The sequence below is a fragment of the Bacillus sp. AC266 genome (genome assembly GCF_979253805.1).
The window spans coordinates 1-55,468 of the sequence record NZ_CEEDEC010000011.1 but is presented as its reverse complement, the minus strand read 5'-3'; the positions used below and the strand labels follow the sequence as shown (position 1 = coordinate 55,468).

Below are 55,468 nucleotides of genomic sequence, written 5' to 3'. Positions count from 1 at the left end.
GTATAGGATATACATTCAAGGTTAACATAACGTCTCATTATCAGTAGCAAGAAAAAGGCGAATTCCTTGTAAGAGTAGGGGTCCGCCTATTTCTTTTTCTATGGATCTATGCATTTTTTTATACATTCCTATCCTGGCGCCGTTTTCGGATTCTTGTTTATTATTAGACTAGCCAAAAAAACTGTATAAAATCTTGCATACTCTTAGCCTGGTTTTTTTTCCGAAATGTTGGCGGTACCCCATTTAGAAGACTAGTATGTGTTGCTAGTCTTTTTTTTATTAATTTACAAAATGAAATAATAAAAAAGACACCCAAAGGTGCCTTCTTGCGATTTGAACCAACGTAATATGGTATCGGATGCCAATCCAATTATTATTTTACCACGTTAAATAATTTCAGTTATTGAGAAATAATAAAAGCCCTCTTTTGAGTGCCTGTTTCTAATTAATTACATCCTTAATTGATTGTAAATTGATTTGAATACGTGAATTCACCACGATATTTAATTGCAGCTACATAAGTACCACTTGTATAGTTATCTGTGATAGGGGTTTGCCAAATTTCTGTTCCAGGAAGAAATTCTGGTTCTATTGTTTGGAATCGTTCTAGGGTACCATCTGTGTGGACTTTAAAAATTTTCATTTTCGCGCCAAAATGTTCTCTACCAAAGTGCTGTGTTAAGTAAAATGTATCACCAGTTATTAAATTCCCAATCTTCCAATCAGGTTGATATGTACTTTCCACGGAACTTTCCAGATCCACAATGGTTTTAAATCCCCAATCATCATTAAATGGATCTGAGTAAGCTGCAGCGACTTGTGAGGTAGGATTACTCATTTCTATTGCAGTAAACCCGCTAAATGTTAACGCCCCAATTAATGCTAATTTTCCTAATTTCATTATTGTTTCCCCCTATTAATTTTCGGAATTATTCAAAATTAGAAGTCATACACACATAATAATATAATTGATTGTATTATATTTCAAATATTTTCTAAAAAAATCCATAAAGACAAAAAAGACACCCAAAGGTGCCTTCCTCCAACTTGAACCACTTTAATTTTAATAATATGTATTGGACGCCAATCCATATATTATTTTACCACGTTAATTAATATTGGTCATTGAGAAAAAATAAAAGCACTCTTTCGAGTGCCTTCAACTATTCTACTTTTAATTTAATTTCTTTACCTGTCATACCGCCACTAGCTTTTAAGAAAAGTCCTTCAGCATCTTTTGGTATATCAAATACAATTTTACCTGTCTGTGTTAGACCAGGATTTAATTGTTTTAAGAAGAAGTCAGTTTTTCCACCGTTAGCTAAGTCAAAAGATGTTTGACCCTGTACTGAAGATGTGAATTCACGACCTTTGTTATCTACCAATTTAAAGCTGTTAGTATCAACAGTGATAGCGTCTTTTTGATTATTAGTAAGTGTAACTTCTAAAATCTTAAAGACACCTTGTGCTTGTTCTTTTGAGTATTCATTACCCACAGAATCTACTGTTTCCATAGATCCTACAGCGATTTTTACATCAGAAGATACACCTTCTTTTGATACCGCTTTAGTGTCTGTTGAAGTTTTTTCAGTTGAATCTCCGCCACCAGCAACCATAGCAATTATTCCGATTACAAATAAAGCTATAATGCCTAGGCATCCAAACTTAAATATTTTTCCCACGTTTGTTCCTCCAATTATGTAAAATGTAAGATTGCCACGTTAATAATAACAAATTAAATATCTTTATATTGTCATATTATGTCGAAAGGAAATAAAAAGATAGTTTAGAAGTTTCAGACTGTATTTCTTTCCTATGACTTATTTTTCCCACGTATCTCTTATTCATAAAAAAAGACACCTTAAGGTGCCTTACTCCAACTTGAACCATCTTAATTTTATTGTGTTGTTATCATATAGGAAAAGAAGACATCGATTAAGATGTCTTCTTTTGCTTGTACAATTGGTGTTAAGAAGGTATTGTATTGCTTAAAAAACATAAAAAAATATAACAATCATCGAGTAAGATTATTATAGCATCAATAAATAGGGTTCTCCATATGTAATATTGCATATATATAGATTTATTTATGTTTTATCTATATAGTTTAATTGTCTGTTATTTTTTTTAATTCATTTACTTATATTATTTTTTGAGCGCTCCAGCAATGGAGCCTTTTTTTATGCAATAAAACATTTTCTTTACATTATTTAGTCGATCTATATTAGCTTTTCCTTCTTAAAAGATACCTGTATTTTACCAAATTATTGTATAGACAACCAGTCTTTTTATGAGAATTTAGTGAGTTAATAGTATTAAATTTGAAAATAGTTTTTATATCGAAAGTAGTGGATGGGTTATTCTGTATGTCAATCGATATGTTAAATTGCATATCGAAAAAAGTAGAATTTGTTAACGTTTTCAAAATAAGGAATATTCTTATAAATTTCTGCTAATATCAAATTTGTACTTATTATAAAACAAGGGGATGTTTATATGTTTAAAAAAGTTACATTAGGGATATCATCATTAGCGGTGGCAGCGGTAGTTGGGTTAGGAATGGCATCGGAGGCATCAGCAGGACCAGCAGCACCTCTAACTTCTTTAAGTGTAGTAAAAGTGGAATCACAATTGGGTGGAGTTGAATACATTACTCCTAATAGTTTTAGTACAACTAAAGATCATGGGGGAAGTTACTTATATGTTTACACAAAAGAAATAGGATATGGCCAGTTTCCTTTTGCCAAAATGAATGGATTTGATGTGAAAAGTATTGGTTCACAAATAATTGGTGGTAATCCTATTGTAGGTTGGGAATATAAATGGGATGCATCAAATCATCAAGAAGGGACTTTTGAATATCAAAAGACTTCAATAAATTATCCAAGAGATACGTGGCGCACTTCGTTATATATTAAATAATCAGTTTTATATATTCGTAGCATGAGAATCCCTGTACCTTGTGTAGGGATTTTTTCATGAAAAAAAGACACCCTAAGGTGCCTTCCTCCGACTTGAACCACTTTAATTTTAATAATATGTATTGGACATTAAGTAAACACGTCCTATAAAACAGAATCATTTATTTTTACCAGATTGTTAGTGTACAAATACAAGAGAATCGAGATCGTTTGTTTGGCTAGATTAAAGCAACGCCACATCTATATGGTTGAGATGTGTTACGCCTTCTAATCGGAAAATCTGCTTTATAGAACGTGTCCACAAGTTATATTTTACTACATGTAATATTTATTTGGTGTAATTTTATCGAATATGAATAATTGCATTAAGTTTACGAGAAAAAGAGAGTATACTTTGGTATTGTGTAATAAAGATAAAGCCCACCTACGGAAATAGGTGGGCTTTTTTTGGGGCAATACTATCTCAGTGCACAAAAGGGAATTTGTATTAAAATAATAGCATATTCTTAGAATTATTAAATTGAGAAATAAAGAAAAGACACCCTAAGGTGCCTTCCTCCGACTTGAACTATCCTATCGTAATGTTGTATCGATTAATAAAGTAATTTATACAAATAACTTGTTATATTTTTATGTCTCTTAGCTGATATAATATTTAAGGTAATTATTGTTTAATTAAAGGTACATATATTAGGAGGTACATAAGCCATGATAGAGTTAATTACGGCATTTTTCTTACTAATTCTCCATTCCATTGTTTATCTCTTTTCAAGTGGAGAAACTAAGCAAATAGCAAAAAAACATATAAAAGAAATTCTTAATAGTCCGGATGGAGTAATAATATTAATCGTTGCTGCGGCACTTTTAATCGGGGGGATATATTTATTATCAGTATGATTTCAGATATCTTAGCTTAAAACATATAAGGAAATTAATGGTTCACATATATTAGGGAGGTACATAAGTCATGATAGAGGTAATCGCGTCACTATTTTTAGTAGTCGTATATTTTATGAGTTCTCTCTTTTCAACAGGAGAAGACAAGAAAAAAGCAAAAGCAGAATTAAAAGAAATTGTTAATGGTACTCATGGAAAAATATTGGTAGGATTTTTTGGAGGTGCGGCAGTTACAGGAATATTTGTAGTCATTTGGATTTTATCAGAGTAAACCTTTCAGTTATTTTTGCCTATATAACGTATAAGGAAATTAATAGTACACATATAGTGGGGGGACATAGGTAATGATATTTATAATTGTGCTATTTTTCATATTTATTATATCTATTATTTTTTCATTATTCTCAAAAGGTGAAACTCAGCAAGAAGCAAAAGAAGTTGTAAACGACATTGTTACTGGTCCTAATGGGAAAATACTCTTAATTGCTGCTGTGGTATTTGTAATCGGAGGGGTATTTATTGTTGGTAATATTGTAAATTATGACTATGAACCGCCTAAAAATCCAAGTATGCGAGATGACGGCGATCCTTTAGGATGTGCTCATTATGGTGGCGAATGGGATACTGGTGGTCTTTTTGGAGAAGCCAAATGTGTCTATAATAAAACTGATGAATCGGATAATAAGTAGTATATATAAAGGCCTCGCCATTTCCATAGGATGGTGAGATTTTTTTGTACAAAAGAAAAGACACCCTAAGGTGCCTTCCTCCGACTTGAACCACTTTAATTTTAATAATATGTATTGGACTCCCATCCGAATAATATTTTACCACGTTAAGTAATTTCGATTATTGAGAAATAAAAAAAGCACTCTTTCGAGTGCCTATTTTACGCGGATACAGCAGCTTTATCTTTACGGAAGATGCCCATTAATCCACCGATTAATAATAATACTCCTGGTAATAAGTAAACGATAGAGATACAGATGAACCCGCCAATAGCAGCAACTGTCATCATGATACCGCCAACTTTAGCATTCTTTTTAACTACTACGCAGCCAACGATTCCTAAGATTGATAGAGCAACTGCTCCCCATCCTAAACCAATGATGCTGTCAGCGCCTTCTGCTTCAAACGCAGCTCCCATACCGCCGATCATTAAAGCGATAAAAGCACTAATAATACCAAAAATACCACCAATAAGTCCTAATACAAATTCAGTTGTTCTTTTCATTCTAATTTCTCCTTTAAAATTTATTCTACTTTTAATTTAATTTCTTTCCCCGTCATACCGCCGCGAGCTTTTAAAACTAAGCCTTGTGCGTCAGCAGGAACATCAAAGATGACTTTGCCTGTTTGAGATAAACCAGGATTAAGTTGTTTTAAGAAGAAATCAGAGCTGCTACCGTTACCTACATCGAAAGCAGTTTGAGCTTGTATAGAGTACGTAAACTCGCGATCTTTATTATCAACTAATTTGAAGCTGTTAGCATCAACAGTGATAGCATCTTTTTGATTGTTTGTAATAGTAATTTCAACTATTTTAAACACGCCTTGTGCTTTTTCTTTTAAATATTCGCCACCAACAGAATCTACTGATTCAACAGATCCTACAGCGATTTTAACTTTAGAAGACTCACCTTCTTTAGAAAGTTCCTTTTTAGGCTCTTCTTTTTTAGGCTCATCTTTCTTCGTTTCTTGTTTAGCCTCTTGTTTTGGTTCAGTAGAAGTTGTTTTAGCTTCTTCTTTACCTTTATCACTATTACCCGCAGCCCCAATTACTACGATAACAACGATAAGCCAGAACCACCATTTTTTGTAGAAAGGTTTCTTCACTTTTGTTCCCTCCATCTGTCTGATATGTAAGATTTCCGAAACTATCATAACAGAAACGGTTACAACTATTTTGTCGTATTTTGTCGAATGAAAATAAAAAAAGAGAGCCGAAGCCCTCACTTTCAATTAATAGCAACTAAGGATGCTTCAATGATGTATCGTTCCGGTGCATCCCCAATATAGTTAAATGGATAACATGTAGTTAATGTTAATGTTGGTTTATCTTTTGCGACAATTACAGTACGATCATTTGCATCTGTAATCCAGTGTTTTTGAATTTGATAAAAGTATACTCTTTTATCATACTCAACTAAAATATAATCATTTTCTTGTAAATCTCCCAATTTAGTAAATACCGTATCACGATGTCCGCTTAAAACAGTATGTCCATTTCCAGAAGGAGTGGTTGTAATATCACTAATAAACATTCCTACCCCTTTTTTTAAAGTTTTGGAATCAGCACCCCAGTAAACTTGATATTTCTGTTTAATTTTCGGTATAACCATATAGGCGATTTGTTCTCCCGTTTGATGCTGAACTTGAGAAGCAGGAATCTGTTTTTGCGATTCTGGTAATGGTTCACTAGTGTTTGTAAGATTAGGTTCTTGATTTGATAGAATGTGTTGGGATTGTTCTTTGTTTGATTCATCGTTGACATCTTTTTTATCATTAGTGGCAGAGTTTATATTTTTATATTGTTGAATTTCAGTACTTGTCAAAGCTTCAACAGTTTTTCTTGCGTCATACCAATCTATAAAGTAATAAACAAAAGCAAAAGAGCCTATAGTAATTAATAAAACTCCCAACCAATCAAGTTTTTTCAAACTTATCACTCCACATTAAAAACGACAGGAATATTCCTGCCGTTTTTAGGTATTAGTTTAGGCATTCGTTTTTTTACGACGGAATACAAGAATTGAACCTGCTAATACTAAAGCAGCACTTGCAAGCATCATTGTAATCCCGTTTGATGCTGTATTAGGTAATTTTTCACCTTGTTTTTTTGTTTCAGTCTTTACAGCTGTTTGTTTAGTTTGCTCTTGTTTATTGTTTGTTGATTGGTTGTTTTGTTGTGTATTTTCTTGTTTTACAGGCTCTTGCTTCGTATTTTCCTGCTTAGTTTGTTCTTGAGGCTTAATAGACTCTTTATTGTCTGTTGTAGTATTTGTGCTCGTTGGATACTTATAATCTTCACATGGAATACCATCTTTATCATTGTCTAAACGATGTGGATCATTTCCAACACCATATCCATTTTGAGCCCAGAATGCTTGAGCCTCTTGTTGATTTTTAAAATGTCCACAGTTTTTTGTGTCATTAGGACTTTTGGCTGCAAAGGCAGCAGAACTGTATCCTACTGTTAATAGTGTGACCGCTGTTGCTGAGACTAATAGTTTTTTCATAAATTTCTCCATCCCCTTAATGGTATGTATTTACATTGAAATATTTTACATTTAAAAAATTTAAAATACAATAATAATTTGTAGATAAATGTAAGATTTCTAGATAATAATAGCAAACTGTTAATTCGTATATTGTCATATTATGTCGAGGGTAAATAAAAAAGACACCCAAAGGTGCCTTCCTCCGACTTGAACCACTTTAAATTTAATAATATGTATTGGATTCTGACCCAAATATTATTGTGCCATGTTAAGTTATTGTATTTTATTTTTGCACCAGAACTTTTTTCTTTTCATAGGGTAATCTGTCCAATTAAAAACTACTTCCACTAAAAAAATCAACTCTATTAAAGAATTGATCTTTTTTTACTTTTGAATATTTAAATTTTTAATAACAATACAATCCTATATTATGTTAACATATAAGTATATCCCAAAATTACCAATAATTATTAAATTTTCCGCAGTAATATTTGTTACTAGAAACGTCCATTTCACTGATTTTTTCGCTGTTGATCTCTCATAAAATAATAATAAAACCTCTTAACTTATTTGAAAGGCGTTATTATTTCAACTAACATTTAAATTTTAAAACACCCCTTTTTGATTCCGCAAAAATAATAAAGATGAATATATGAAAAATGAATTAAAAACAATTATTATAAACTGAAAATTTACTTTTTATTTACAAAAAAATAAGGATATGCTAAATTAATATTGTAAGATTTTCCTTTAATGTAAAATCTTAACAAAATATAAATTGATAGAAATGGGGAATTAGTATGAAAAAAGCTATTATCGGTGCAATTGCTGCAGGTGTTTTAGTAGTTCCAGCTTCAATGAATGTATTTGCCGCAGAAAAAACAGTTGGAAAGTCCGAAATTGTGACAGCGGATAGTAAAATAACTGAAGGATTTATAGCAGATGAAAACAATTCTGGCAATAAACCTCAGTTATACGCAGGTGTAACGTCTGGTAAAGCAGACGGTGGGTATTGGATTAGAGGAAAAAGAGATGGAAACGTGGTTTCCGAATATAAACATTATACAAAACAAGGTAGAGCAACAGTTACAAATGGAAAAGGCGTCTACAATGATGGCAAATGGCAGAAGAAAGATGTATTTAGCAAAGCAAAAGCTACATGGACATCTAGTGGTACAAATAAAGCGAATTACGATAATAAATAATATTCAAAAACAAGAGAAGTTTAAAAACTTCTCTTGTTTTTAAATATAGATAATTAGTGATATTAGATTTTTCTAAGAGGTGTTTGCATGAAAAAAATCATTTTTATTTTAATGGCAGCAACGCTGGCATTAACTGCATTTTTATCTTTAAATATTTTTAAAGAATATAAAACACAACAGTTATTCTATAAAAATACAACTAGTATTACTTTAAATTTTGAAGAAGAGAAAAGTTACACTAAGAATTACATTGAATTTTTACAAAGTTTATCAAAGAAATATAATGTGAATATTTCAAAATACATATACCCGGGAGAAAATGATTTACATATTTTTACAATCGATACTAGTTTAAATAACCATATCAAGTTAAAATCAGGGAGGTTTCCAGAAGTAAATTCAAACAAATTTATAAGTACTTCTGAAATTGAGAGCACAGATCAAATTGGTATTATAAAAAGAATAGATTCGAAAACTAAAATAACTATCCAACCTTTAAGTGCAGATGAAAATTTTGATGGAAGTGGTATGTACTATATCTCGACTCAAGATAAAGAAAAAATAAATGCCATGTTAAAAGAACTAAATGAAAATGTAGCTAAAACAGAAATTTTCGGCGAAAATAAAGCTGACTTTATAGATTTACTTGAGAGCAATGTGTTTCAGATGTTTTGTATATTTTTGATTGTATTATGCATCTTTGTTGCGATTATCCACTATATCATTCGTAGATTGAAAGATATAGCTATCATGCAAACATTGGGCTATACAAGAAAAAAAATAGTTAGCTTTTTTATCTTTAATTTAGGGAAAATCATGATGCTATCAAGTCTTATGATTTATGTATTATTTATTATGTATTGTATATTTACAGATAGTACGGATTTTTATTTTGAATTATCATGTATTTTTTGGATTATAGCAATTACATTGAGTTTTATTTTAATTATACCTATCACAATAATTACGATAGTAGCCTTTACTAAAAATATAAATGTTTCAAAAATAAAAGGTAACAAGCCATATATATTAGTTAGCACATTAAATTTCACTTTGAAATTTCTATTTATAGTCGTAATGTTATTGTCCACGTATCATTGGAACATCCTATCGAATGAACTCAATCAAAAGGTAGATAATTTATCTAATTGGTCAAAAACTAAACATATTTATAAAACTCAAGTTACTTTCGCTAAGGGCGACGATTTAGGCGCGGAAGAAAAAATTAGCAAAAAAATGAAAGACCTTTACTTGGATATGGAAAAACAACATGGTGGCTTTCTAATTAGCACGTCAAATTATGACAAAATAGATGGAAAGTATATCTATGATTTAAATAATGAAAATGGGGATCCGAAGTTAGAACCTTCCGGAAATAGTGTTACTATAAATTCAAACTATTTATCTTATAATCCTATTAAATCAGTTGAAAAAACAATCAAAGAGCAAATTGTTCATGATTCGAATACTATGAATATATTAGTACCTGAAAAATTAAAGGAATATGAGGAGGAAATATATAAGAATTATAGAAAACATTTTTATTTCCAAAAAGTTGAAGTTGATAACATTTATAATGAGGAACTAGGAAGAGAGAAAAATAATACTAAAGAACAAGAGTTAAATATAAATATTATATATGTAAAAAATAATCAAGATTATTTTACTTATGATTCAACTATAAAAGCGGAAGATAGAAATCTCATTAGAGATCCTATTGCAATTATTGATACAGGTATCTTCAATCAATCCTTTTATTTGTCATATGTTGCATCTGAATTTTATTTTAAAACTGATAGTGAGCAACCATACGATAGTATAAGGGCTACTATTACTAAAAATGAGGCTCAATCAACTATCAAAAATATCACCTCAGTATATGATCGTTTAGCGTTTGAAATTCAAAACCTAAAAACAGAAAAAGAAAAGTTATTGATCGCAATGATTATATTAATCGTCTCGAATTTTCTAATAACTTATAACACTATTTCTAGTTACTATGAAAAAAATAAGTTCAATTTGTATATTAAACAGTTATTTGGATTTAGCGCTATAAAGCGCAATAAAATTATGATTACTTTATTGTTATTAGTAAATATTATACCTATTATATCTGTATCTATATATGTTATTGATACTTATGTGATTTCTATAGGTATTTTGATTCTAATCTTAGAAATTTTAATAAGCTATTTCTTTGATAAGAAATTAAGCAATCAAACATTCAATGCTATCATAAAAGGAGAACATTAGTAATGATTGAATTAGTGAATATAAATAAGAAATTTGGTAATAAAGTTGTATTAAAAGACTTCTCATTGAAGATTGAAGATACAGATTTCATCGCAATCGTTGGGGAAAGTGGAAAAGGAAAAACGACGTTATTAAATATTATTGGCTTATTAGAACAAAGCGACTCTGGAGATATAATTATAGAAGAACAAGTGAATCCAAACAAAAAGCAAACCTTACTATTGCAACGTGAAAAATTAGCGTATCTATTTCAAAATTACGCTTTAATGGAAAACGAAACGGTAGAGAAAAATTTATTAATAGCCCTAGAATATCAAAAAAATATTGATAAAAGAAAAATAATAAAAGAAGCTTTACAAAAAGTGAATTTGCTTAATTATGAGAAGAAAAAAATTTTTGAGCTTAGTGGTGGAGAACAACAAAGAATCGCTTTAGCAAGAATACTCATTAAAAAATGTGATTACATTTTAGCTGATGAGCCAACTGGTAATTTAGATAACAATAATCGAGATTTAGTGTTTAATATATTAAAAGAACTTAATGAAGATGGAAAAACGATAATATTTGTTACACATGATATGGAATTGGCCTCTAGAGCAAAAAAAATTATAACAATTTAGCGCAGGTTAAAAAGAAACTATTTTTACCCATACTATTAAAATAGTATGAGACTGATATTAATGCATCATTTCCAAAACGAAAGGACGATTCTTATGTATTTATAGAATCGTCTCTTCGTTACTATACGTATCCTTATTAAAGGCATTAAAATGGGTCCTGGTGCAAAAAATCGAGAAGCTGATATTGTGTATGAAATATTGTATAAAAGAAGCTTATAACGATTTAATAGTGATGAATTATTAAATCAGTTGGAATCTGTTCGTAAAAAAGTAAGGTATTTAGAAAACAGCGCTAGTAATTGGTCTATAATTAATCCCACTCTGTTCTTAATTTAAGGAATTCCAAAACGTTCTAACTTTAGTTGGTAAGATCTCAGGTATATAAATACTTGGTTTTTTTATAATAAAAAAAGACACCCTAAGGTGCCTTCCTCCGACTTGAACCACTTTAATTTTAATAATATAAGTACATTATGCAGATACAGCAGCTTTACCCTTACGGAAGATGCCCATTAATCCGCCGATTAATAACAATACTCCTGGTAATAAGTAAATAATAGAGATACAGATGAATCCGCCAATAGAAGCAACTGTCATCATGATACCGCCAACTTTAGCATTCTTTTTAACTACTACGCAACCGACAATTCCTAAGATAGATAGAGCAACAGCTCCCCATCCTAAACCAATGATGCTATCCGCACCTTCAGCTTCAAACGCAGCTCCCATACCGCCGATCATTAAAGCGATAAAAGCGCTAATAATACCAAAAATACCACCAATAAGTCCTAATACAAATTCAGTTGTTCTTTTCATTCTAATTTCTCCTTTAAAATTTATTCTACTTTTAATTTAATTTCTTTACCCGTCATACCGCCACGAGCTTTTAATACTAAACCTTGTGCGTCAGCAGGAACGTCAAATATGATTTTACCTGTTTGAGATAAACCAGGGTTAAGTTGTTTTAAGAAGAAATCAGATTTACCACCATTTCCAATATCATAAGCTGTCTGAGCTTGTGTAGAATATGTAAATTCGCGGTCTTGGTTGTCCATTAATTTGAAACTATTCGCATCAACAGTAATAGCATCCTTTTGATTGTTTGTAATAGAAATTTCAACTACCTTAAACACACCTTGAGCTTTTTCTTTTAAATATTCGCCACCAACAGAATCTATTGATTCAACAGAACCTACAGCGATTTTAACTTTAGAAGACTCCCCTTCTTTAGAAAGTTCCTTTTTAGGTTCCTCTTTCGTAGGTTCTTCTTTCTTTTTAGGCTGTTCTTTTTTCACTTCTTCTTTTTTAGGCTCTTCTTTCGCCTCTGTAGAAGCTTGTTGAGTTGTTTCTTTAGCCTTAGGTTTTTCTTCTTTATCTTCTGATGGTATTAAGATCATTGCTAACACAAGGCATACAATAGAACTAATAATTAGCTTGGCCTTAGGTTTTTTTTTGAAAATAGCAATAATAAATAATACAAACAGAACAATTGAAGCTAGAAAAATCAGTACTGCTAGTGTTTCCATATTCGATCCGCCTTTTTTTATAGTTTTTGGTCAATATGTAAGATTTCCGAAATTATCATAACAGAAACAGTTACAACTAGTTTGTCGCATTTTGTCGAATATACAAATAAAAAGATATTTTAATGAGTTGTTTTTTAAAATTCTTCAATAACTACCTTTTCCTTGCCTCTTTTGATCTCTCCAACTAATTTGTTATTTTCAACAAAAATACGATCAAAAACAGGGATTTTAGTCATTTGAATTGCATTTGCAGTATTGTTTTGTTTTATTTTCATATATTCATTTAAATTGATATTTATGATGTCATTCCTTTTTGAGAATATACGTTCGATTTAAGGGTAAAAAAATTTGGTTATAGAAACCTTTCCATTTCATAAGGTAGTCCGTAATACTGTAATAGCTCGTATTTCGTTTGAATATATTCATCGTGACTACCATCTATAGCTAGTTTAGTAGCAAAGTAATTCGCTTCTGCTTCTATAGTTACCTCGGAGCAAAGCGTTTCCAGTGATAGTTTTGGGGTATTTTCATTTTTATGAAAGATAGCATGGCCTAATTCGTGACCGCAAGTGAATAATTGTTCTGAATAAGACAAGTTACAGTTAATATGAATGAAGGGGATTCGGCATACTTTGTTGTAATAACCGAATATATTCCCCAACTCTTCTTGAATAATAACAATACCTTTTTCTTTTGCTATCAGAAATGGATCTCTTGTTGCATGATGTTTTATTAGTTCGCCTATTGTTTTGTTTATTTGCTTTTTTCTAATCAAGTAGACCCACTCCGATCATTCTTCTTCGTTACGATATCTTTTAGGTGTGAATTTCTTTTTCGCCATTTCCTTTCCTAGTCTAAGTGAATTTTCCAAAGATAATATAAGGAGTTGTCTTGTTTCTTCGGACATTGGTTCAGAACCTTTAGAGAATGAAAGTGCATCAGCTTTACTCATGTCCTCTATTATTTCTTCTAATTTCTTTTGTATATCTTTTTCATCTTTTTCGTTAAGTTCCCAGTATTTCTTTTCAGATCTTCCTAACAGAGAATCTATAGAAACGTTGAAATAGTCAGCTACTTTTTGGATTTTATCCACTCCTGGTGTTTGATTATCCCATTTTCTAATCTGACCATTAGATAGTTGAATTCTTCTTTCTAATTCAGCGATAGTTATTTTGTGTTCGTTACATAACTTTTTTATTCTATCAACAATAGTCATATCAACCATCCTTACGCAAATGAACAGGAATTAAATATCATATTGGATATTTTAGGTCAACGGAAAGCTTAATAATTAGCTAATTTTCTAAAGTGAGGTGGAAATAATGGCAAATGAATTTGGTATGAAAGTGCGAGCAAAGCTATTTGCTAACAACATGCAGCAAAAAGAATTAGCTAATTTACTTGGAATATCAGGACCGTATTTATCGGATATTCTCCGAGATAAACGGAACGGAAAGAAGATTAGGGAAAATATCATAAAAATCTTAGATATGAAGGAGGTTTCTTAAAATGAATCAATTACAAGTTTTTAATAGCGAAGAGTTCGGACAGGTTCGAACGGTAGTAAAAGGTAAAGATGTTTGGTTTGTAGCGAAGGATGTATGCGACGTATTAGAAATAGTGAATGCAACTAGATCACTAAGTCGATTGGATGAAGATGAACTTCACAGTATGAAGGTCGCCGATTCATTAGGAAGACTACAAGAAACAAACATCATAAACGAAAGTGGCCTTTACTCAATAATCATGACTAGCCGCAAACCACAAGCAAAAGCATTTAAAAAGTGGGTAACAAGTGAAGTACTTCCTTCTATTAGAAAACACGGAGCATACATGACAGATCAAGTCCTGGAACAAGCAGTAACTAATCCAGACTTTGCAATTGGTCTTCTCACTAAATTAAAAGAAGAGAAAGAAAAGCTTGCAGCAGCACAACAACAAATTGTACAGCAACAACCACTTGTAACATTCGCTGAAGCGTGTATGCAGTCAGATCAAACATTAAAAGTTAGTGAAGTTGCTAAATTAGCAGCAAAACACAATATAAAAATTGGGCAACGCCAGTTATTCGCAAAGCTTAGAGAGTGGAACTTAATGTTCAAACGCTCTACTGAACCAACTCAGCCAGCAGTTGAAAAAGGATTATTCGAAATCACACAAGGTGTTAAACAGAAGCCAAGTGGAGAGCCATTCACATGGACAACAACATACGTAACACCAAAAGGACAAGCATACATCATAGACCGACTGAAGAAAGAAAACGAACAGGAGGCGATGTAAACGATGGAAGAAAGCACATTCTCACTATGTATGGTGTTGGTGGCAGTCATAGTATTCAAAGGGTTCATTTATCTGATGGAACGCATAGACAAACGGATTATGAAGGATGAACAGTGATGGATAGAGAGCAGCGTGATGAATACGAACGAAAAAAAATCTCGTGGATCATAAAGGATTTAAGAGCTAGAAGGGTACATAACAGCGCAGATAAGGTTGAGGAAATATACAAGTATATCACTCTAGCTAAATAAGAAAAAACCCTACAGGGGATGCAGGGTAATAACTAAGGGTATTGAGTTGTCGACTCCATAAGGACTTCTTGGAATGTACAAAGTGTAACACATAATTTATAAGAACTTTATATATAGATGTTAAGAAATTGTGAACATAGACAAGCTTTTGCTTGTCGGAATGTTCAGGAATCTAATGGTATCCCCCACCTTGCAAATGGGTTCCTGGATATTCCGATGCGTGAAAGCATCATAAAAAGCCCGTACAGAAGTACAGGCCGGTTGTTACACATATCGGTAATTAAATATTAACAGAATTATTCATTAATTTCTATTGAGAAAATAAAAAAACCGCCCTACGCCTAGGACGGTTTGGAGAAAAGAAATGTAAATCGTTCTACTTACATTATACCAAATCTTTTCTCCTCAAAACAAGGAGGAAAAATAATGAAAATCAACTTTAAAGAATTACGTATTACTAATTTTAAGAATCATGACAGCCTTAATGTGGCATTTGGTGAAATAACAACGATTAGTGGCCCGAATGGCGCAGGTAAATCATCAATAGGTGAAGCAATTACATGGGTTTTATACGGTATTGATCCATACGGAACTAAAAACGAACCGAAACCTATTAATAATGAAGATGCAGAAACAAAAGTAGAGCTTCTTATCCAGGTAGACGACAAGGATATTTTAATTGGTAAAGCTCAAAAGAAAGCAGCGAAATACTTCATTAATGAGGTTCCAAAGAAAGCTAAGGAATTCGAATCATTTGTAGATGAATTATTTGATAAACAAGCATTTCTATCACTATTCAATCCTGGTTACTTCAGCTCACAACACTGGCAAACGCAACGTGAGCAACTACTTACATATGTGAGTGAGCCATTAAAGAAAGAAGTATTCGTTGAGTTACCAAAAATACAGGTTGAGTTATTAGAAGAAAACTTAAAGAAACTTTCAATAGAAGACTTAAATAAAGTTCATATAGAGCGTAAGAAAACGCATGAGAAATCATATGAACGTGCAAGCGAACGAGTTATTACATTAAAAGAACAACTCGAAAAACAAAAGACTGAAAGCACAGATGTTAATAAAGAAGAAATTGAATCGCAATTATCCGAATTACAAGCGAAACGTTCAGAAATCGATAAAACAATTAAGGACTCACAGAAAAAACAACAGCAATACAACCAAGCACAGTATCAAATTGAAGGTATGAAGCAACAAGTTTTAAAACAAAAAGAAGTCGTTCTTGGTATACGTGACGAGGAATTACAAGACGCTTGCCATACATGTGGACAAGCCTTGCAAAATGAAGCCGTTAAACAGGTTAAACAAAACAAAATTAATCGTTTTGAAGAAGCAAAACAAATTGGTTCAAACATGGTTAAAGAGCTAAAAGAACTAGAAGCTTCTATAAAAGAAATGTCTCTTGAAGAAGTGGATCTTAATCAGACAAGAGAAATCGATGAAAAGATTTACGAGTTAAACGGATTACTTAGACAGTCACAACAGCTAGAGCTACTACAGAAAGAAATTGATGAAGCAGCAGAAACGCAAGCGAAGATTCGCAAAGAGAAGAATGAATCAATTGCAATCATTGATGCCATTAAAGACTTCCGTACGAAGCGTTCTCAATTGATGGTAAGCAAGATTCAAAGTTTATTTACAAACATTGATGTACAGCTCTATGAAACTCTTAAAAACGGCGAAGAGAGAGCTACATTTGAAATTCTAATGGATGGTAAGCCTTACAGCAGACTTTCTACAGCAGAAAAGATTAAAGCGGGATTAGAACTTGTAGAAGTGTTAAGCAGGCAATCTCAATTAGTAGTGCCTACATTCGTAGATAATGCCGAAAGTATCCTACATTTCACGAAGCCAGCAGGACAATTAATCATTGCGAAGGTTGAAGATACAGAGTTCGCGATAAAAGCAGAAGGAATCCAAAAGGAGGAAGTAATCAATGGCTAATCAAGTAACAGCAGCACCTAATACAGAAAAGGTAATCGGTAACTTTATGAAAATGGAGCTAGACACAATCAAAAGCACTATCGCAACTGGTACAAGCAATGAGCAATTCGCTTTATTCGTACAAACTTGCGTTAACTCGGAACTTAATCCTTTCCTAAATCACATTTATTGCATCGTGTACGGCGGTAAGATGAGCATTCAAGTATCAGTGGAAGGTGTGCTGCACTTAGCGAGACAAAAGAACGGATATAAAGGTATTGATGTTCAAACAGTTCATGAAAATGATGAATTCGAAGCTGATCGTTCTCAAGAAGGTGAATGGATTATTAGAAAGCACCAGGTTAAATTCCCTCGCGGAAAAGTAATTGGTTGCTATGCAGTGGCCCAACGTGATGGCTTTAAAGATGTTGTAGTCATGATGGAAACAGATGAAGTAATTCATATGAAGAACGGCACGAACAAGCACATGTGGAACAACTGGTTCAACGATATGTTCAAGAAGCATGCAATGAAACGTGCAGCTAAATTACAGTACGGCATTGAAATTAACGAAGATGAAGCAGTTTCATCAAGTCCAGTAGATAGTGTTCCATCTTATGAACCTGAAAAACGTGTAGATATCACGCCAAATAAACCAAATCAGATTCAAGTTGAAGAAGGCGAAACAGTTGATCAAGAGGCTGAGTTAAAGAAAAAGCAAAGCGAAGTAATGGAAAAACTGAGCGAGTACAACATGACAAATGATGATTTACAAGAAATCGCACTTAAACATTTCAAAGTACCAGCAGCAGAGTTAAACCTTCAACAGCTTACAGGCCTTGTTAAATTCTTAGGTTTAGAACATAAGAAACGTGTGAAAGAGCAAGAACAACCAGAACAAGAAGAAATTGACTTCGAAAACATGGAAATGGAAAGCGCATGATCAACACACAAAGTAAGGTACTCCTTCCAGCTTGGTGCTGGAAGGATGCCAAATCAACAGACGAAGTAAAACGAAATGTACTGAAATATATAAATCCGAAACGCTACCCAGGTTATAGGGTCCTGAAAGTATCGAAAGGATTTGCTATATGCGAGAGGGAGATGTAGATGATTCCGATTCGAGTAAAACGAGGCTCAATGAAAGAGATATTAAAAGCCGTACGTGAGTTAGAAAGACGAGGTTTTGATTATGTTACTCAAATTAAACCGGTTTATAAGACAACAAAAGATTTTGTGTATAACGAAAACAAAAACATCAAAGGTGGCTATAAGTTCTACGGAATGGAAGAATACGTCTCTTATGAATGTTGGATGAAGAAGGTGAACTAAGTGAGTAATTACAACACGATACGTACTATTATTTCTCAAATAAGTGGGCAAGAAAACATAGTTGTTGTACCAAAACTGTTCGTTAAATTGACGGGTGATCTCACAACGGCAATCCTTTTAAATCAAATTGTATTTTACAGTGATAAATCAAAAAGAACTGATGGTTACTTCTATAAGTCTCATAAAGAGTGGGAAGAGGAAATTTGTTTAACGAAACGGCAGGTTAGCTACTCTACAGCGAAATTAAAAGAAATGGGCCTTGTAGAAACTAAGCTTATGAAAGCAAACGGAGCACCTACTCTTCACTATAAATTGGATTATGACAAATTGGTGCAATGGATAGTAACAAATTGTAACAATGGAAAGTCACAAAATGTAACTATTGATTCTAACAATATGTCACTTTCTTTAACAGAGAGTACTACAGAGACTACAACAAAGATTACTAAACTAAAAGATAATATGCCTTCTGACCAAAAAGAGCGGTCAAAAGACTGCATCCCTTATGAGGATATCGTTTCTTATCTGAATGAAAAAATAGGTAAATCCTTTAAACATAAAACAGCCAAAACAAGAACCTTAATCAACGCTAGGTTTAAGGACGGCTTTACAATAGAAGACTTTAAACAGGTGATTGATATTAAAACAGCACAATGGCTAACTGATTCGAATATGAACCAGTACTTACGACCAGAAACATTGTTTGGAACTAAATTTGAAGGTTACTTAAATGAAAAAGGAGCGAATAAAAATGTCGGTAACAGCAATGCAAAGGGTAGCCAAATCCCTGGATTTAAAGGTGAACTTCCATTCTGATAAATGCATGAACCATTCTTACGAAAAAGGTGGCCAAAAATTCATTAAACCTGTTCAGATGATCGAATTCAAGGGACAAGTTGTCTGCCCACGATGTGTTGTTGAGGAAAACGACAGAGTGTTAAAAGAACAGGCGGACAATCATTATAAGAAAATCGATAGAGCTAAGAAGTTCAACATGCTTACAAAGCACAGCATCATTAGTAACGAGGAAACACTCGAAGCTACGCTATCGAATTATAGAACGGAATGTAAAGAGACCAGAACAAACAAAAAGCTTGTAGAGAGCATTGTAGAGAGCCTAAAAGCAGGAACGATTAAAAATGTATTTATTGTAGGGGTGCAAGGTGCAGGTAAAAGTCATTTAGCTTATTCGATTCTAAGGGAGCTAAGAGATCATTTCTACGAGTTATCAGATGGAGAAAAGCACGGTGACCTATTACTCTACAAAAATATGAAAAGCAGCTTATTCGTAGAGATTGAACAATTAATGCGACTTATCAAAGATTCCTTTAACAACAAAGATTCTAAGTATACGGAAGAGTATTGTGTGGAGCTTCTAACAAGTGTGGACTTCCTTGTACTGGATGATTTAGGAGCAGAAAGCGGATCTATGAACAGAACGGACGAAGCGAGTAATTTCATTCAACGTGTACTGTATGCAGTGACAAATGGAAGGCAAGGGAAAGTGACTATCACAACAACTAATTTATCGAGTGGGGACATATTCAAGAAATACGACAAGAAGCTAGGAAGCCGAATTTTAAATAAAGCAGAAGCGGTTGTATTTAAGGAAACATCAGATAAACGTATTGAACATTTAGGATTCTAAGGGGGAAATAAGATGTGTGCATGTAACGGAACGGGAGTAATTAGAAACGATATGGGAACGGGTATGTATCAATTCGCACCATGTATTTGCGCGGCAGGGAATCAAACACCTGAAGAAGTGGATAGAAAGCGTCATGCCGTTATAGCGAGGTTAATGGAAATTCATCGTATGCAGCAGGAAGAGAAACAAGGCGTTGTGGCATGAGAAGCGGTCAACTCTCTTTTGAGGATGTTATAGGAAGCTTTGACTATACAGCAACCAGTACTTCCGAACAATTTCTGCGTAGTAATAGTCATAACGCTATAACGCCTACATTTGAAGTTCACTTCTTTGACCAAGATGAAAAGCAAAAAATAGATTGGTTTGAAGCGGAAAATGAAGGAGCTGCAAAGAGCGATTCAATAGCAAAGCATGGAAGAATCCAAATTATAAAAACGGTGATAAGTACAAGGACGTTAGCGGAGATCATGGATTTGGATTAGGAGGCATAGCGTTATGACGCGTAACACAAGGTTAAGGATCGTTCTTGGAACTGTGGAAAGAGCACACAGTAAATGTGTACTCATACCAATCTAAATTATTTTAAGGACCATGATATATCATCAAGAGCTTTATAAATATAACTATACATGCGGTAAAAGAGATACTTTGGATTGTATTTTTGTTTCCATTTCATAAAAATCACCTCTCATACAAATAGTTTAATTATATTATACAGTTATTAATTTGAATGTTAAGAAAACTAGATGCGAATTAAGGTAAATTTAAACAAAATATCTATAAAAAAAAGACCTCTTACGGAAAGATAAGGGGTCATCAAAAAATGTTGTATTTGAAACTGTTCATGAAAAAAGAGCATTATCGAAAGTGCCCTTAGAAAATACATTTTATATTCTGTTTTGAGCTACTATTTTAATATTCTCTGGTGGAATGATATCTTGAATTTTTTCTTTTAAATCTACTTGGACCATTTCTTCAAGATGTTCAAGTGAAACTTCAAAGTTTATGCATTCCGCAGTTGCGATGTTTAATAAAGAATAATTTTCATTCTTTTTAACAACAAGATATTGTGATTGATCTGTTATTACTATACATCCTTGTTGAATTCCTAATTTACGATTATCTTCAAAAGTCATAAATAAATCTCCTAACATTTTTCTGATAGGAATTGTACTACATAAAAATGTTAGTGTCTAGTCGGTCTTATGTAAGAACTAAAGTCAAACAAAATCGTTATTTTAAAAACAAGAAGCCCTAGGGTTAGGGCTCTAGGGCTTCCTGTTTTGGTATATCTCACACGGTTTTATAAAAAGAAAAGAACGTACTGAAGATAACATATGAATGTTTCATAAATGTATCGAAAAAGTGAACAAAATTGCTATTGCAGAAGAAGCAGAAATGAAGTTTCTAATACGTAAGTGCGTAAAAGGTATTATTTCCAGTGAATAAAAGGCGCGTGGGGCACCTAATCATTATTTTATGGGAAGAAAAGAATGTGTTATGAACTTGGTTGAATGAAAAAATGAAAATTTTACTTTTAGAGTGAAACTGAACAAAATTCTTATTTCATAACAAGCGAAAAAGAGCACACATATAAGTATGCTCTTTGACAAGAAAGGTAGATTTCTATGATCGGAGAGTCTCCATACGATAACATATGCTTGTCCAGTTAAAAGGTGAAAAATTTTTAACAAAATCGTTATTTTGCTGAATAAAAAATAGAATCTCTCAAAGAGAGATTCCTGGGAATATTTATATTTTTAACTACTCTAAAAATCTTTTTTTGATATCCGGAGTAGGGATAAGACATTGTTTTTGTTTGCCAAACCAGTTGTATCTATTTTCTGCAATTTTTTTGTAATAAAGGTTCCGAATAGGTTTTGGGATTATTAAAAGGATGAAAAATAATTTGCAACTTCCTTTTAAGTGCCTACAAATATTCAGTATGGCATCTGATTCTGTATAAGCCTTATTATTATCAATTAATACCACGCTATCTATTGTTTCGCTAATGTTGTATTGATTTAATAACTGAATACCTATGTTACTTTGGCGTGATGCAAATTTAAAATATCCTTTAGGATCTCTTTTAATAATAAATTGAACACTTTGGTTACATAAGTTGCAGTCTCCATCAAAAAGTATAATTCGTGTCATTTATATTCCTTTCTCAAACGTTTATTTGAATGCTTTTTATTTTAACTGAAAAGAGAATATAAATACACTCATTGTGAATTATTGAATTATTGAATTACGAAGAGTTTTTAATAAAAACGCTATTTTAGATGAGGGAGGAATTACACACTAAAAAATAAATATGCCCTAGTACGTAAGGCTAGGGCAAAAAAGTTAGTCGGTAAATATCTTCATAATAATATTATCACATTTAATGTTTTACATGTTTGGAATTATAGATATTTAGATGGCTTTTTAAAAACTTTATAAAAATTTCATTTTGTAGTAATTTGAAACACCCAAAAGAGCACTAAATAAAGTGCTCTTTAAGGGAAAAGTGAGATATTGAAAAGTAAATTAGGGTTTTTGCCTCGAGATAATATATGAACATTTCATCATAATGTGACGATGAATCACAAAAGAGCAGCTAGCAAAAGCTAACTGCTCATGTAAGGAAAACGGAGAAAGATAACCATGTGTCTACAGTATTTACGGAATATTGAGTTTTATTCAAGAGAGGAAGAGAAAATGGGAGGAAAAATAGAGCCGAAAATGGTTCCGATGGCATCTTATGGGTGGAACAGAGAAAAACAATGTGTAGAGTTCCAACTGTTAATAAACGAAGAGATATATGTAATGCCAATTTATGAGAAGGACGTAAAAGGCATGGAGACTTGGTTTCGGTTGAAGAAACACAACTTAATAAAATAATCCTTTGAATAGAAAGTGAGGTTGGGAGAATGAAAGGTAATGTAAAGCTATTAGGTGCAGATGGAATGTGCGGAATGGAGTTTACAGGGAATAAGGTCAATGTTTATAACGATGGAGGATACGTAATGGAGAGTATGACGACAAGGGAGCATGTTCAGGAAGTTATTGGTTTTCTTGAAGAGTGCAAGAAAGAAATGGAGGAATAAAAATGGGACAAGGTAACCGTGGTATGGCTTTTGAGAAGCTTATTAATCTATCGAATGAAATGTATCAAAGAGAGGGAGTGGCGCTTATAAATAAGCGCCCGACTCCTGTGAAGGTATTAAAAATGGTTTATGGTCGTGTGAAAGATGGATATTACGAATCTAAAAGTACAGTAGACTATGACGGTGTGTATAAAGGACGAGCTATAGCGTTTGAAGCAAAGTCTACAAATGAGATAAATCGATTCGATCTAAAGAACATCGCGCAGCATCAATTGGATTATCTAGAGACAGCGGAGAAGATGGGAGCGATTTGTTTCTTCCTTGTTGGGTTTAGTAAAGACCAGTCAGTATTTGCAGTACCACTATCAGTCATTCAATCTTACGTAAGAATGTCGCAACAACCAAAAGGTAAGAAGTCGATACCACGAGCAGACTTTGATATTTATGGGTACTTAGTAGAACAGACAGAACGAGCGCCAGTGGATTATTTGCAATACGTTGATGAAGCAGTAGCACCAGTTATGTTTGATGGCATGATTCAATTTGATCAGGACCATCAAAAGGTAACTAATAACATTGAAGCAGCGAAAGAGAAGATGGCCAGCAAGACACGTAAATTATTAAAGGCTTAATGGATAACGGAATAATGCGCAATAGTGTGGTGGGGGCTATGTTAATGCGCGATATTCCCTTATTCAACAATGAGATGGTAAAATTTCACGTACCTTATGTGATGTTAAAATTACAAATTCGAAATAGGGGGATTCCTTCATGGAACAATTAACTTTATTACCAGCAATCGATGACAAGAAAGTGCAAAAGGAAGTAGTCAGCATCTTAAAGGAATACCGTGCATTAAAGATGAGATTCAATAATGAAGTGGAACAAGAAGGAATCAGTTTGTTTCCAGAGATACGAAATTCAAGAAGAATAAGCGAATTAAAGGTGAAACAGATAGAGAAGACTTTGGACTATATCTTAGATAAGGAAGAAAGAGACATTATTACAATGAAGTTCTTAACGAATGAAAGAGTAAAAGATTCAGATGTTTATCATGATCTACTACTCAAAAAGACTTACTTCTATGAGAAGAAGCAAAGTGCCGTGAAATTGATTGCTACATCGTTAGGGATTATCTAAAAAACGCGAACAAACCGCGAACTTTTTGGGGGACTAAATAAAATGCGGAAAATTATAAGCTATTCCTATAAACAGTTCTTTGAAAAGAGAATACGTTTTGGGGATAGCGTTCCCATTATAATAACGTTACTCGGTGACGCGGAGGCTAGAGGGGATAAGAGCTTCCCGAAATTATTTATATTTTACTTCTCATTGAGTGTATAAACGTACCGCCTTTCGTTTGTAGGCTCATAGGTAGTAAAATCACACCTGTCATGTGAATTCTTGATTTCTATGTTAAAACTGGATCGTTTACCAAGTGGGATGATGGTTCGTTCGATTGAATGGGCCACGTTCCCGGATAGAAGGAATAACTTAATTTATTAGTAATTACTCACAATATTTACTAATGTAACGTAAGCTAGGTTCTTCTTAAACGATTAAACGAGCAGAGAGCTTCCGCTCTTTGTTTGAGCCAATACAGCTGAACCTTCCCCTCAGTCTTGTGTATTGGTTCAAACAAGGCGTAGGAAGAAACATATGCGTCTGGATATAATCACGTTGTGTAAACGTAATTGGCGAAAATGACATTAAGTAGCCGACTCTATGGAGTATAAACGAGAAGATTCTTAGTCTTCTCCCAGTCACCGAATTAACCAAATGTGAAGCGTGTAGCTAATATATAGTGTTGCGGTGACTTGGAGAAGGTTGAGAGTTATCTTGACCTTGGAAGAGGAACTTTTGCCATTTGTTTTTCTATTTCTCTCTATTAAATATGTGAACTATGGGGAGTTTTGTAAAACATAACTTTTGAATTGTGTAATAAAAGTATATATAATTATACTGATATTAATATATTAACTAGTTAAAAATGGGGAAAGAAAAATGAAGATTAAATTTGATGTAGTTAAAGATGAAAATTTTGATTTTACTTTATTAGAAACAAAATTGCTGAAAACTTTTAAAGAAGTAGATAATGTAGCAATAATTGAAAAGGTTGAAGATAAAATTTTTGAAAAAGATGATGTGCAAACCCATTTAGCGGAGATTACTATTAATGTTACAGGAAAGAATATTGGATATAGATCAGCTTCAGCTAGTATATTCATTGTTCTAGAAAGTCTATCAATAGAGCTATTCAATATTAATATTAGTACACATTAAGCATCCAAAATGGATGCTTTTTTCTTTGTTATATAGAAATTACACATTAAACCAGTAAAACTTTGAATGAGACAAGCATATACTAATAACTGAACACGACGTTTTCATTCTGTATAATCGTATCGGACGAGCACCTTATAGGGCTCTTTTTTTATTGCACATAAGGAATTCCCAAACATACAATATCGAGTCAATGCCAACCAACTTATTCCTTTTCCGAGAGCTATATATATTCCGCTATAAAGTTCTTTTATGTTGCATCATTAGAACGGGCAGGGCATTGTCGTATATTTAATACTCAGAAGCTTAGGGCACTTTATAGTGTTCTTTTTTTATTGAACAAAATGGACATTTGAATAGATCATGCCTTCCTTAAAATAACCTTAATTAAAACATAGTTTTGATAATATATGGAAAATGAATGGTACAATTTTCTGGTATAACCTAAATAAAATTTATTTTAGAAAAGGGGTAGAAGGGAAATGTTCCAGAAGTTCAAGTTTTATTTAATGAGCATTTTAATTAGTTCAATGTTAGGCGGAATTATTATAGGTGCTAATTTCTTGGTCCATAACATATATAATTTAGTTGCAGGTAAAGGATATCATTTTAATATGTGGTCTTCTATTATTATATTTAGTGTTGTATTTATTTCGGGTTTCTCGTACGCGTTGAAGAAGGGGCCAGATATATTTGTTAATGATTAAACCAATAGCAATTATCGTAGGCGCTGCCGTTATATTGGTTTAGCGTCTTATTTGTTATTAAGGGATGAAATAGATTTGAAACTTAAAGATTAGATAATAATATTATTACTTTAAAATGCAGAAAGTAGACTAGTAAACAAGCTGCTTTTGTTTTTAAGCATAGAATATGATGAATCTTAAAGTTAAGAGGAGGTAATCATATTTATGGGATGTAATTGTAATTTCAGACATTGCAGAGATTGTAATAGATTTTGGGATGATTTAATGTTTTGCAGACGCAGACATAGAGATTGTGATGACCGTCGTTGTAGACGTGACCGTGACTGCGATTGTGATGAATGCCGTCGCAGACGTAATCATGATCGTGACTGTGATCGCGATAATCGTCGAGATTGGTAAATTCCTATTGGAGAGGGCTTTGAAGAAAAGCGCTCTTTTTTTGTACATGGATTTTCTGGTCTTATTTGTTGAGGAAGGAAAAGGACGAACAAAACAAACGAACACAACGGACGGAAATAAATGTCTTGCTTACCTGTCTAAAAGTTGACCCTTTTGTACAATTAAAATTTATAGGGTAAAAACTTTGTAAACAGATAGTTGTTAATGTCTAAAAGATAGTCTAAAATAAAAGTATATAATTCTTAGACTTTTAGACTATTTTGAGGTGATTTGGATGGCTATCGTTGGTTATGCAAGGGTAAGTACAAAAGATCAAAATTTAGATGCACAAATTGAAAGGTTAACAGATTATGGATGTGACAAAATATATTCTGAAAAGTACAGTGGGGCTAATAGTGATCGAGAAGAATTGCAAAAGGCATTAGAGTATATGCGAGAAGGAGATAAATTTGTTGTTTGTAAAATAGACCGTTTAGCTAGATCAATATTTGATTTGCATAAGATTGTAAATCAATTAGCTGATCGAGGAATAGGGGTGTTATTTCTTAAAGAACAAATTGATTTCTCTACACCGGCGGGTAAATTAATGTTCACTATGCTAGGAGCTATTGCTGAGTTTGAAAGAGATTTAATTAATGAAAGAACAGCTGAAGGCAGAGAAAGAGCTAAAGCGATGGGTAAACATATGGGACGTAAAGGGCAGGATGAAAAGCAAGTTAAACAAGCCATGAACTTATTTTTAAATAGGAAGGAAAATGGTTTGAGTGTAAATGATATTTCAAAAATGACAGGTGTGCCGCGTTCTACTATTTATGCGAAAGCGAAAGAATTAAAAGGGGAGGAATTATGATGGAGGAATATGAACAGCTTCGGCAGAAATTCCGAAATATAAGTAAGCAATACTGGAAGCAGACTAAAAAACCTAAAATGTGCGAAAAATGCTTTTCAAAAATAGATGTTCACCTACATCATAAAATTCCGTTAAAAACAGGCGGAACAAATGATTATAAAAACCTTATTCCTTTATGTGAAGAATGTCATTGGGAATTTCATAGACACTTTGAAGCTGTAAAACCACATGAATATTTCATGGAAACGCCTAAATATACAGAATTGATAGGATTATGGGAAGTATTGAATGATCCATTAGTGGATTCATTATCTATGAAAGAGTTCAAGGGACTCGTTTATAAAGGATTGGATTTAAAAAGAAATGTACAAAAATCATTTAATGAAGAAGAAATAGAAGTGAATAATAAACAGTTAAAGTAGCGAATCCGCTGCTTTTTATTTTATAAAATAAATTGTTTCTGAGTCGAAATGAAAATAGGGGTTTGCCATAAACATTTAATTCCAATTAAGAATATGAGTATAGAAACAGGATGATTTTTGTAATGACGGAGGTGTTTGTTGTGGACATAACTCAAAGTGTGGCAAGAATAGTGGTTAATGGGAAAGACCTTGAGTTCACTTCAGTTCAAACCTCTGCATGGAATCATGGACCTGTAAATGATTTAATCGTTTCGACGAATCAGAGAGTGAATGAGCTTTATCAACTTATGTGGTCACAGGTACCAGTTACACTCCAAATGTATTTCCTTCAGGGGATGGACTTAATGAGATTCGCTAGGATTGCTGGAATTAATGAACGTGTAACAGGAGAATATATATATCATTTCATTTGGGGATAAGAAGAATTCAAAGTAGCTTAACAGCTGCTTTTTTATTTTATTTTGTAATTCTTCTTCTTAATATCCATTAAACTCGATACCCAGACATATAACATTCCTATTGCAAGTATAAAACTTATCCAGTTGAATGTATTGTCAATAATATATATTGAAATGAAGATGGAAGAAAAATAAATGAACAATGGAATGAATATGTATAGGTCACGTTTTAAAGATTTTAAAGTTTGCATTATGTTCACCTCAATTTAATGTTACATTGAGGTATTTTAAGTAGCAATACTTATTTTATAAAGGAGTTACCATAAGGAGGAGTTATGACGAGTTTCTTCCTATTATATAGAAGGTGGTGGGTGATATGAAGTGAAGCAAAAACACGAGTTAGCTCAAGAAGATTACATGCAAGGTATGAAGTACAAAGATATAGCAGAGAAACATGATGTCAGCGTGAACACCGTAAAGTCATGGAAGACCAGGTACAAATGGGATAGAAAAGGTATGCATACAAAAGAAGAAAAAGTACGCACACAAAAGAAAACAGGTGCACCCATTGGTAATAAGAATGCAGTAGGCAATTCAGGTAATAAGAATCCAAAATGGGGTAACAAGAATGCGATGGGGCATGGCGCTCCGAAAGGGAACCATAACGCTATGACGCATGGATTGTTTAGAAAAATAATTCCGCGCGACGATCCGCGCGCAATGGAATTATTAGATGAAATACAAAGTCATACGGAATTAGATATGCTATTCCACTCCATTCAACTACAATACTTTAATATTCTTAATTCACAACGTATCATGCATGTTCGCGGTCAAGGTGACATGTCGAAAGAGATGATTAGTGAATCGATGAATGGAGAAACGTATATGGTGCAGTTTGCATGGGATAAACAAGCTAATTTACTTACTGCCTATTCACGAGCTATGACAGTATTAACATCTATGATTGAACGATTCGATAAATTAGCTAACGCTGATGATGAAAGAAGATTGAAATTAGAGCAGATGAAAGCTAACATTGAAAAAACAAAAGCAGACACCATTCGAATTAAAGGTGAAGATGGTGAAGAATACGAAGATGATGGTTTCAAAGAAGCGCTAGAAGGTAAGGTAGAGGAAGTGTGGGATGACCATGACGACGATTCCGAAGCGTAAAAAGAAACCTGCTCCATTCAAATTCAAGCCATTCTCCAAGAAGCAGATGAAAGTATTGACCTGGTGGAAGCCTAACAGTCCCGTTAAAGATTATGACGGGATTATTTGTGATGGTTCCATTCGTGCAGGGAAGACTGTATCAATGGCTCTTTCCTATGTTATGTGGGCAATGGAATCATTTGAAGGCGAGAACTTTGGTATGTGTGGTAAAACGATTGGCTCGCACCGTCGTAACGTTATAACGCCACTTAAGAAGATGCTAAAGTCTCGTGGTTATAAGGTGAAGGATCATCGTAGCGAGAATATGCTTTCTATCACTAAAAATGGCGTGACAAACTTCTTTTATATCTTTGGTGGTAAGGATGAAAGTTCCCAGGATTTGATTCAAGGGATTACTCTTGCTGGCTGCTTCTTTGATGAGGTAGCGCTGATGGTTCGTAGTTTCGTGGATCAGGCAACAGGTCGTTGTTCTGTAGAAGGTTCGAAAATATGGTTTAACTGTAACCCGGCAGGACCGTATCATTGGTTCAAATTAGAATGGCTCGATAAGCGTAAGGAAAAGAACTTACTACATCTAAAGTTTACTATGGAGGATAACTTATCCCTTTCTAAGAAGACAAAACAACGCTATTACAAGTTATATAGTGGTGTCTTCTTCAAACGATACATTTTAGGGCTATGGGCAGCTGCTTCTGGTCTCGTATTTGATATGTTTAAAGAAGAAGTTCACAAGGTAACTGCTATTGATCGTAATTATGTTGAGTATTATGTGTCCTGTGACTACGGTACGCAGAACGCTATGGCGTATGGATTATGGGGCAAATGTATTGAAGAAGACGACAAAGAAGTGTGGTACAAAATCAAAGAGTACCATTATAGTGGCCGTGATACCGAGAAGCAGAAAACCGATCAGGAATATTATGAAGACTACGAGGAGTTTGTTGGTGATTTGCCAATCAAAGGAACCGTAGTTGACCCCTCTGCTGCCTCGTTTATTGCTGTATTGATGCGTAATAAGAGGAAAGTATATAAGGCGCGTAACAACGTGAAAGAGGGAATTGGTAACGTTGGTATAGCGCTTAATACTGGCAGAGCATTCTTTAATGATTGTTGCGTTGAAACATTTAAAGAGTTTGCTTCTTATATATGGGACGAAAAAGCGATTCAACGCGGTGAAGACAAACCACTAAAAGAAAATGACCACCATATGGATGAAACAAGATACTTCATTAACACGATCATATTTGGATTGCGTAAAAAGAAGAAAAAGAAAAGAGGTGAAGCAGTTTAATGACGAAGAAAAGACAGGTTAGCGCTAGAGTGATTAAAGCAGCGAGTACAAGCACTCAAGTGTTATCACGACAACAAGAGGATGAAAAAGAAAAGAATGCTATAAACGGTATTATCAATCCACCTTATAGAATAGAAGATTTGCAACAAATTAAAGAGAATAGCACTATTTTAGGGCAGTGTATTGATGCGTATAAGCGAAATATTGCTGGATTTGGTCATGAAATGCAGTACAAGCAGAATGAAATTGAAAAAACTCCTGAGATGAAAACAGAGTGGAAATATGTAGACACAGAAGTTATTCCATTCTTTAGTTTTGAAAAGCCATTCAAAGAAATCCTTGAAACTGGAATTGATGATAGGGAAACAACAGGTAATGGTTATATAGAAGTCATTCGTAGTATGGATAAAAAACCTGCTGAGTTGATTAATATGTTACCACAGTACATGAGGGTGACACGTAAAGATGATAAGCCACAGGAAGTAACCTATCTCATAAACGAAAAAACAATCAAACGGAAGAAATTATTCCGTCGTTATGTTCAACAGGTAGGGACGAGTGTTACTTATTTTAAAGAATTTGGCGATCCACGGTTCTTGAATAAAGAAACAGGGGATTTCGGAGATGTATCGTTTGGCCTAAAAGATGCAACTGAGGTACTTCATTTAAAAGTAGGGAATGGTCCTTATGGTATTCCTCGTTGGGTGTCACATGTTGTTCATATGGTAGGCGCTAGAAAAGCGGAAGAGTTAAACCTTCGTTATTTTAAACAAGGAAGACATATTCCAATGGCTATTCTATTAAAGAATGGTATCTTATCAGAAGAAAGTGAAGCGGCGATTACTGATTACGTTTCAACTGTTGAAGGTGAGGATAATCAACATAAATATTTACTTCTACAAGTAGAACCAGCTGAAGAAGGGGTTGTAGGAGATACGCCGACTCAAGTTGATATTGAATTGAAATCACTAGCTGATATCCTGCAAAATGACGCTTTATTCTTAGAATATGATGATAAGTCACGTCAAAAGGTACAATCAGCATTCCGTTTGCCTGATATTTATGTAGGGTATAGCCGAGACTTTAACCGCGCTACTGCTGATGCGGCACGTGAGATTACTGAAGAACAGGTATTTGAGCCAGAAAGAAACTCACTGGAGTTCATCATAAATAACATTCTACTGCTTCCATACGAGTTAAAACACGTGTATGTGAATCTACGTAAGCCAGAGATTAGTAACACTGAAGACTTAGTTAAGATGTTGGATGTACTAAGCAAATATGGTGGTACTACATTCAATGATCTGCGTGAAGTAGCAGCGAAAGTGCTTAATAAGGATTTAGAGCCGTTTGAATCAGAAGAAGCGGGTCAACCTATTGCATTAGTACTACAAACAATTAAGAAAGCTTCCGAGCAGAAAACTACAGAAGCAGTGCAAAAGTCCGATACGCCTACTGATTTAGTTATGATTATGAAGGATTTAAGGGACTTATTGGAGTCGATGCAAGATGCAGAAGATTGATAAACTGTTAATTTCATTGAATGAGTGGATTGAAAAGGCTGATACAGACGATTTTACAGACTCGTTACCTGATGATTTGGAAGTAATGGACCTGCTACCAGGATACGTTGAGGATTTCGAGAAGGAAATTGCTAAATTACTTAGGAAGCAGCGCAAGTACTTTGTGGATGGGATTAAGAACTATACGAAAAAGGATGCAGTAGAAAAGGGTATCAAGATAAAGGATATCATCGATTTCGTTACTGGCAGCCTATTTGGAGCAGATACATTCGCTAAAAGCTTGAGTAAAGCAGCGAGGAAGTTCCTTGATTACACGATGAAGGATATGGCGAAAGCTTTCATGGATGCGATTGACCCTGACATTCAATTTAATATCTTCTCAAAACGCACTATAAAGTGGATTGATAGTTGGTCTGATGAATTAGGAAAGATTATGAAGATTAACTCTCACAAAGCAGTAGAGCGTATCCTAAACGACGGATTAGAGAAGGGAAAAGGAATTAAGGAGATCGCGAGAGAACTTGCGAAGTTACCGGAATTCGACCGTAAAAGAGCGAAGACAACAGCGCAGACTGAAGTTCTTGCAGCATGCTCCGCTTCTCAATTTGAATCTTATCGTCAATCTCCTGCTGTTACTGGGAAGAAGTGGCGTCATAGCGGCGCGAAGAATAACCAGCCTCGTGATAATCATGTGGCGTATGACGGTACAACGGTTCCAGTAGAGGAAGAATTTGAGCTCCCTGGTTCTGGGGAACGTTGTATGTTTCCTCGGGACAGTTCGTTAAGCGGGAAAGAAAGAATAAATTGTCATTGTGTTCTAAGTCCTGTTGTTGATAATTCGATTTTAGGATTATCAGAAGAAGAAAAAGAAAAAATACGAGCAGAAGTTTTATCAGAAAAGAAATAAAAAGAGACACTGCTTATTCTTGTGTCTCTTTTTGAGATAAAGATATACGAATTAATTCCCTAATCGCTTCGTTTCTGTTTTTAAATCTATTCTCGTGCCAATATTCATCTACTTGTTTTAACATTTCATTAGGAAATGTAACTAAAACTTGTGTGTTTTTAGTTTTATCAACAGCCATGTTATCACCTCTTATAAAGATTATAAGTTATATAACTTATATAGACAATAGTTGTTATGCATATTATAATAGTTATATAGGTTATATAACTAGAAGGGGTGGTTATATGGGTAGAAAATTAGTTGAAACAACTTGTATGTTTTGCAATGTGAGATTTGGCGCTAGAGCGGATTATGTGAGAAAAGGATGGGGGAGATTCTGTTCTAAGGATTGCGGATACAAAGCAGCATTCGAAAAGGTTAGATTGCGCATAGAAAAAGAACATAATAACAAACTAGCCGAGCTGTTACGAACGAGATATGTAATTGAACGTGCAACAATAAAACAATTGTGCAAAGAGTTGAATTGTAATAACAGGACTATCCCGAAGCTACTCAAGTACTACGATATTTCAGTTAGGGACAATAGTGAAAGAGTTGTTGTTCAATGGATTGATAATAAGAAAAGGCGGGAAGTAGCAAGCAAAGTAATTTCGAAAAAACTTAAAGGTAAGATATCACCTAAAAGATTAAAGGCTTCTGTAATAAAGAAGCGCATGGAAGATAATGATATGCTGTTTTTAGGAATTGTCGTTAAAAACCATGAGACAAGAGCTTTATATAAATGCAAAAAATGTAATCATGAAAGTGAAATAAGAGCTGCTTCTTTAGGTGTTAAAGGTTGTTCCAATTGTAAAGAATCTAAAGGCGAAAAACAAATAAATGATTGTTTAGAATCGAATAACCTTAAATTCAAAAGACAGTTTTGGTTTGATGATTGCAGAGCAACGTTGCCTCTACCTTTTGATTTTGTTGTGTTCAATGAAGATGAAATAATTTGCGCTATCGAATACGATGGAGAACAACATTATAAAGTGATACCTCATTTTGGAGGGGAAGCAGGATTACAAAAACGTAAAAATCGAGATGAAATTAAAACGAACTATTGTAAAGAAAATAACATTCCACTTATAAGAATACCGTATTGGGAATTTGATAATATTTCACAAATACTCGATAAGGAAATAAGTGGATTAAATAAGGAAGTACAACTTTCTCTTATGTAAGGACATCTTAATGGATGTCTTTTTATTTTAATAAGGAGGGATAATTTGAACGAATTAACTTACCTTTTACTGAAGTCAGGATGGAATTTACAAGAAATCAATAAGTTAACACAAAATCAAATGAGTATCCTTTTGAAAGGAGGTGAATAAATGCCAAGGAAACTGAAAAACGTTGATGTAAGCTTTGTTTCTATTGTAGATAAAGCTGCAAACAAAAAGAAGTTCTTCTTAACGAAAAGTGAGCAAGAACCAACATTCGAAAAAGAAGTTAAAATCATCAAAGGTGAAGATGAAGATCAACAGCTTGTTTACGGAATTGTCTATTCTCCTGGAAGTGCAGAAGATTCAAGTACACATGACGCACATGGCGACTTCATGACTGCTGAGGATATTGAAAAATCCGCTCATAATTTCATCGCTAAGTATCGTAACATCGATGCTCAACATGATTTTAACGCAGGAGCAGGTGAAGTGGTAGAAAGCTATGTAGCTCCTGTTGATATGGACATTAACGGTGAAACGATCACTAAAGGCACATGGGTGTTAGTGACAAAAGCCACCGATGAGATATGGGCAGACATTAAAGATGGTAAGATGACGGGTTATTCCCTTGCTGGAATCGCTGAAACAGAAGTGATTGAGGAAGAAGTAACGAAAACTGAAGAGAAACAAATGAAGTCCTTCTTCCAATTGATGAAGGGCTTTTTTGGTGGAGAGAGCATTCAAAAAGGCGAGGTTAGAGATAAATTTAACCAGAACAAACATCGTCGTGATGTTAACGCTTCTTTCTCCGCTTTAGAAGATACTTTCTATCAATCTCTTTGGAATGCGCCTACAGCCGATGCTATTGACTTAGATCGTATTGAAGCAGCTGCGCTTGAATTTGTTGAGATTATCAACGAGTTGAAGGGTACTGAAGCAGTAGTGAAAGCATGGGAGAACAAACCTGTTGTATCCCTTGCTGCAGAAGTAGAAAAAGCAGGTAAGAAAATTAGTAATACGAACATGGCTGATATTGATGCGGCCATTGATTCATTAACAAACCTAAAAACACGCGTCACACCGTCACCGGAAGGCGCAGGAAGTGAGGAAAACAATATGGAGTTTAACCAAGAACAGTTAGAAAAGACATTAGCATCCGCAGTAGAAAAAGCAGTGAATCCAATTAAAGAGGAATTAGCTTTTGTTAAGAAACATCTTAATCTCGACGAGGAAAAAACAGAAGAAGAAATTAGAGTAAAAAAAGCTGTTGAAGCTGCTACCGCTCCTCTACGTGAAGAGATTGAAGACTTAAAGAAATCTCAAGGTATTAGTAATCAACAAGATACTGATGTTGTGGAAAAAACAGAAGTCAAAAAATCTGTATGGAACGGCTTACTGTAAGCCTGAAGGAGGAAAATATATATGACGCTTAATAACAAAACAATTATCGAAAAAGCAGATGTTACCCTTGCTACATTAGCTAGTGGTGGCTTAATGAACCCTGAACAAGCTGATACATTTTTACGTATGGTACAAAACTCCCCTACTATTTTAAAGGATTCACGTTTTGTTCAAATGGCTTCAGACACCCTTAAAATTGAAAAGATTGGTTTTGGTTCCCGTATTCTTCGACCTGGTGTTGAAGGGGTACCTTTAAAAGACTCTGATCGATCTGCTCCATCAACAAGTACAATTACGTTAAATGCCAAAGAAGTAATTGCTGAAGTGCATATTACTTATGATACATTGGAAAATAATATTGAGGGGGGGAATCTTCAAAACACTATTATGCAGATGATTGCAGACCGTGCAGCATTAGATATTGAAGAATTAATTTTGAATGGAGATATAGCATCTACAGATCCTTATTTAGCTTTGTTAGATGGCCTACGTAAACAAGCAACTTCGCATGTTGTAGATGGTGCTGCAGGCGTGTTTACTAAAGATGTATTTAAGAAAGCTTATAAAGCTGTTCCTGCTAAATACCTGCGTAACCCTAAAAATTGGAAATTTTACACATCGCATGGTTTAGAAATTGAATGGAAAGACCAAGTAGCGATGCGACAAACTAACTTAGGGGATGTTTCACTTCAAGGTGGTTTAGCTTCTGCTTATGGTGTACCAGTAGAGGGAATTGCTATGTTACAGCCATATAATGATGGAGAAAATACTGTATCTGATATTTTATTAACTCCTCCTAAAAATATTGTGACAGGTATGAGCCGTAATATTCGAATTGAAGTAGATAAGGATATTCGCGCTCGTAAATTCATTATTGTTTTAACTGCGAAGGTCGATGTGAAGTTTGAAGAGGAAGATGCAGTGGCAAAAGTTATCAAAGTTAAGGAGTGATGACTTTTGAATTACTATGCTAAATTAATAGTCGGGAAAACATATGACGTCCATGAACGTCTATTTTTATTGGGGCAAGAAGAGAAGGTTACAAAGAAAACGTACGATTACCTAAGTGGTAATGAACAATTTGAAGTCCGAAAAGAAGATAGTAAATCTAAAGGAGAGGAGTAATAAGTATGCCACCACTTATTACTGCTCAAGAATTAATTGAATACACGGTATTACCTGAAGTGAAAAAACGTCCTGTTTCTTTGTTGGAGCAGGACATACTTGAGGCAGATACAGAGATTTATAATCTCTCTAGAATAGATTTTGGTGATAAGACAAAGTACCCTAAAGTGCCAGCAGAAGTGAAGTTAGCGTGCAAGAAGTTAGCACAGTATTACGCATACACAAACACTGACACTACTGCAATGAAGGGTATTAAGTCCGAAAGTATTGGTGGCGGTGATTATTCCTATACAAAGGATAGTGAGAGTATAACTAAACCTTCAGTTCTGTATCTTCTGCAGAAATTCATGGATCATAAAGGTAAAAATAAAGTCACATTCAAAATGAGGGAGATTTAATGTCTCTTCAAGGGATGCTTGTTCATGAATGTGATATTTACCATTTACAGAAAAAAGAGCAACCAGGTAAATATGGTCAACCAGGAGATACTGTATATTCTTATCCTGATATCCCTGATACAGCAGAACAAACCTGCTATTTCGCTGAGAATGTATCAACTGCTGCTCCTGATACTATTCAATCGTCACCCAATCAATTGAATACAGAACAAATCAAAGTGTTATTCATACCTGGTACAGACGCGAGGCACAATGACAAAGTGATCAAGAAGAATACAAACGTCACTTACTATATACGTAATCCTTTTCCAGTAGTGCACCCGATTACTGGTGAGGTTAATCATATAAAAGCCATAGCAGAGAGGAAGAGTGAGCCATGGCTAGCCAAATAACGACTAGGGGATTCCGTGAGTTCAGTGCCAAGTTGAATCGTATGGCAAATGGACTGGATCAGAACGTTGCTTTATGGCTTGAAGCTAGCGGATTTCAATTTCTAGAAGAGGTTCAAAATCAAATTATTTCATTAGCAGTTGTTGATACAAGACGACTGCTAAATTCGTTTGATAAAGGCGGAGACGGAAACGTATGGCGCTCCTCTGATGGCGGTTTAGCTTTAGAAATAGGGACGAATGTCGATTACGCTAAACTTCAAAATGATGGGTGGCAGCAGGTAAGAAGATTTGTGCCAGGAAGATGGGAAGGTCATAATTTCGAATATGATCCACACGCTCCAACTGGAATGATGCTAACTGCTAAATTCATAGAAGGTCGCCCTTATTGGGATAATGCAGTAGCAATATATGAACGCATGTTTCAACGTTCATTTGACCGCCAATTTAGGCAATGGGTACAGAATGGAGCGAGATAATTATGTATGAGCAAATACATGGTTCTATGAAAGCTTTTGTATATGACAGTCTACCTGTTAATACATTTGCTTATCATGATCAAGTTCCAGAAGAACTAGTCATTCCATCGGTGTATTATCCGATTTTATCTATAAATGATGATAAAACTTCAAAAGATCATTACACCTTACTATACACGATGGTAGTAAGGTTTTTTAATACAACGACAGATAAGGCAATGCAAGCAGCTGAAAAGGTTGCTAATAAAATCAGAAGCAACGGTTACACAATACCTCTTCGTAATGAAGATGGTAGTGAATCGATTGATACGATTTATTTTCGAAGAGTAACAACCGCTCCGAGTGGAGTTGGTTCTGCGCAATTAACTATGATTTTTGAATACCAACAAGCTTATGTAAATTAAGGAGCGTGAAAAATATGGCTGAAGTAACAGTAACGCCTGGAACAGTGAAGAACAGAATGTATCGCGGTGATGAATTTATTATCGCTGCAAAAATCAAGGATCAAACAAGTCAAACAATATTAGTTAGACCGTTTGACCAAACAGAAGACTCTCACAATATTGAAGCTGATGAGATTGAAGCAGAATCTAAAGATAGATCGTATTCCGATTATGGAAAAAGAAAAGAAACTCGTTCATTTTCTTGTACATTAGCAGAAGGAGACCCGTATTATCCTGCTGTTAAAGCTGCCATTAGAAATGGTGACTATATGGAGATTTATGAAATCAACATGCGAACAAAAGAAGCAGAAGCAGGTAACTATATGATCACTTCTTTTGAACGTTCTTCATCAAATGGTGAATTCGTTTCTTATTCAGTTGAAGTGAAATTATCTGGAGCAGTAAGAACAGAAACACTCACAGAAATCCCTAAAGGTGCAGGTCAGTAAAGGGCGGTTTTTACCGCTCTTTTTAAATTTGAAAATAACATCCAATTAAAAGGAGATTGATATATATGTTTTTTGAAATCGAAGGAAAAGAATACGAACTGAAGTTAACTTATAAAGCTATTTCTGAAATTAACAAAAAGTATAAAGGTGGAGCGCAAGAAATTGTATCTGTCGCAATGCTAGGTGACCTAGAAATCTTTGAAGATGCAATTTATTACGGATTACTTCATGCAGAACAAGGATTCACAAGTGAAAAGATTCAGGATGCACTAGAAAAGTTGATGGAAAAACAAATACTGAATCAAGAATACATTAAAAAGGTTATCAAAGAAGTAATTACAGATCATTTTTTCTATCAAGCGACAGCTCAGAAGATGAAAGCGAAAATGTTGCAGAAAGTGGAGAAGGAGAATCCGGACAGCAAGGAAATGATGGAGGATCTTCTAGTGTAAAGGAATACACACAAGAAGATTTTGATAAGGTGCAGCAGGATGGGTTCAGATATTTAGGTTTAACAGCTAGAGAATCTATGAACCTATCCCCGCGTGAGTACCAAAATATGATAATTGGTCGTAACGAACAGTATCTTGACCAACTGCAAACTCATAGTATATATGCACTAATGATGCGCGTGGCCTATCACCACGACCCGAAAAAACCATTAAAACCAACCGATTTATTCAATCGAAACAAGTTAACTGGCGAAAACGGTAAGGAACTATCCATAGAGGAAAAAATGAAAAAATCAGAAGAAAACATGCAGAAATTACAAAATCTCGACTTCAATTAGAAAGGAGGTAGAGATTTGGCTACACAAGAAGAATTAGTAGTCCAATTTAGGGCTGAAACAGACCAAATGCGACGCGAAATACAACAAATGCGTCGACAAATGGATGACTTTGTAACAACAACAAGTCGAAGCTCTCGTGAATATCGTCGTAGTATTGAAAATATGGGCGATTCTAACAGTGAATACAGCCGTAGATTACGGCAAATGAAATATGAACAGCGTGAAGCTATGAAGCCTCATATAGAGGAACTGAAACGTACAAAATTGGCTTATTTAGACCTCGGAATGAGCTTAGGTAATTATCAAGGTTCAACAAGAGATTTAATACGTGAAGTGACTGCTTTAGGAGCAGCGGAGAAGAAAGCTAACGATGCAATGATGAATCTTAACAGGATGAAAATGGCATCCATTCTTCAAACAATTGGTTATATGCAGAATATGACCCTTATGGCGGATAGATTGAAAGGCAATTTAACTGCTATGGGAAATCCGTTTTACAACTTGTCTCGGGGTGCACTAACTGCTGTAGGTGCCTTTAACCGATTTGCCAACTCAGGTAATGCGGCTAGGTTAGCATTAGAATTTGTTGGTCCTAATGCATCGATGAAACAGTTAAATGATCAGATACGAATTATCAATATGGGTCTTATGCGTTTGCAAATGACAGCAATGGCAACTGTTGCGACATTTGGAATATTTACAGCAGCTATGTGGAGTGCCGCAAAAGGACCTGATCCCTCTGATATACGAAAACAACAAGATGACATAACAGCAGAATATATTAAGGCTTATCAAAAACGAATTGATGAAGTTTATAATTTTGCCGGACTGTTTGAAAAGGTCACTAGGGAAACGTTTAGTGGTAAGGAATTAGCGAAGAACCTTGCCGGGCAAGTAGCGTTAATGCGCGATTGGGTTAAAGATATGAAATCGTTAAGTGGAAGAATCCCAGTAGAGCTGAAAGAAGAGCTTTATAAAATGGGTCCTGAAGCAGCAGGGCAAATTAGAGCATTAGCAAAAATGTCAAAACCTGAATTAGATCAATACGTCGCTCTTTGGAGAGAAAAAATTAGTTTAACGAATGAAGCAGTAGCCGATGAATTAACAAGGATTCGAAAATCTGCTGAACAAAAGATAAAAGAGTTGCAGGATTCACTTAAACCTCTTGGAATAGCAATTGAGAAATTTAAGGGAGTCTGGGCAGAAGCCTTAAAACCATTCGTTGAAATTTGGGGAGAGTTTGCTGCTGGATTTGTTAATGCGCTTACCAAAGTAGGAGAGTTTATCCAAAAGATTAATGAAATAAATCCTAACATAACCAAAGTTGCAGGGATGATTTTATACTTAGCTTCTGCATTAGCTGTAATTCTAACTCCATTAGCAGTAGGTATTGGTTTATTCAAGGGGTATCGAGCTGCTGCATTTGCGGTATGGATGGTAATTGGACCGCTTCTTGAAGGGTTGGCATTAACTACTCCTGTAGCACTTGGGGTAGCTGCCGCTATAACTGCTCTTGTATTAGGCTTTAAATTGGCTTACGAGCATATAGAACCATTCCGAAACGCAATAAATAACGTGATAACTGTTTTTAAAGCATTTTGGCAGGTTATACAAGGTAATAGTGGTGGAGCAGCAAGTATGCTTACTTCATTAGGGATGTCGCCAGAGAATGCTAGGGCGATCATATCGTTTGGCGAAACGGTTCGAGGAGTAATTGAAACAATTAAACAAGTTTTCACTGACTTTGCAACTTTCATGCAAGGTATTTTTGCGTTGTTCGCAGGTGATGAAGAGAACGGAACAGCACTTTTAAAATCATTAGGAATGAACCCTAAAACAATCGCAACAATTGTTAATACTGTTGCAACTATCAAGCAGACAATAAGTGAGTTTTTACTGGGAGTATGGTCATTCATGACAGAAATCGGCTCTCAAATAGCTCAATTTTGGTTAGAAAATGGAGATCAGATAAAACAGGCGTTTTCTAATGCGTGGGGTCTAATAGTTGAAATTATTAAGACTGTAATGCCAATTATAGTCGCTGTTTTCCAATTTGCTTGGCCGATTATAAAAGAAATTGTAATTGGAACGCTAGAAGCGGTACGTGATTTTATACAAGGGATTTTGAAAGTTATACTCGGAATCGTGAAAGTTTTCTCTTCCCTCTTTACAGGCGATTGGGCTGGAGTTTGGGAAGGAGTTAAAGAAATTTGGTTTGGAGCACTAGAAGCGATTTGGGGTTACCTACAATTATGGGGTGCTGGGAGAGTCCTGAAATGGCTTGGTAAATTTGGTGATGACATAGGGAGATTATTCGGTAAATTTTGGGGAGATATAAAGAAAGTATGGAATGATGCCCTTGCAGATTTATATGTATTCTTTGGTTCGAAATTAGAAAATATAATGCGTCTTGCACAAAGCTGGGGCGGTATGTTTAAAAATTTCTTTGTTGGAATTTGGGATGCTATTATAGGCGGAATACAAAGCAAAATGAACAGTGTAGTTTCAGCTATTGGCTGGGTACTAGGGCAAGCGGTAAATACAGTCCAGCGTTTTGTAAGTTACTTTTTCACGATTGGTCAACAAATGATCTCTGGTCTTATTAATGGTATTTACAGTTATGCCAATAAATTAATACAGCAAGTGTTTAATATTGGTCGGTCTATAAAAGATACTATTACTGGATTTTTCCGCATTCACTCTCCTTCTCGAGTAATGAGAGATATAGGGGTATACATAGGTCAAGGTTTAGATCAGGGAATGGATAGCATGATAAACCCTCTAGTGCGCACCGCATTAGATATGGCATCTGCTGTTAAAGATGGATTTTCAAGTTTGACTGATTCCATTCAAATGGGTGATATCCTTCCAGGTAATGTAGTAGCTCCTGTAATTCCTTCTATTTCGGGAAGTTATAGGGCTCCGTCGTATGTATCAGGTGTCAATTCATCATCAGATTTTGGGCAACAAGCAATGATTAACTCACAATCAACCAGCACAGCAAATCAAAATGACAATAGATTAGTAGCTGCTGCAGTTAAAAGTCTAGGTGACAAATTAGATAACTTACAAGTAGTTATGGAAGGTGAAACAGTAGGACGTATTGTAAGACCTCATGTAAATGAAGGTAATGCAGTCGAAAACACAGTAAGGAGGTATTTCTAATGGACGTACAAATCACAAGAATGAATGGACAAGTTATGAAACTATCTGACATAAACGTCCAGGTGCAGGATTTCCGTGTTGGTTCGATGGAAATACGTCCTACTTATTTAGATGTAGAAGGAACAAACGGAAGAATTCATACAGGTTCTACTTATGGGGTGCGGACTATAACCGTACCTTTTTATTTTAAAGGACAAGATTTATTAGATGTTGCAATGATACGTGATAAATTGTTCGAAGTTATAACCAGTATAGAACCATTCTACGTGCGGGAATTAAGGCGTTTAGAATATCAAAATGGAGATAATCTATTCGTTGGCGGCAAACGATATAAAGTAAATGTGGCCTCTACATTTGATATAGATCAGCAACTCAAGTATGGGTTTGGTGAATTGGAATTCGAAACAGCAGACTTACCATTTGCTGAATCTATCGGGAAGTCTTCTGATATTCAACGAGATGGAGTTACTTCAACAAGCGGCTTGTGGGGAGTAGGTATGGGGATTATAACTGATCCTGCTTCACGAGTTTATAAACATTACGTTGTGTCAGGTCAACAGTTCAAAATTTATAATCCCGGTCATATTCCAGTCCATCCATTTGAACAGGAAGTGAAAATGACAATTACCAACGTATCAGGTAGCACAGCAGGATTTATGGTCAAAAATCATACAAATCTTAGCACAGCGACAATAACTGTACCTTTAGCTTTTTCAGATACTATTGTTTATGATGGGCCAAACATAAGAAGAAATGGATTAGAGTTTTTGAGAAATACCAAGAAAGATTTTATTGAGCTTGCACCAGGATGGAATACCTTAGAAGTATTTAACTGTACATCAGCAACTTTAGAATTTGATTTTAGATTTTACTATAAGTAGGTGATTTTATATGTATGTACGTGATTTAGAAGATAAAGAGTATGTCGCACAGGTAACTTATCTTATTGAAGAAGAGTTAAATGGAAACTGTGTGTTCACAGCGAGTATCCCACCGAACAAGGTAAATTTGGTCTTTCTTGATAAGATTTCTGAAATGTGGACAATAGTTGATGATAACGACACAGAATATAAAATTATTTTTGCCAAAAAAAGAGGCGAGGGAAATGTACCATCAGTAGAGATTAAAGGGGTACCTAGATTTCATGACGATTTCGATACAGGTCGTGTTTACGAGGAGTACAACCAATCTTTCACTGCTAATGCTTGTTTTGCGACTATTTTCAACAACAGTGGCTACGTTTATCAGTTAAATGGCAGTTATAACTCTCTACAATGGGAAGGATTCGGCGGTGGATCTACTCGACTTGAAATGTTTAAAGATGCATTGAATCGATACGGAGCAGAATTTAGGGTGCTAGGAAAGGTTGTTACTATTGAGCAACAAATAGGATCTGACTTAAATGTTATGTATCGCCATCGGTTGAATGCTTCCAATATAGTTCAAGAGACTGATGCATCAGGATTCTGGACATACGCTAAAGGTTATGGTGATTATACGGATGAAGACGGTTGGCAAGGCGCTAATTTAATTCGTGAGTATACATCTCCACTTGCAAGTATTCCTGGCATTGGCATACGCCATGCTCCGCCGTTAAAAGATGGTCGTATAAAGATAACTGCAACAATGGATAACAGTTTAAAAACGATTGTTAATGAAAGCTTAAAAGTGAGTGTTACAGCTGATATACATGATTTAACGAAGCAGAAATACCCAATTGCGCAGAGTGGACTTGGTGATCGGGTATTTCTTATTGATGAAAGAATTGGATTAGATACAGAAGTGCGTGTTGTTAATCGTAGCGTGTTAAGAGATTGGCGCGGAAACATACTTGATGTTCAACTGACATTTGGAAGTCAGGACATAACCAAGAGGTATCAATCTAATTTAGATAATGCTGCTAAAACGATTAATGAGTTGATGGAAGGTATACAAAAGCTTCCGATTAACGCAATGGCAGCAGAGGTTGCAAATGTCACGAGTATGATTTTAGGTGTAACTAGTGAATTAGATATCACGCCACAAGGATTAATCGCAAAGGATAAGAACAATCCTAATTATGTTGTAGTTTTGAATAGCGCTGGATTAGGTGTAAGTACTGATGGAGGAACAACATTTAGGAATGCTATTACAGGCAGAGGTATAGTAGCAGAACGGATTTTAGCAGGAGAAATTAAAGGTTCTACACTGCGCACTGATAGTGGATCTAACTACGTTCATATAGAAAAGCAATTCATACGCTTGATGGAGTCGAATTTAGTACGTGTATATCTTGGATATTATAAAAATTCCATAAACCAACTGCAACCAACAATTGTATTAGGTGGAGATGCTGGATTTCAAGATGGTTCTTTTGTTATTAGCCAACAACCAACACAAGGGTTTTTAGGGATGGTAAAAGGTAAAGATGCTAATGGAGACCCTAAATTTATAAGTTCAATTTCACTAAGTAAAGATGGGGTAACAAGGTTAAAAAGCGATGGATTAATGTCGTTCGAATCCGCTGCTGGATTAAGCGCAACAATCACTAACGGTTCTTATTGGGTAGAATCAACAGGCGGGATCGCATTAAAAGGTGGAGCTAAATCCGTATCATTGGACAGCCAAACATCTATTGTTTTTAACTTAAACGGTAAAAATATGCTTGATGTAGTGGACAACTATGGAGAAACGGATTTACGGTTCCAAACATTATTACTTAGAAATGGAGCAGCACCTGGATATGCGGGTAAATTACAGGTTAAATCGGGGTCAGGTACTTCTTTCTCACCTGTAATGGCAAGTAATTTTGAAACATCATCACAACGTAAGTATAAAACGAACATTAGAGATGTACAGTTTAATGCTTTAGAAAAAATTATGGCGTTAAGTATTCAGCAATATAATTTAAAAACAGAAATGGAACAGTTGTATGAAATGCGGATGAAACGTCAAGAAGACGATTTGACTGTATTTACTACAAAGGATATTCCGACTCGATACGGTTGGATTGCAGATGATGAAAATACTCCGGAATGTTTTGTTACAAAAGAAAGAAATGCAGCTGAAATATATTCTTCTTTATCTCTACAGATTAGAGCGTTTCAAGAAGAAAAGATTGCAAAGGATGCTGAAATCATTGCGTTAAAAGAAGAAATTAACAAACTCAAAGAAAAAGATAAAAATCGTGAAAATAGATTATTAGCACTAGAACAAAAAATCTTATAAACGATTTAACAAAAAGTGTGCACAAGCAGGCTTTTTTATTTTGAATAAAAGGAGTGATCCATTTGGCAGAACTATTAAAAGTAAGAGAAATAACAATAGATACTATGCAGTATAAAGACTTCGCTACAAAAGAAGAAGAACTAAAGGTAATGAGATTTTATCAGAATGACTTAAACTCTGCCAAGCTATTAATCAATGTAACTCACGACAAAGTAGTTACGGATTTTTCGACGGCCACAAAGGTGCAAGTTGCATTTCAGAAGCCTGACGGTAAAAGAGTGTTTCAAGATGTACAGAATGTAAACCAAATGCAAGGTAAGTATTATGTAGTATTGAGCACACAAACACTTATTGCATATGGAAACGTAGTTGCACAATTAAGATTAACGTTCCCTAATAATAAAGTAATTGAAACGTGCAAATTTGTTTTCGCTGTTGATGAGTCGATAATGTCTGATAATGCTATGGAATCTACAAATGAGTTTCCAGTAATTCAAAAAGCAATTGAAGCTGGAAAGAAGCTTGAAGGTAAGGATATTGATGGTATTATTGCTGCAGGAGCAAAGGCAGATGCAGCCTTACCGAAAACGGGCGGTACGATGACAGGAGATTTACAACTCGAAAGAGGAACGGGGGAAAGGGCATACAGTTTCAACAAGTCGGGTGTAGTTACTACTAAAATATTAGATAATGACACACGGACGGCGCTGTATTCGCAAGATAACGCAGAAACCGTTTGGAGATACGAAAAAGCATCTAAAACATTTGAAGTAGTGGCAACTAATACAAACGTAGTTAAAAAAGCCGGGGACACGATGACAGGCGACCTTAATTTTGATCGTACAGGTACGGCAACTCGAAAAATAGCATTCAGAACTGGTGGGGTTGAACAAGTTAATATCAACCAAACAGGAGCAGGGTTCTATGGCATGTATGATGTGGCAGGTGCGCAGTCAGTTTGGGAATATAACCAATCGACTAAGACTTTTAACGTTATCGCCGCTACAAACGTAGTCAAGAAAACCGGAGATACAATGACAGGACCATTAGTCCTTGACTCAGCACCTACTATCCGAGGGGTAGGTGCTACTTTCGATATGCGACCTTACAACGGTACTGTGTATTCTAAAGGGTTCAGACACACAGTTAATACAGCGAACAACTACTATGCTGTTGCTCCTATAGATGAAAACGGAGCCGCTACATGGTCTAACCAGTTACAATTTGACGGTGCTGATGGCACACTAACTGTTAGTAATTTGAAGACTAGGAAAGATGGACGAACTAACATTCCGTTATCTTCAGAAGCGACAGCTCCGGACGTTAACTATATACTTGCAGCAGTTAGGGTAAATAATGTGGTGACGTTAAAAGGTGCAGTAACACTTAATGCGAATGCTACAGGCGTAATAGTAGCGACACTTCCACCTGATTTAAAACCCGCAGGGGGCAACCTTTCAATATACACGCCTACAGCAGACCTTTCTACAAATGTACAAGTATTTGTCAACGGTACTTCAGGAGCGATTGCATTCAGCAGTAATGCGAAAGGGAAACGAGTAGACTTCATAATAACATATGTAATCTAAAAGGAGGAATATTGATGGCTAGACAGTACGGTTATTGCTACGACGATGAGGGGAAATACACAGGTATGATCCCGGTAGATGAGAAACCGATTATCGAGAAGAAAACATACTACCGAGAAGAGCAAAAAGAAGTTGTCACAGAAGAGAAACTTTGTGAACTTCACCAATCCATTAAGGATGGTACGTATGAAGCAGAGGAGGGCGCTGAAGAACCAATCAGCAAAGAAGAATGCCTCGATTGCGTAATGAGACATGTGGAATATGAAACTGTAAAAGCACCTTATGAGGAAGATGTTGTTATAGGTTATGAGCCTGACATTCCTGAGAATTGTACTTTGGAAGTTTGCCCGGATGGCATTTATTATCCTAAATTTGTGGAAGGTAAATGGGTGAAAACAGTTGAGCCGAAGCCTGAAGAACCGCAACCTAAAGAACCTTCAGAGTTAGAAAAACTAAAAAAGCAACTCGAACTAATGCAACAAGCAATGGATGAAATGATTATAAATAATCCAGGGCAAGAGGAATTCAAAGAGTTAATTGAGAAGCAAGAATTGATTCAAAAGGCTGTAGATGAGTTAATTATTACTAGTATTCAATAAGAAGGAGTGTATGCAAAATGGCAGAATACATGGCACAACGAGTAATTGATCAAGTTTTTACGTATACATTTATCATTACAAAAATGAAGGCATACAAAGAAAGAATCGATATATACTTAACTGACAATGGAAGAGCAGACTTAATTACGGATAGCGCACAATAGTGGGCTTTTTATTTTATATAAAATACGACATTTGTAGATTAAGAGGGGCACATAATGTGGTCCTCTTTTTATTTTGAAAGGAGCTGAACCGATGCAAGAAATTCAAGATTTAAAACAAGAGATCCTCCAAATCAAATCAGATCAGAAAGATATGCAACGTGATATCCGTAACTTAGAAACCCGTACAACAGTCAATGAAAAGGACATTGTAAATATAAATAAGCTTCTTGATAAAATCAGCGCTAATACAACATGGATCCTTCGAATCATCATTGGAGCAATTGTAGCTGGATTATTAGGATTACTAATGAAAGGTGGCATGTAATATGTCAAAAGAGAATATCAAAAAACGATTCCGCAACTGGAAAACTTGGATTGCGGTTTTTTCTTTGCTTGGATTTCTATTTACGAAGTTCGGAGTTCCAGAAGCTAAGAGTTTCTTAGATGAATTGGCGCCTTATTTATTATCCGTGGGTATCGCACTCGGTATTTGGTCAGATCATGATGATAATCAAAAAGGAGATGTTGAATAATGGGTTGTTTTGCAGGTTCAGGTGGTCACAATAATATTGTACAAGGTGCAAATAGTGTTTATGGAAAAGAACATGTAGAGGATAGAAAGTTCCTTGATGCAGTTGCAAATTATGTAAAAGCAGCAGGATGGAAATATGTGAATTGTTCTGATGAGGTTGGAACAACACAAACCGCAGTTTGGAGCAATACAGCTAATAATCATTTACGCGTTGCAGATAACGATGTAGACTTACAGTTTCATTTAAATGCTTCTCCAGGTGGTACAGGTTGTGAAGTTTGGTTGCATCCTTCATATGGAAATAGAGAATTGGCTGCTAAGATTTCAAAGGCAATGGCTGATGCTTTCGGATTAAGAGATCGAGGAATCAAATTTTCTACTGAGTTAGGTTGGATTAATAAAACGAAAACAGGATTATTGCCGGAAATTTGTTTTATCGATAATGAAGTGGACATGCAGAAATACCGCGCTAACTTTGATAAAGCAGCTAAAGCAGTAGCTGAAGTTATTGTTGGAAAACCTATTCAAGGGGGCGAAAACAATACAACTAACGGTGGTTACCAATATGTTAAATCTGGTGGTTTTGGCATTTCAATGGCCCAAGAAGTTCTAAGTGCTATGAATGAGCGTGGAACCAAAGGGAAAGTTGTTTCTGATCCATTAACTGGTTTAGCGTATTTACAAACTGAAGTACTACCTAATGGTGAGCTTGATAAGATTACAGCTTGGATGGATGAAAGAAAATGGTGGTACGAGTATTTGAACTAAAAACAAAAGCCGTCCTTTATAGGACGGTCTTTTTTTAGTTCGTTGCTTCCATTAATAATCCAGCATCCAAAACGCTTTTGCTGTATGCAGCATAGTCACAACTTCAGCTCTTGTTGCTGGGTCAGTTGGTCGGGTTCCATCAAAAATATGCCATTTAACTGCATACGCATTTGTTGCTGCGAATCCAGGACGGTCTGAGTGGCCGTAGTTATATATCATTGCGGCAACTTCTTGACGAGTTACCCAGTTAGTCCCGCGTGTGCCGTCAGAGATACCATGGTTTAAAATGAAAGAGCGTCCGTAGTTAAAATCTAAGCCTCCACGCTCAAGTATTACGCGAGTCATGATTAGCCATGTGTCTTGTCGAGTTGCATAGCTATCCCTTAAATCAGCTGTGATATACCCATTTCTCATAGCCCAATTCATATGGTCGTCTGCCCAATGTGCAGCATGAGCTTCATTTGGTGCAGTTGTTGCGAAACCTACAGATAACATAATAGCTGCAGCAGCAACAATCATAAACTTTTTGAGTTTCTTTAACATAATTTCTATCCCTTCCCCTATGTAAAATTATTACAATATTATTTTACAGATAATTCTACAAAGTGTAAATGTTTAATTTCATCTAAATTCCATAATAGAAAGGAAATCGTATGTATACGTGAAAAAAAAATAAGAGCCGTCCTGTTGGGCGGCTTTTTTTTAGTTTATACTAACTAATTCATTAAATTTAAACCCTGTATTCAATCCAAAAGCATCCGTACAATACACAGTTTTCATCATCGGTTCAATGTGTAATACATTTATGTACATATCCCGGACCATTCAATCACTAAGTATTTCTCTAATAGCTTCGTATTGTTCCGGCATACTGGCGGTTGCCACTTAACCATACCGCTCCCACGTAATTTAGGTGTTCCCCAGCTTTGATTTTCCATGATGATCCCTCAATTCGTGTAATTTATGTTCATTATACACGAACGTGTGTTTTATTTAAACTGCTTCTTCGGAGTTGTTGTGCTCCTCTAATATCTTATTTAAAAATTCTATTCGTCGTTGAATAAATTCAATTTCACTTCGACGAGCTGCATTATATCCTTTAAAATGCCCTTTTGCGTAACCATCAGCAGCTTTTATTTCATTTTCAAAATCATTAATGCTATCTGTTAAGAATTGAATTCGTTCATTCATTATTTCTATGAAATATTCAACAGACTTTCTCTCCATATCCATACAGCTCCTTTTTTGTAAAATTACAATATAGTTTTACATATCCCAAAAGTCATCTGCTTTTGCATTTGGTTTCACATCACGAATGGCTTTCAATATTTTTTTCATAACAGTTGGACTAGGTATGTACTCTTTATCATTACATGCTTTAGAAACAGTGGGGCGGCTTAACTTAGCAGTCTTTTCTAAATCATGTTGATTAAATCCGTTCCGATCTAAAAAATCACCTAATTTTGTACGTTTCTTTCCTCCGAACTTCCAAAACACGTTTATCCCTCCCGAACTTATTTTCAACATTCTCGTCAAAAACGTAAAAAAATATTCGCGTAGACCGTAAAAGTTTTTTACATATTGTCCAAGCTGTGCCCCATATGATTTATCAAGGTCGCTACCAAAGTAGTTATCAAACTTATTATCAAAGCAGCTACCAAAGTAACTAGCTTAATTACTATGAAGGTAACTAGTATTTGTACTATCAAAGTAGCTATCAAGCTAGCTATAAAAGTAATACTACCAAGGTTTTCAATCAATAAACCTAAGTATCATCAGGATTTTAAATTCTGTTTATAAAGGGGAGTTTTCTATGTTAACTACATTTATTTCATTAGGAGTTTTAGGAACAACAACAATTGGTGGAGCGATATTAGAGAAACATCTTGTAAAGAATGGTCACGTTTCGGCAGCTAAACTTTTAAGTGATGGAATGTATCACGGGATGCGGATAGGTGGAGTTTGTTTCATCGGTTATGTATTTATCAAAATCTTAATCATGTTCTAGGAGGATGTGAAATGGGAATCATCAAAGAATGGCTTCATAAACAAAGTTTAAAAAATCAACTCATAGAGGTATTCGGAAAAGCAGGTTTATATGTGGACCATCAAACACGAGGTGGGAAAGTGCCGATTTATCCAAAGATACATGCCATTTCCTCCACACAAGAAAGTGTTAAATATATATTTACCATCCCAAACGGTTTGGATCCAAAGACTATTGAAAAGAAATGGTTTTGCTTTCAACAGATTTTAGGACGCAATGTTGCAATTGAAGGTGATATTAAAAAGTTTGTCCTCAATGTATTTCATTCTGATGCAGGATTAAAACAATACAATTACAACTTTAAGCAATGGCAGCCGTTACTAAAACAGCATCGACTTCCTGTTGTGGTAGGACGTGACCAATTCGGCAATATGATTGTCTATGACATGGTTGGGGCTAATACACCACACCTTCTAATCGCAGGGGAAACAGGGAGCGGTAAAAGTAGTATGATTCGCGTTGTTCTATCCACACTCATTCAATACATGTCCCCGGATAAATTGCATCTGTACCTTGGTGACTTGAAGAATTCCGAATTTCATTTCTTGAGAAGAGTGGAACACGTAAAAGAGGTTTGCATGGAAGAGATTGAAATGAAAATAATGCTTCAAAAAGTGTGGAAGGAAATACGTGAGCGTAGAAAGTTAATGGAAGAGTATGAAGTGGATCATATTGATGAATACAACAAATTGAATCCTGACAATCAGAAATCATATATATTACTCGCTATTGATGAAGTGGCCATGTTACAGGATGAAAAGGAATGTATGTCTACAGTTGAAAAGATATCGGCAGTCGGCAGGGCACTAGGGGTATTTCTTATGCTCAGTATGCAACGTCCTGATGCAAAAGTATTAGATGGTAAATTGAAGCTTAATATGACCGTTAGAATGGGCTTTAAATGTGATAGTACGATTAATAGTAATATCATGGGTACACCTGGATCAGAACACTTGGGGCAATCGGGCCAAATGATATTAAAGTTAAATGGATTAAAGAAAGTGCAAGCTCCTTATTTGGAATTAAGTAAAGCGAAACAAATTGTAGAACTTTATCGAATTTCAAAAGAGAATATGAAGCTTCAGAATCCTCCACAAGGAGAGATTCCATTGTTCGGGGTGTTAGAAGATGAGGGATAGAGATAAATCGATACTGAAAGATTTGAAACGTTTTAGATGTATGTCCAGGGATGATATTATAGATTTGCATTTTCAAGGGTTAAATAACTCAGTTACTTGTTGTAATACCGTAATGAAACGACTAAGACGTGATGGTCATGTGGATGCCAATATCTTACAGCAGCCGTATATATATTTCCCTCAACCTAGCACACTTCGAAAAACTAGCCAAAAGATTCCCCACTTCCTCGGCATTGTGGACGTATACAAACAACTTATCCATTATGAAAAACCTAAACTATTTAAAGTTGAACCAAAGTATGGTAAAGAATTTATGGAACCAGATGCATTTACAATATGGCGCAGATCTCCATTCTTCATTGAGGTTCAGAAGTCAGTTTACAGTAAAAAGATTATGCAAGATAAAATCGACAGGTATGAATTATACTTCCACAGTCAGGAATGGCATAACGAATCGTGGCAGCCGAAAGGAACTAAATATTTCCCGTCAATCCTTATTATTACTGATAAACATTATGATATTAATTCTCCTAATTTACGTGTCTTTCAAGCCTCTTCAATTAGCAATTTCATGGATAGTATTGCTGTAAAAGCATAATAAGAAGAGTTTTATTCGTGGGAATTGCATCCGTTGTAGCGTTATGCGGCGGCCTGTTTATTATGGTTGGTAGCCAGGAACGGGGATTCTCATTAATAAGTCGAGCGGGGATTGGCTATATTGTAGTTCAAATGATTCCGTTGTTTATGAGGCTGCTTGTTGAGATTGCAAAGGCTATTTAGTCCTGCTTATTGCGGGGCTTTTTTCTTTGCAGGAATTTCTTAACCCTCATGGAATACTGTCACTAGGAGGTGTCGTGACGTTATGACGGACGAAATTGTTTATTCTGCTAGTGAAGTATACAAGCGACTAGGAATAAGTGATAGCACCCTTAGAAAATACATGGAAGTATTATCACGCGAAGGATTCGCAGTAAAGAAAGATAATCGTGGCAGACGCCAATACACAGACAATGACATTATGGTGATCGAGAAATTAATTGAGCTGAGCAAGCATGACGGTATGACGCTAGAAAAGGCAGCAAAGATGATTGCGCAGCAAATAGAAAAAGTTAATCCGGATTTGATTCAAGAAGAATCTGAGGAAACGGATTTAGTGCCATTCCACATTAAACAGCAATTACAGGAACAGTACAGCGTTATGGCGCAAGAAATGAATCAGAGTATAGCATCAATGGAAAAGCGATTAAGTGAGCAGGCAAAGCAAAGCAACGAGGAAATCAAAACGAGTATAGATCAACATAATGAGCGAGTGGAAAAACGATTAGAAGCCAGGGATGAGACGTTGATGAAAACACTACGTGAGATGCAGGAATCTAAGAGATTAATGCAGGAATTTCGGGATGAGGTTGCGGCTGCGAAAGAGAAGAAAAAGCCGTGGTGGAAGTTCTGGTGAGTATATTTACACAAACTATGAACAAGTAGAGAGGAAAAATGCATACCTTTCTACTTGTTTTTATTTATGTCTTTTATAAATCCCAAAAGTCATTATTTATATCACTGTTATTTTTATATTCACTCTTTTCTTTTCCACACTTTTCGCACTTATAATAACTAACTGTCCCCATTTTCCCTCTTTTAAAATCTTCACTATCTTGAGCCTTAATAAAGTTATATTTGTGTATACATATAGGTTCTCTTACTTTATTAATCCATTTTCTTAACATAAAGTAATCACTCCACTTTACAGAATATCCTTCTTGTATTTCTGCATTTAGTATATACTACAAAATATTACCAAACAATAAACAGGTATGTCTTAGCGGACAAAACCTGTATTTTTTTAGTTCTAGCTCATAAACATATCGTGAAAAGTTGCTGCTGCAAAAGAGAAGAAACCGTGGTGGAAGTTTTGGTGAGAACGAGAAGGCTAGGTTAGTTAAATAAGGAATAATACCATTTTCTTCTATTTGGATATATAATTAATTTGTATTTTATATATAAGTAGGAGGGAATTTATGACTACAAATAAGGACTACATTCGTTATATTCGGGAAAAAGTAGGACACGATTTAATATTTCTTAATTTCGCTGGAGGTATTGTTTATAACGAGCGAAATGAAATCCTCTTACAAAAGCGGGGAGATAGAAATGAGTGGGGTCTTCCGGGTGGTGCTATGGAACTTGGAGAATCTCTTGAAGAAACCGCTAAACGAGAAATACTTGAGGAGACAGGATTAAACGTTGAGGTTGAACATCTTATAGGTGTCTACTCTAAATATTCTGGTGAGTTTCCGAACGGAGATAAAGCTCAGACTATCGTTCATTGTTTTCAATGCAAGCCAATTGATGGGGAACTTACTGCAGATGGTATTGAAACTTTAGATTTAAAATACTTCCCAATAGACCAAATACCGAAATTATTCACAAAACTACACGAAG

74 protein-coding genes and 1 pseudogene are annotated in these 55,468 nt (G+C 35.0%); 56 read left to right on the top strand and 19 right to left on the bottom strand.

Annotation, left to right across the window (positions count from 1 at the left end; all coding sequences use genetic code 11):
* Positions 1-457: 457 nt before the first annotated feature.
* Positions 458-901 (bottom strand): DUF5065 family protein, encoded by a 444-nt coding sequence (locus AC0IXC_RS27710; protein ID WP_088037714.1) that lies wholly within the window; start codon positions 899-901, stop codon positions 458-460.
* 262 nt (positions 902-1,163) lie between these two features.
* A complete protein-coding gene (locus tag AC0IXC_RS27705) occupies positions 1,164-1,682 on the bottom strand; it encodes a DUF4352 domain-containing protein (protein ID WP_078178403.1) in 519 nt (172 codons plus the stop codon).
* Between the two features lie 814 nt (positions 1,683-2,496).
* On the opposite strand from AC0IXC_RS27705, the gene AC0IXC_RS27700 reads away from it, so the two are divergent.
* From AC0IXC_RS27700 to AC0IXC_RS27685, 4 genes are all read left to right on the top strand, one after another.
* Positions 2,497-2,922 carry a DUF4879 domain-containing protein gene (locus AC0IXC_RS27700; protein ID WP_002167259.1) on the top strand — a complete coding sequence of 142 codons (426 nt, stop codon included), beginning with the start codon at positions 2,497-2,499 and terminating at the stop codon, positions 2,920-2,922.
* 707 nt (positions 2,923-3,629) lie between these two features.
* The gene (locus AC0IXC_RS27695) at positions 3,630-3,818 is read left to right on the top strand and encodes a hypothetical protein (protein ID WP_471653638.1); all 189 of its coding nucleotides are present in this window, start codon (positions 3,630-3,632) and stop codon (positions 3,816-3,818) included.
* A gap of 70 nt (positions 3,819-3,888) precedes the next feature.
* Positions 3,889-4,089 carry a hypothetical protein gene (locus AC0IXC_RS27690; RefSeq protein ID WP_471653637.1) on the top strand — a complete coding sequence of 67 codons (201 nt, stop codon included), beginning with the start codon at positions 3,889-3,891 and terminating at the stop codon, positions 4,087-4,089.
* Positions 4,090-4,162: 73 nt separating this feature from the next.
* Entirely contained in the window at positions 4,163-4,507 is a 345-nt protein-coding gene (locus AC0IXC_RS27685; protein WP_471653636.1) for a hypothetical protein, read from the top strand.
* A 200-nt stretch (positions 4,508-4,707) separates the two neighbouring features.
* On the opposite strand, the gene AC0IXC_RS27680 is transcribed toward AC0IXC_RS27685, so the two are convergent.
* The 4 genes from AC0IXC_RS27680 to AC0IXC_RS27665 all read right to left on the bottom strand — a co-directional run bounded on the left by AC0IXC_RS27680 (position 4,708) and on the right by AC0IXC_RS27665 (position 7,057).
* Positions 4,708-5,052, bottom strand: coding sequence for a DUF4064 domain-containing protein (locus tag AC0IXC_RS27680; protein ID WP_328054345.1), 345 nt, complete (start codon positions 5,050-5,052; stop codon positions 4,708-4,710).
* Between the two features lie 20 nt (positions 5,053-5,072).
* The gene (locus AC0IXC_RS27675; protein ID WP_471653635.1) at positions 5,073-5,654 is read right to left on the bottom strand and encodes a DUF4352 domain-containing protein; all 582 of its coding nucleotides are present in this window, start codon (positions 5,652-5,654) and stop codon (positions 5,073-5,075) included.
* A gap of 122 nt (positions 5,655-5,776) precedes the next feature.
* On the bottom strand, positions 5,777-6,487 hold the full coding sequence (locus AC0IXC_RS27670; protein WP_420093464.1) for a class D sortase: 711 nt from the start codon (positions 6,485-6,487) through the stop codon (positions 5,777-5,779).
* A 48-nt stretch (positions 6,488-6,535) separates the two neighbouring features.
* Positions 6,536-7,057, bottom strand: coding sequence for an excalibur calcium-binding domain-containing protein (locus tag AC0IXC_RS27665; protein WP_088037654.1), 522 nt, complete (start codon positions 7,055-7,057; stop codon positions 6,536-6,538).
* Positions 7,058-7,839: 782 nt separating this feature from the next.
* On the opposite strand from AC0IXC_RS27665, the gene AC0IXC_RS27660 reads away from it, so the two are divergent.
* The 3 genes from AC0IXC_RS27660 (at position 7,840) to AC0IXC_RS27650 (ending at position 11,117) form a co-directional block, all read left to right on the top strand.
* Complete coding sequence (locus AC0IXC_RS27660; protein ID WP_471653634.1) at positions 7,840-8,244, top strand: lactococcin 972 family bacteriocin; 405 nt, start codon at positions 7,840-7,842, stop codon at positions 8,242-8,244.
* A gap of 87 nt (positions 8,245-8,331) precedes the next feature.
* A complete protein-coding gene (locus AC0IXC_RS27655; protein ID WP_471653633.1) occupies positions 8,332-10,497 on the top strand; it encodes a DUF1430 domain-containing protein in 2,166 nt (721 codons plus the stop codon).
* 2 nt (positions 10,498-10,499) lie between these two features.
* Positions 10,500-11,117, top strand: coding sequence for a putative bacteriocin export ABC transporter (locus AC0IXC_RS27650; RefSeq protein WP_088037657.1), 618 nt, complete (start codon positions 10,500-10,502; stop codon positions 11,115-11,117).
* 471 nt (positions 11,118-11,588) lie between these two features.
* On the opposite strand, the gene AC0IXC_RS27645 is transcribed toward AC0IXC_RS27650, so the two are convergent.
* The 4 genes from AC0IXC_RS27645 to AC0IXC_RS27630 form a co-directional block, all read right to left on the bottom strand.
* A complete protein-coding gene (locus AC0IXC_RS27645) occupies positions 11,589-11,933 on the bottom strand; it encodes a DUF4064 domain-containing protein (RefSeq protein WP_429685957.1) in 345 nt (114 codons plus the stop codon).
* Positions 11,934-11,953: 20 nt separating this feature from the next.
* Positions 11,954-12,643 (bottom strand): DUF4352 domain-containing protein, encoded by a 690-nt coding sequence (locus tag AC0IXC_RS27640; RefSeq protein ID WP_098920719.1) that lies wholly within the window; start codon positions 12,641-12,643, stop codon positions 11,954-11,956.
* Between the two features lie 352 nt (positions 12,644-12,995).
* Positions 12,996-13,418: an ImmA/IrrE family metallo-endopeptidase gene (locus AC0IXC_RS27635; protein WP_088037660.1), complete on the bottom strand. Its 423-nt coding sequence runs from the start codon at positions 13,416-13,418 to the stop codon at positions 12,996-12,998.
* A 15-nt stretch (positions 13,419-13,433) separates the two neighbouring features.
* On the bottom strand, positions 13,434-13,859 hold the full coding sequence (locus AC0IXC_RS27630) for a helix-turn-helix domain-containing protein (RefSeq protein WP_088037661.1): 426 nt from the start codon (positions 13,857-13,859) through the stop codon (positions 13,434-13,436).
* A 106-nt stretch (positions 13,860-13,965) separates the two neighbouring features.
* On the opposite strand from AC0IXC_RS27630, the gene AC0IXC_RS27625 reads away from it, so the two are divergent.
* From AC0IXC_RS27625 to AC0IXC_RS27585, 9 genes are all read left to right on the top strand, one after another.
* The gene (locus AC0IXC_RS27625; protein WP_012260099.1) at positions 13,966-14,151 is read left to right on the top strand and encodes a helix-turn-helix domain-containing protein; all 186 of its coding nucleotides are present in this window, start codon (positions 13,966-13,968) and stop codon (positions 14,149-14,151) included.
* 1 nt (position 14,152) lies between these two features.
* Complete coding sequence (locus AC0IXC_RS27620; RefSeq protein WP_431183350.1) at positions 14,153-14,923, top strand: BRO family protein; 771 nt, start codon at positions 14,153-14,155, stop codon at positions 14,921-14,923.
* A 677-nt stretch (positions 14,924-15,600) separates the two neighbouring features.
* Positions 15,601-17,133: an AAA family ATPase gene (locus AC0IXC_RS27615; protein ID WP_471653632.1), complete on the top strand. Its 1,533-nt coding sequence runs from the start codon at positions 15,601-15,603 to the stop codon at positions 17,131-17,133.
* Positions 17,126-18,055 carry a RecT family recombinase gene (locus AC0IXC_RS27610; RefSeq protein ID WP_471653631.1) on the top strand — a complete coding sequence of 310 codons (930 nt, stop codon included), beginning with the start codon at positions 17,126-17,128 and terminating at the stop codon, positions 18,053-18,055. The genes AC0IXC_RS27615 and AC0IXC_RS27610 overlap by 8 nt, the downstream gene beginning before the upstream one ends.
* 167 nt (positions 18,056-18,222) lie before the next feature.
* Entirely contained in the window at positions 18,223-18,444 is a 222-nt protein-coding gene (locus AC0IXC_RS27605) for a hypothetical protein (protein WP_088037665.1), read from the top strand.
* Positions 18,445-19,260, top strand: a complete 816-nt coding sequence (locus AC0IXC_RS27600) for a conserved phage C-terminal domain-containing protein (RefSeq protein WP_088037666.1) — start codon at positions 18,445-18,447, stop codon at positions 19,258-19,260.
* Entirely contained in the window at positions 19,211-20,092 is an 882-nt protein-coding gene (locus AC0IXC_RS27595) for an AAA family ATPase (protein WP_471653649.1), read from the top strand. The genes AC0IXC_RS27600 and AC0IXC_RS27595 overlap by 50 nt, the downstream gene beginning before the upstream one ends.
* Before the next feature lie 12 nt (positions 20,093-20,104).
* Positions 20,105-20,296 carry a hypothetical protein gene (locus AC0IXC_RS27590; RefSeq protein ID WP_088037667.1) on the top strand — a complete coding sequence of 64 codons (192 nt, stop codon included), beginning with the start codon at positions 20,105-20,107 and terminating at the stop codon, positions 20,294-20,296.
* Positions 20,293-20,574, top strand: a complete 282-nt coding sequence (locus tag AC0IXC_RS27585) for a hypothetical protein (RefSeq protein WP_088037668.1) — start codon at positions 20,293-20,295, stop codon at positions 20,572-20,574. Before AC0IXC_RS27590 ends, AC0IXC_RS27585 begins: the two co-directional genes overlap by 4 nt.
* Positions 20,575-20,979: 405 nt before the next feature.
* On the opposite strand, the gene AC0IXC_RS27580 is transcribed toward AC0IXC_RS27585, so the two are convergent.
* On the bottom strand, positions 20,980-21,228 hold the full coding sequence (locus AC0IXC_RS27580) for a hypothetical protein (RefSeq protein ID WP_000141885.1): 249 nt from the start codon (positions 21,226-21,228) through the stop codon (positions 20,980-20,982).
* Positions 21,229-21,856: 628 nt separating this feature from the next.
* A complete protein-coding gene (locus tag AC0IXC_RS27575; protein WP_088037669.1) occupies positions 21,857-22,249 on the bottom strand; it encodes a thiol-disulfide oxidoreductase DCC family protein in 393 nt (130 codons plus the stop codon).
* Between the two features lie 546 nt (positions 22,250-22,795).
* Here AC0IXC_RS27575 and AC0IXC_RS27570 point away from each other — a divergent pair.
* The 14 genes from AC0IXC_RS27570 to AC0IXC_RS27505 all read left to right on the top strand — a co-directional run bounded on the left by AC0IXC_RS27570 (position 22,796) and on the right by AC0IXC_RS27505 (position 33,140).
* Complete coding sequence (locus tag AC0IXC_RS27570; RefSeq protein ID WP_078205948.1) at positions 22,796-22,978, top strand: hypothetical protein; 183 nt, start codon at positions 22,796-22,798, stop codon at positions 22,976-22,978.
* 29 nt (positions 22,979-23,007) lie between these two features.
* The gene (locus AC0IXC_RS27565; protein WP_165762371.1) at positions 23,008-23,184 is read left to right on the top strand and encodes a hypothetical protein; all 177 of its coding nucleotides are present in this window, start codon (positions 23,008-23,010) and stop codon (positions 23,182-23,184) included.
* 2 nt (positions 23,185-23,186) lie between these two features.
* Positions 23,187-23,816 carry a Holliday junction resolvase RecU gene (gene recU / locus AC0IXC_RS27560; RefSeq protein WP_429685948.1) on the top strand — a complete coding sequence of 210 codons (630 nt, stop codon included), beginning with the start codon at positions 23,187-23,189 and terminating at the stop codon, positions 23,814-23,816.
* A 139-nt stretch (positions 23,817-23,955) separates the two neighbouring features.
* The gene (locus tag AC0IXC_RS27555) at positions 23,956-24,324 is read left to right on the top strand and encodes an ArpU family phage packaging/lysis transcriptional regulator (protein WP_088037671.1); all 369 of its coding nucleotides are present in this window, start codon (positions 23,956-23,958) and stop codon (positions 24,322-24,324) included.
* Positions 24,325-25,188: 864 nt separating this feature from the next.
* The gene (locus AC0IXC_RS27550; protein WP_088064890.1) at positions 25,189-25,467 is read left to right on the top strand and encodes a hypothetical protein; all 279 of its coding nucleotides are present in this window, start codon (positions 25,189-25,191) and stop codon (positions 25,465-25,467) included.
* Positions 25,468-25,949: 482 nt separating this feature from the next.
* Complete coding sequence (locus AC0IXC_RS27545) at positions 25,950-26,174, top strand: hypothetical protein (RefSeq protein WP_033728886.1); 225 nt, start codon at positions 25,950-25,952, stop codon at positions 26,172-26,174.
* Positions 26,175-26,378: 204 nt separating this feature from the next.
* Positions 26,379-26,573: a hypothetical protein gene (locus tag AC0IXC_RS27540; RefSeq protein ID WP_080017270.1), complete on the top strand. Its 195-nt coding sequence runs from the start codon at positions 26,379-26,381 to the stop codon at positions 26,571-26,573.
* A gap of 274 nt (positions 26,574-26,847) precedes the next feature.
* Positions 26,848-27,423: a recombinase family protein gene (locus AC0IXC_RS27535; RefSeq protein WP_471653630.1), complete on the top strand. Its 576-nt coding sequence runs from the start codon at positions 26,848-26,850 to the stop codon at positions 27,421-27,423.
* Positions 27,420-27,845, top strand: coding sequence for an HNH endonuclease (locus AC0IXC_RS27530; protein ID WP_471653629.1), 426 nt, complete (start codon positions 27,420-27,422; stop codon positions 27,843-27,845). The genes AC0IXC_RS27535 and AC0IXC_RS27530 overlap by 4 nt, the downstream gene beginning before the upstream one ends.
* Positions 27,846-27,985: 140 nt before the next feature.
* On the top strand, positions 27,986-28,264 hold the full coding sequence (locus AC0IXC_RS27525; protein ID WP_471653628.1) for a hypothetical protein: 279 nt from the start codon (positions 27,986-27,988) through the stop codon (positions 28,262-28,264).
* 360 nt (positions 28,265-28,624) lie between these two features.
* The gene (terS, locus tag AC0IXC_RS27520) at positions 28,625-29,419 is read left to right on the top strand and encodes a phage terminase small subunit (RefSeq protein WP_471653627.1); all 795 of its coding nucleotides are present in this window, start codon (positions 28,625-28,627) and stop codon (positions 29,417-29,419) included.
* A complete protein-coding gene (locus AC0IXC_RS27515) occupies positions 29,391-30,710 on the top strand; it encodes a PBSX family phage terminase large subunit (protein WP_471653626.1) in 1,320 nt (439 codons plus the stop codon). The genes terS and AC0IXC_RS27515 overlap by 29 nt, the downstream gene beginning before the upstream one ends.
* Positions 30,710-32,233, top strand: coding sequence for a phage portal protein (locus AC0IXC_RS27510; RefSeq protein ID WP_471653625.1), 1,524 nt, complete (start codon positions 30,710-30,712; stop codon positions 32,231-32,233). Before AC0IXC_RS27515 ends, AC0IXC_RS27510 begins: the two co-directional genes overlap by 1 nt.
* Complete coding sequence (locus AC0IXC_RS27505; RefSeq protein ID WP_471653624.1) at positions 32,220-33,140, top strand: phage minor head protein; 921 nt, start codon at positions 32,220-32,222, stop codon at positions 33,138-33,140. Before AC0IXC_RS27510 ends, AC0IXC_RS27505 begins: the two co-directional genes overlap by 14 nt.
* A 13-nt stretch (positions 33,141-33,153) precedes the next feature.
* On the opposite strand, the gene AC0IXC_RS27500 is transcribed toward AC0IXC_RS27505, so the two are convergent.
* A complete protein-coding gene (locus tag AC0IXC_RS27500; RefSeq protein ID WP_165762372.1) occupies positions 33,154-33,318 on the bottom strand; it encodes a ribbon-helix-helix domain-containing protein in 165 nt (54 codons plus the stop codon).
* A gap of 106 nt (positions 33,319-33,424) precedes the next feature.
* On the opposite strand from AC0IXC_RS27500, the gene AC0IXC_RS27495 reads away from it, so the two are divergent.
* The 20 genes from AC0IXC_RS27495 (at position 33,425) to AC0IXC_RS27400 (ending at position 49,843) form a co-directional block, all read left to right on the top strand.
* On the top strand, positions 33,425-34,363 hold the full coding sequence (locus AC0IXC_RS27495; RefSeq protein WP_215599712.1) for a DUF2726 domain-containing protein: 939 nt from the start codon (positions 33,425-33,427) through the stop codon (positions 34,361-34,363).
* 150 nt (positions 34,364-34,513) lie between these two features.
* Positions 34,514-35,746, top strand: coding sequence for an XkdF-like putative serine protease domain-containing protein (locus AC0IXC_RS27490; protein ID WP_088037683.1), 1,233 nt, complete (start codon positions 34,514-34,516; stop codon positions 35,744-35,746).
* Between the two features lie 21 nt (positions 35,747-35,767).
* The gene (locus AC0IXC_RS27485; RefSeq protein ID WP_088037684.1) at positions 35,768-36,697 is read left to right on the top strand and encodes a phage major capsid protein; all 930 of its coding nucleotides are present in this window, start codon (positions 35,768-35,770) and stop codon (positions 36,695-36,697) included.
* A gap of 6 nt (positions 36,698-36,703) precedes the next feature.
* Positions 36,704-36,871 (top strand): YqbF domain-containing protein, encoded by a 168-nt coding sequence (locus tag AC0IXC_RS27480; protein WP_088037685.1) that lies wholly within the window; start codon positions 36,704-36,706, stop codon positions 36,869-36,871.
* Positions 36,872-36,876: 5 nt separating this feature from the next.
* Entirely contained in the window at positions 36,877-37,269 is a 393-nt protein-coding gene (gene yqbG, locus AC0IXC_RS27475; protein WP_471653623.1) for a protein YqbG, read from the top strand.
* Entirely contained in the window at positions 37,269-37,661 is a 393-nt protein-coding gene (locus tag AC0IXC_RS27470) for a DUF3599 family protein (RefSeq protein ID WP_471653622.1), read from the top strand. Before yqbG ends, AC0IXC_RS27470 begins: the two co-directional genes overlap by 1 nt.
* Complete coding sequence (locus AC0IXC_RS27465) at positions 37,646-38,137, top strand: HK97 gp10 family phage protein (protein ID WP_471653621.1); 492 nt, start codon at positions 37,646-37,648, stop codon at positions 38,135-38,137. Before AC0IXC_RS27470 ends, AC0IXC_RS27465 begins: the two co-directional genes overlap by 16 nt.
* 2 nt (positions 38,138-38,139) lie before the next feature.
* Positions 38,140-38,541, top strand: a complete 402-nt coding sequence (locus AC0IXC_RS27460; RefSeq protein ID WP_471653620.1) for a phage tail terminator family protein — start codon at positions 38,140-38,142, stop codon at positions 38,539-38,541.
* 14 nt (positions 38,542-38,555) lie between these two features.
* Complete coding sequence (locus tag AC0IXC_RS27455) at positions 38,556-39,029, top strand: phage major tail protein, TP901-1 family (RefSeq protein ID WP_471653619.1); 474 nt, start codon at positions 38,556-38,558, stop codon at positions 39,027-39,029.
* Positions 39,030-39,094: 65 nt separating this feature from the next.
* On the top strand, positions 39,095-39,481 hold the full coding sequence (locus tag AC0IXC_RS27450; protein WP_471653618.1) for a tail assembly chaperone: 387 nt from the start codon (positions 39,095-39,097) through the stop codon (positions 39,479-39,481).
* Between the two features lie 77 nt (positions 39,482-39,558).
* Positions 39,559-39,819 carry a hypothetical protein gene (locus tag AC0IXC_RS27445; protein WP_471653617.1) on the top strand — a complete coding sequence of 87 codons (261 nt, stop codon included), beginning with the start codon at positions 39,559-39,561 and terminating at the stop codon, positions 39,817-39,819.
* A 15-nt stretch (positions 39,820-39,834) separates the two neighbouring features.
* Positions 39,835-42,984 (top strand): phage tail protein, encoded by a 3,150-nt coding sequence (locus AC0IXC_RS27440; RefSeq protein WP_471653616.1) that lies wholly within the window; start codon positions 39,835-39,837, stop codon positions 42,982-42,984.
* Positions 42,984-43,865 (top strand): phage tail family protein, encoded by an 882-nt coding sequence (locus AC0IXC_RS27435; protein ID WP_471653615.1) that lies wholly within the window; start codon positions 42,984-42,986, stop codon positions 43,863-43,865. Before AC0IXC_RS27440 ends, AC0IXC_RS27435 begins: the two co-directional genes overlap by 1 nt.
* Before the next feature lie 10 nt (positions 43,866-43,875).
* A complete protein-coding gene (locus tag AC0IXC_RS27430; protein WP_471653614.1) occupies positions 43,876-46,191 on the top strand; it encodes a phage tail protein in 2,316 nt (771 codons plus the stop codon).
* A 62-nt stretch (positions 46,192-46,253) separates the two neighbouring features.
* A complete protein-coding gene (locus tag AC0IXC_RS27425; RefSeq protein WP_471653613.1) occupies positions 46,254-47,780 on the top strand; it encodes a BppU family phage baseplate upper protein in 1,527 nt (508 codons plus the stop codon).
* Positions 47,781-47,794: 14 nt separating this feature from the next.
* Positions 47,795-48,379 (top strand): hypothetical protein, encoded by a 585-nt coding sequence (locus tag AC0IXC_RS27420; protein ID WP_471653612.1) that lies wholly within the window; start codon positions 47,795-47,797, stop codon positions 48,377-48,379.
* Positions 48,380-48,396: 17 nt separating this feature from the next.
* Complete coding sequence (locus AC0IXC_RS27415; protein ID WP_165762374.1) at positions 48,397-48,543, top strand: hypothetical protein; 147 nt, start codon at positions 48,397-48,399, stop codon at positions 48,541-48,543.
* A 91-nt stretch (positions 48,544-48,634) separates the two neighbouring features.
* Positions 48,635-48,868 (top strand): hemolysin XhlA family protein, encoded by a 234-nt coding sequence (locus AC0IXC_RS27410; RefSeq protein ID WP_001156199.1) that lies wholly within the window; start codon positions 48,635-48,637, stop codon positions 48,866-48,868.
* 1 nt (position 48,869) lies between these two features.
* Positions 48,870-49,076, top strand: coding sequence for a hypothetical protein (locus tag AC0IXC_RS27405; RefSeq protein WP_061686962.1), 207 nt, complete (start codon positions 48,870-48,872; stop codon positions 49,074-49,076).
* Positions 49,076-49,843: an N-acetylmuramoyl-L-alanine amidase C-terminal domain-containing protein gene (locus AC0IXC_RS27400; RefSeq protein ID WP_471653611.1), complete on the top strand. Its 768-nt coding sequence runs from the start codon at positions 49,076-49,078 to the stop codon at positions 49,841-49,843. The genes AC0IXC_RS27405 and AC0IXC_RS27400 overlap by 1 nt, the downstream gene beginning before the upstream one ends.
* A gap of 51 nt (positions 49,844-49,894) precedes the next feature.
* Here the strand turns inward: AC0IXC_RS27400 and AC0IXC_RS27395 are convergent, their stop codons facing one another.
* From AC0IXC_RS27395 to AC0IXC_RS27375, 5 genes and pseudogenes are all read right to left on the bottom strand, one after another.
* Positions 49,895-50,386: a protein phosphatase 2C gene (locus AC0IXC_RS27395; RefSeq protein ID WP_471653610.1), complete on the bottom strand. Its 492-nt coding sequence runs from the start codon at positions 50,384-50,386 to the stop codon at positions 49,895-49,897.
* Between the two features lie 159 nt (positions 50,387-50,545).
* A pseudogene (locus tag AC0IXC_RS27390) lies at positions 50,546-50,668 on the bottom strand (YolD-like family protein); the annotation flags it as partial.
* Complete coding sequence (locus tag AC0IXC_RS27385; protein ID WP_373688949.1) at positions 50,647-50,781, bottom strand: hypothetical protein; 135 nt, start codon at positions 50,779-50,781, stop codon at positions 50,647-50,649. The gene AC0IXC_RS27385 and the pseudogene AC0IXC_RS27390, both read right to left, overlap by 22 nt.
* 55 nt (positions 50,782-50,836) lie before the next feature.
* Positions 50,837-51,070: a hypothetical protein gene (locus AC0IXC_RS27380; RefSeq protein WP_377863339.1), complete on the bottom strand. Its 234-nt coding sequence runs from the start codon at positions 51,068-51,070 to the stop codon at positions 50,837-50,839.
* Between the two features lie 39 nt (positions 51,071-51,109).
* Positions 51,110-51,340 (bottom strand): helix-turn-helix domain-containing protein, encoded by a 231-nt coding sequence (locus AC0IXC_RS27375; RefSeq protein WP_098829596.1) that lies wholly within the window; start codon positions 51,338-51,340, stop codon positions 51,110-51,112.
* A gap of 316 nt (positions 51,341-51,656) precedes the next feature.
* Between AC0IXC_RS27375 and AC0IXC_RS27370 the strand changes: the two genes are divergently transcribed.
* From AC0IXC_RS27370 to AC0IXC_RS27350, 5 genes are all read left to right on the top strand, one after another.
* The gene (locus AC0IXC_RS27370; RefSeq protein ID WP_471653609.1) at positions 51,657-51,851 is read left to right on the top strand and encodes a hypothetical protein; all 195 of its coding nucleotides are present in this window, start codon (positions 51,657-51,659) and stop codon (positions 51,849-51,851) included.
* A gap of 11 nt (positions 51,852-51,862) precedes the next feature.
* Positions 51,863-53,029, top strand: a complete 1,167-nt coding sequence (locus AC0IXC_RS27365) for an FtsK/SpoIIIE domain-containing protein (protein ID WP_471653608.1) — start codon at positions 51,863-51,865, stop codon at positions 53,027-53,029.
* A complete protein-coding gene (locus AC0IXC_RS27360) occupies positions 53,019-53,627 on the top strand; it encodes a replication-relaxation family protein (protein WP_471653607.1) in 609 nt (202 codons plus the stop codon). The genes AC0IXC_RS27365 and AC0IXC_RS27360 overlap by 11 nt, the downstream gene beginning before the upstream one ends.
* 17 nt (positions 53,628-53,644) lie before the next feature.
* Complete coding sequence (locus AC0IXC_RS27355; protein WP_000510445.1) at positions 53,645-53,809, top strand: hypothetical protein; 165 nt, start codon at positions 53,645-53,647, stop codon at positions 53,807-53,809.
* Between the two features lie 82 nt (positions 53,810-53,891).
* A complete protein-coding gene (locus AC0IXC_RS27350; RefSeq protein ID WP_471653606.1) occupies positions 53,892-54,482 on the top strand; it encodes a DUF3967 domain-containing protein in 591 nt (196 codons plus the stop codon).
* Positions 54,483-54,555: 73 nt separating this feature from the next.
* Here AC0IXC_RS27350 and AC0IXC_RS27345 read toward each other — a convergent pair whose 3' ends face one another.
* A complete protein-coding gene (locus AC0IXC_RS27345) occupies positions 54,556-54,753 on the bottom strand; it encodes a hypothetical protein (RefSeq protein WP_471653605.1) in 198 nt (65 codons plus the stop codon).
* Positions 54,754-55,044: 291 nt separating this feature from the next.
* On the opposite strand from AC0IXC_RS27345, the gene AC0IXC_RS27340 reads away from it, so the two are divergent.
* On the top strand, positions 55,045-55,468 hold a 424-nt coding region (locus AC0IXC_RS27340), incomplete at its 3' end, for an NUDIX hydrolase (RefSeq protein WP_471653604.1).

Excerpts from the sequence above, each read along its gene's own strand:
- AC0IXC_RS27710 (WP_088037714.1), bottom strand. The coding sequence starts at position 901 with ATGAAATTAGGAAAATTAGCATTAATTGGGGCGTTAACATTTAGCGGG.
- AC0IXC_RS27700 (WP_002167259.1), top strand. The coding sequence starts at position 2,497 with ATGTTTAAAAAAGTTACATTAGGGATATCATCATTAGCGGTGGCAGCG.
- AC0IXC_RS27695 (WP_471653638.1), top strand. The coding sequence starts at position 3,630 with ATGATAGAGTTAATTACGGCATTTTTCTTACTAATTCTCCATTCCATT.
- AC0IXC_RS27690 (WP_471653637.1), top strand. The coding sequence starts at position 3,889 with ATGATAGAGGTAATCGCGTCACTATTTTTAGTAGTCGTATATTTTATG.
- AC0IXC_RS27685 (WP_471653636.1), top strand. The coding sequence starts at position 4,163 with ATGATATTTATAATTGTGCTATTTTTCATATTTATTATATCTATTATT.
- AC0IXC_RS27680 (WP_328054345.1), bottom strand. The coding sequence starts at position 5,052 with ATGAAAAGAACAACTGAATTTGTATTAGGACTTATTGGTGGTATTTTT.
- AC0IXC_RS27665 (WP_088037654.1), bottom strand. The coding sequence starts at position 7,057 with ATGAAAAAACTATTAGTCTCAGCAACAGCGGTCACACTATTAACAGTA.
- AC0IXC_RS27660 (WP_471653634.1), top strand. The coding sequence starts at position 7,840 with ATGAAAAAAGCTATTATCGGTGCAATTGCTGCAGGTGTTTTAGTAGTT.
- AC0IXC_RS27655 (WP_471653633.1), top strand. The coding sequence starts at position 8,332 with ATGAAAAAAATCATTTTTATTTTAATGGCAGCAACGCTGGCATTAACT.
- AC0IXC_RS27650 (WP_088037657.1), top strand. The coding sequence starts at position 10,500 with ATGATTGAATTAGTGAATATAAATAAGAAATTTGGTAATAAAGTTGTA.
- AC0IXC_RS27645 (WP_429685957.1), bottom strand. The coding sequence starts at position 11,933 with ATGAAAAGAACAACTGAATTTGTATTAGGACTTATTGGTGGTATTTTT.
- AC0IXC_RS27640 (WP_098920719.1), bottom strand. The coding sequence starts at position 12,643 with ATGGAAACACTAGCAGTACTGATTTTTCTAGCTTCAATTGTTCTGTTT.
- AC0IXC_RS27630 (WP_088037661.1), bottom strand. The coding sequence starts at position 13,859 with ATGACTATTGTTGATAGAATAAAAAAGTTATGTAACGAACACAAAATA.
- AC0IXC_RS27625 (WP_012260099.1), top strand. The coding sequence starts at position 13,966 with ATGGCAAATGAATTTGGTATGAAAGTGCGAGCAAAGCTATTTGCTAAC.
- AC0IXC_RS27620 (WP_431183350.1), top strand. The coding sequence starts at position 14,153 with ATGAATCAATTACAAGTTTTTAATAGCGAAGAGTTCGGACAGGTTCGA.
- AC0IXC_RS27615 (WP_471653632.1), top strand. The coding sequence starts at position 15,601 with ATGAAAATCAACTTTAAAGAATTACGTATTACTAATTTTAAGAATCAT.
- AC0IXC_RS27610 (WP_471653631.1), top strand. The coding sequence starts at position 17,126 with ATGGCTAATCAAGTAACAGCAGCACCTAATACAGAAAAGGTAATCGGT.
- AC0IXC_RS27605 (WP_088037665.1), top strand. The coding sequence starts at position 18,223 with ATGATTCCGATTCGAGTAAAACGAGGCTCAATGAAAGAGATATTAAAA.
- AC0IXC_RS27595 (WP_471653649.1), top strand. The coding sequence starts at position 19,211 with ATGCAAAGGGTAGCCAAATCCCTGGATTTAAAGGTGAACTTCCATTCT.
- AC0IXC_RS27590 (WP_088037667.1), top strand. The coding sequence starts at position 20,105 with ATGTGTGCATGTAACGGAACGGGAGTAATTAGAAACGATATGGGAACG.
- AC0IXC_RS27585 (WP_088037668.1), top strand. The coding sequence starts at position 20,293 with ATGAGAAGCGGTCAACTCTCTTTTGAGGATGTTATAGGAAGCTTTGAC.
- AC0IXC_RS27580 (WP_000141885.1), bottom strand. The coding sequence starts at position 21,228 with ATGACTTTTGAAGATAATCGTAAATTAGGAATTCAACAAGGATGTATA.
- AC0IXC_RS27575 (WP_088037669.1), bottom strand. The coding sequence starts at position 22,249 with ATGACACGAATTATACTTTTTGATGGAGACTGCAACTTATGTAACCAA.
- AC0IXC_RS27570 (WP_078205948.1), top strand. The coding sequence starts at position 22,796 with ATGGGAGGAAAAATAGAGCCGAAAATGGTTCCGATGGCATCTTATGGG.
- AC0IXC_RS27565 (WP_165762371.1), top strand. The coding sequence starts at position 23,008 with ATGAAAGGTAATGTAAAGCTATTAGGTGCAGATGGAATGTGCGGAATG.
- recU (WP_429685948.1), top strand. The coding sequence starts at position 23,187 with ATGGGACAAGGTAACCGTGGTATGGCTTTTGAGAAGCTTATTAATCTA.
- AC0IXC_RS27555 (WP_088037671.1), top strand. The coding sequence starts at position 23,956 with ATGGAACAATTAACTTTATTACCAGCAATCGATGACAAGAAAGTGCAA.
- AC0IXC_RS27550 (WP_088064890.1), top strand. The coding sequence starts at position 25,189 with ATGAAGATTAAATTTGATGTAGTTAAAGATGAAAATTTTGATTTTACT.
- AC0IXC_RS27545 (WP_033728886.1), top strand. The coding sequence starts at position 25,950 with ATGTTCCAGAAGTTCAAGTTTTATTTAATGAGCATTTTAATTAGTTCA.
- AC0IXC_RS27540 (WP_080017270.1), top strand. The coding sequence starts at position 26,379 with ATGGGATGTAATTGTAATTTCAGACATTGCAGAGATTGTAATAGATTT.
- AC0IXC_RS27535 (WP_471653630.1), top strand. The coding sequence starts at position 26,848 with ATGGCTATCGTTGGTTATGCAAGGGTAAGTACAAAAGATCAAAATTTA.
- AC0IXC_RS27530 (WP_471653629.1), top strand. The coding sequence starts at position 27,420 with ATGATGGAGGAATATGAACAGCTTCGGCAGAAATTCCGAAATATAAGT.
- AC0IXC_RS27515 (WP_471653626.1), top strand. The coding sequence starts at position 29,391 with ATGACCATGACGACGATTCCGAAGCGTAAAAAGAAACCTGCTCCATTC.
- AC0IXC_RS27510 (WP_471653625.1), top strand. The coding sequence starts at position 30,710 with ATGACGAAGAAAAGACAGGTTAGCGCTAGAGTGATTAAAGCAGCGAGT.
- AC0IXC_RS27505 (WP_471653624.1), top strand. The coding sequence starts at position 32,220 with ATGCAGAAGATTGATAAACTGTTAATTTCATTGAATGAGTGGATTGAA.
- AC0IXC_RS27500 (WP_165762372.1), bottom strand. The coding sequence starts at position 33,318 with ATGGCTGTTGATAAAACTAAAAACACACAAGTTTTAGTTACATTTCCT.
- AC0IXC_RS27495 (WP_215599712.1), top strand. The coding sequence starts at position 33,425 with ATGGGTAGAAAATTAGTTGAAACAACTTGTATGTTTTGCAATGTGAGA.
- AC0IXC_RS27490 (WP_088037683.1), top strand. The coding sequence starts at position 34,514 with ATGCCAAGGAAACTGAAAAACGTTGATGTAAGCTTTGTTTCTATTGTA.
- AC0IXC_RS27485 (WP_088037684.1), top strand. The coding sequence starts at position 35,768 with ATGACGCTTAATAACAAAACAATTATCGAAAAAGCAGATGTTACCCTT.
- yqbG (WP_471653623.1), top strand. The coding sequence starts at position 36,877 with ATGCCACCACTTATTACTGCTCAAGAATTAATTGAATACACGGTATTA.
- AC0IXC_RS27470 (WP_471653622.1), top strand. The coding sequence starts at position 37,269 with ATGTCTCTTCAAGGGATGCTTGTTCATGAATGTGATATTTACCATTTA.
- AC0IXC_RS27465 (WP_471653621.1), top strand. The coding sequence starts at position 37,646 with ATGGCTAGCCAAATAACGACTAGGGGATTCCGTGAGTTCAGTGCCAAG.
- AC0IXC_RS27460 (WP_471653620.1), top strand. The coding sequence starts at position 38,140 with ATGTATGAGCAAATACATGGTTCTATGAAAGCTTTTGTATATGACAGT.
- AC0IXC_RS27455 (WP_471653619.1), top strand. The coding sequence starts at position 38,556 with ATGGCTGAAGTAACAGTAACGCCTGGAACAGTGAAGAACAGAATGTAT.
- AC0IXC_RS27450 (WP_471653618.1), top strand. The coding sequence starts at position 39,095 with ATGTTTTTTGAAATCGAAGGAAAAGAATACGAACTGAAGTTAACTTAT.
- AC0IXC_RS27445 (WP_471653617.1), top strand. The coding sequence starts at position 39,559 with ATGAACCTATCCCCGCGTGAGTACCAAAATATGATAATTGGTCGTAAC.
- AC0IXC_RS27435 (WP_471653615.1), top strand. The coding sequence starts at position 42,984 with ATGGACGTACAAATCACAAGAATGAATGGACAAGTTATGAAACTATCT.
- AC0IXC_RS27430 (WP_471653614.1), top strand. The coding sequence starts at position 43,876 with ATGTATGTACGTGATTTAGAAGATAAAGAGTATGTCGCACAGGTAACT.
- AC0IXC_RS27420 (WP_471653612.1), top strand. The coding sequence starts at position 47,795 with ATGGCTAGACAGTACGGTTATTGCTACGACGATGAGGGGAAATACACA.
- AC0IXC_RS27415 (WP_165762374.1), top strand. The coding sequence starts at position 48,397 with ATGGCAGAATACATGGCACAACGAGTAATTGATCAAGTTTTTACGTAT.
- AC0IXC_RS27410 (WP_001156199.1), top strand. The coding sequence starts at position 48,635 with ATGCAAGAAATTCAAGATTTAAAACAAGAGATCCTCCAAATCAAATCA.
- AC0IXC_RS27405 (WP_061686962.1), top strand. The coding sequence starts at position 48,870 with ATGTCAAAAGAGAATATCAAAAAACGATTCCGCAACTGGAAAACTTGG.
- AC0IXC_RS27400 (WP_471653611.1), top strand. The coding sequence starts at position 49,076 with ATGGGTTGTTTTGCAGGTTCAGGTGGTCACAATAATATTGTACAAGGT.
- AC0IXC_RS27395 (WP_471653610.1), bottom strand. The coding sequence starts at position 50,386 with ATGTTAAAGAAACTCAAAAAGTTTATGATTGTTGCTGCTGCAGCTATT.
- AC0IXC_RS27385 (WP_373688949.1), bottom strand. The coding sequence starts at position 50,781 with ATGGAAAATCAAAGCTGGGGAACACCTAAATTACGTGGGAGCGGTATG.
- AC0IXC_RS27380 (WP_377863339.1), bottom strand. The coding sequence starts at position 51,070 with ATGGAGAGAAAGTCTGTTGAATATTTCATAGAAATAATGAATGAACGA.
- AC0IXC_RS27370 (WP_471653609.1), top strand. The coding sequence starts at position 51,657 with ATGTTAACTACATTTATTTCATTAGGAGTTTTAGGAACAACAACAATT.
- AC0IXC_RS27365 (WP_471653608.1), top strand. The coding sequence starts at position 51,863 with ATGGGAATCATCAAAGAATGGCTTCATAAACAAAGTTTAAAAAATCAA.
- AC0IXC_RS27360 (WP_471653607.1), top strand. The coding sequence starts at position 53,019 with ATGAGGGATAGAGATAAATCGATACTGAAAGATTTGAAACGTTTTAGA.
- AC0IXC_RS27350 (WP_471653606.1), top strand. The coding sequence starts at position 53,892 with ATGACGGACGAAATTGTTTATTCTGCTAGTGAAGTATACAAGCGACTA.
- AC0IXC_RS27345 (WP_471653605.1), bottom strand. The coding sequence starts at position 54,753 with ATGTTAAGAAAATGGATTAATAAAGTAAGAGAACCTATATGTATACAC.